The organism is Burkholderia sp. JP2-270 (assembly GCF_003233675.1).
GTDB classification, from domain to species: Bacteria; Pseudomonadota; Gammaproteobacteria; order Burkholderiales; family Burkholderiaceae; genus Burkholderia; species Burkholderia pyrrocinia_C.
Map to the genome: position 1 here is coordinate 1,700,323 of NZ_CP029824.1, position 55,367 is coordinate 1,755,689.

A 55,367-nucleotide genomic window follows, 5' to 3' on the forward strand; every position below is an offset into this window, starting at 1 on the left:
CCGCTCCCGCGATCAGCGTGAAGAAGAAGAACCGCAGCGTGCCCTTGCCGGCGTCCTGCGACGCCTTCACGACGTCGGCCAGGCCGATGATCGACACGAGCGCGGTCGACTTCACGAGCACCTGCCAGTTGTTGCCGATGCCCGGCAGCGCGAAGCGCATCATCTGCGGGAACATGATCCGCGTGAACACCTGCCAGTTCGTCATCCCGTACGCGCTGCCGGCCTCGAGCTGGCCGCGCGGCACCGACAGGAACGCGCCGCGGAACGTCTCGGTGAAGTACGCGCCGTAGATGAAGCCGAGTACGAGCACGCCGGCGAGGAACGGGTCGATGTCGATCTGGTCCCAGCCGAGCGCGTCGGTCGCGATGTTCAGCCAGATCTGCAGGCTGTAGAACAGCAGCAGCATCAGCACGAGGTCGGGCACGCCGCGGATCAGCGTCGTGTAGACGGTGCCGACGCCGTGCGTCACGCGGTTGCGCGACAGCTTCGCACCCGCGCCGAGCAGACCCAGCAGGAACGACAGCGCAAGCGAAAGCACCGCCAGTTTGACGGTTTGCCAGGTGCCTGCGAGGATCAGCGGGCCGTAACCTTGTAGAAACATATGTGGTCCTTGACGGCGCACGCGGTGCGCCGCGAAAGACGCGCCCGCCAAGCTGCGCGGAACGCCCCGTGCGTATCATGACCGTCCGCCCCGGCAACGGTGCCAGGCCAGCCCGTCGCGCGAGCGGCGGGCAAGGGGGCGGGCGGCGCGTGGTTGACTGCCTGTACTGCCCGGATGCCGGGCCGCCCCCGCATCCGTTGCTTCTTTTTGTCGGCGCTCAGCGGGCCGAAGCCGAATAGACGCTGAACGAGAAATACTTGTGCGACAGCCGGTCGTACGTACCGTCCTTGTGCATGTCGGCCAGTGCCTTGTTGATCCTGAGCTTCAGGTCCGTATCTTCCTTGCGCAGGCCGATCGCGGTGCCGTCGCCGATCGTTTTCGGATCCTTCACTTCCGGCCCGGCGAATGCGAAGCCCTTGCCGCGCGGCGTGCGCAGGAAGCCGTAGTCGGCCTGCAGTTCGTCCTGCAGCGTCGCGTCGAGGCGGCCCGAGCCGAGATCGGTATAGACCTGGTCCTGGTTCTGGTAAGGAATGACCGTCACGCCCTGCGGTTCCCAGTACGCCTTCGCGTAGGTTTCCTGCGTCGAGCCCTGCTCGACGCCGACGCGCTTGCCTTTCAGCGACGCGACCGTCGGCAGCAGCGGCGAGCCGGTCTTCGCGATCATCCGCGCCGGTGCGTCGTACACCTTGTCGGAGAAGTCGATCTGCTCGCGGCGCTTGTCCGTGACGGTCAGCGACGACACGATGACGTCGTACTTCTTCGCCTTCAGCGCCGGGATGATCCCGTCGAGGTCCTGCGCCACCCACACGCATTTCACGTTGATCCGCTTGCAGATCTCCTTGGTGAGATCGACGTCGAAACCGACGATCTCGCCGCTCGGCGCGGTCGACTCGAACGGCGGGTAGCTGGCATCGACGCCGATCCGCACGGTCTTCCACTCCTTCGCGAAGGCGCTGCCCGCCACGAGGGCGAGGGCGGCGCACAGGGCGGCCTTCTTCATTTCCATCCTTCTGTTGCTGACTTTCCGGGGGCGCTCGCGGCCGGTCGGACCGGGCGCCGCGGCGTATTCTAGACGGCCAAAATTCGCCGATCGGCGTTCTGGCAATGGCGGCCGCCGGACGGGCGAACGCCAAAAGGGCGGTATTTTACCCGAACGCGATACCCGGAAAACGGCAATCCGGCGCGATCGATCGATTCTTCGATTCTTCGATTCGGCTGTTGCGGCAATCGAGGTATTCGCAACGGGTATTTCGGCAATTGAATGTGCGGGTGCAACGATGCGGTGCGCGGGCGGCGGATTGTGGCGCCGTCGGTGCGCCCTACAGTGGAGGTAAACCCGAAAAGAGCCCCCGCCTTCCGGAGTGCCCGCCCCATGTTCCAGATCCGTCGTGCCGCCGATCGCGACCAGCGCAGCCACGGCTGGCACGAATCCCATCACAGCTTTCCTGATGCCGTCGGTCGCGGCGGCGCGCCGGCGTTCGATGTGCCGGCCGGCCGCCGCGTTTACGCGCATGTGGCGCGCGGCGAGGTGGAGATCAACGGCCGCGCGCTGGCGGCGGGCGATGGGGCGGGCATCGGCGGCGTGGACGTGGTTACGTTCGCGCGCGGCCGGGCGGCCGAGGTGTAGTTGTTCGACGTCGCGTGAAACGAAAAAGGGGACGCGGGCCGATGCCCGCGTCCCCTTCGGCGCCGCTCCGCGGAGCGGCTTGCCGCCTTACTGCGCCGGCGCCGATGCGCCCTTGGCCGCACGATGCTGTTCCCAGCGCTCCTTCATCCTCTCTTGGCGCTGCTGCATCTGCGCGTACTGCTGCTTGAGCGCCGTGCTGACCGTGGTCTTCTGCTGGTCGTTCAGCCCGTTGTAGAACGCGAGCCACGCGGAGGACGTCTGCTCGCGCAGTTGCGCGTTCTGCTGCTCGGCCTGCTGGCGCGCGGCGTGCATCGCGTTCAGGTCGAGGATCGGCTGGTTCTGCTGCGCCTTGAACTGCTCGCGCATCTGCTCGTGGCTCTTGCGCATCGCATCACGGTTCTGCTTCATCGTGTTGACGGCCGTCTGCCATTGCTGCTCCTGCGACGCATTGAGCTTCAGCTGGTCGTGCAGTTTCATGATTGCACCGAACGGGCCGCCGTCGTGACCGTGCATCTGGTGCATGCCGGGGCCGCCCGGCGGCGGCATGTCGGTGGGCGGCGCGGCATGCGCGGTGCCGAATGCGAGAGTGAGCACAGTGGCGGCCGCGATGGCCACGCGGGAAGTCTTCTTATACATTTCAGAAACTCCTTGTATCCAGAGGGTCCGGCGATGCGGTACGGGGAAAGCCGCGTACCGCATCCGGTAAGACGGAGGTTAGCGATGCCGGCCCCGGTCGGTGTTACGTGGGGCGGCGGCCCGGTTACCGCGCATTACAGTTCCCTTGCGCGGTAACCCGCAGTAACCCTTTCATCCCTTTGTTTCGTTCTTCGACTCCGCCCTCGGCGGTAAACTTCCAGCCATGACTACCCAGATCCTCATCGTCGACGACGACCAAGAACTCCGAGACCTGCTGCGCGACTATCTCGTGCGCCAGGGGATGGAAGTGTCCGTGCTGCACGACGCGGCGACGCTCGAGAAGCGTCTCGAGCGCGAGCGGCCCGACCTGATCGTGCTGGACCTGATGATGCCGGGCGTGGACGGCCTGACCGCGCTGCGCCAGTTGCGCGCGGCCGGCGACGACATCCCCGTGATCATGCTGACCGCGCGTGCGGACGACGTCGACCGTATCGTCGGGCTCGAACTCGGCGCCGACGACTACCTCGGCAAGCCGTTCAACCCGCGCGAGCTGCTCGCGCGCGTGCAGGCCGTGCTGCGCCGCCGCCGCGCGACGCCGTCGGCGGCCGCGCCCGAACAGCGCGAGCCGTTCGCGTTCGGCCGCTTCGTGCTCGACTTCCAGGCGCGCACGCTGTCGGTCGACGGCAAGCCGGCGACGCTGTCGAGCAGCGAATTCGCGCTGCTGAAGATCTTCGTGAACCATGCGCTGCGCACGCTCACGCGCGAGCGGCTGCTCGAGCTGCTGCACGGGCCCGAGTACGACGGCACCGACCGCGGCATCGACGTCCAGGTGTGGCGCCTGCGCCGCATCCTCGAAACGGATCCGTCGACGCCGCGCTTCATCCAGACGGTCCGCGGGCGCGGCTACGTGTTCGTGCCCGACGGCGAGGCCCATGCGCAAACCCATTGATTCGCTGTTCGGGCGGCTCGCGCTGCTCGTCGTTGGCGTCCTGCTCCTGTCGCACTTCGCGTGGTTTTTCGCGATGCGGCTCGAGCGCAACCAGATGCAGACGCGCTACGCGGTCGAGGAGGCCGCGTTCCTGGTCGACGCGGTGCGCCAGCACGTCGAGCGCACGCCCGACCAGCCGTTGCCGTCGCGCGTGCGGCTCGTGACGCCGGACAGCGCCGACGTGCCGAACGGCGATCTGTCGAACCTGCCGGCGGCGCTCAAGCGGTTCCGCGACGATGTCAGCGAGCGGATGCCGCCCGGTACGCGCGTCGAGATCGGCGCGCCGGGCCATCCGCCGGTGCTTTGGGTCAAGGAGCCGACCGACCGCAACTGGATCGTGGTGCCCGTGCAGCCGCTGCGTCCGCCGCGCTCGCTCGACCGGATGCTGCTGTGGCTCGGCACGATCTTCTCGGCCGGCGTGATCGCCGCGCTGTTCGCGGCCTGGCAGCTGCAGCAGCCGCTGCGCTCGCTCGCGCGCGCGGTCGCGCGCTTCGGCCGCGGGCAGCCGGTGCCGCCGCTGCGCGAGCGCGGCCCGCGCGAGCTGCGCCAGCTCACGCATGGCTTCAACCAGATGGTGGAACAGGTGTCGCAGGCCGACAACGACCGCGCGGTGATGCTGGCGGGCGTGGCGCACGACCTGCGCACGCCGCTTGCGCGGATGCGCCTGCGCGCGGAAATGATGGACGACGCGCGCTTGCGCGACGGCGTCGTGCGCGACGTCGACTCGATGTCGCACATCGTCGACCAGTTTCTGGTGTTTGCGCACGGCGGGTCCGATCGCAGCGAGCCGGTGCCGGTCGACCAGGCGTGCGAGCGGATCGCACGCAGCTATCGTGCGGTCGCGCCGAACGCACCGACGGTCCAGACGCGGCTCGACGCCGATCCGGGCTTCCGGCTGCCGACGGCGACGCTCGACCGGATCCTGTCGAACCTGCTGGACAACGCGCATGCGTACGGCGCGCCGCCCGTGTTCGTCGAGACGGCGCGCACGCCGACCGGCTACGTGCTGGCGGTCAGCGACAGCGGCGGCGGGATCGCGCCACGCGACCTCGCCGTCGCGACGCGGCCGTTCGTGCGGCTCGACCCCGCGCGCGGCGGCAACGGCCACAGCGGGCTCGGGCTCGCGATCGTCGAGCGGCTCGTGCTCAGGCTGGGCGGGGCGTGCGACATCGGCAACCGCCCCGAAGGCGGCCTGCGCGTCGCGATGACGTTCCCGTTCGAGGTCGTGCCGAAGGACGAACCCCACGCACAGGCCGCGTAAGCGGCTGCGGCGCCTGCCAGGGCCGGCAAGCGCCGCGCGGCATCATTCGCCGAACAGCGTGCCGAGCGTCTCGGCCGCGTTGCTGTCGATCGTGTTGTAGGTCACGCTGGTGGCCTCGAAGATATAGACGGTCGTATACCGGCCGAGGCGCTCCAGGATTTCCTCCTGCAGCGATTCCGGCACGACGTTCATGTTCAGGTACCACGCCGTCGACGACAGCCGCGTCTGGAACGACCCGTACTCCTGCATCAGTTCGTAGAACGCGTCGGCATCCTGATCGCGGCAGACGATCACCAAGTTTCCAGCCATTCCCTTCCTCCCGCTCGTCGATCGATCCCCGGGGTCTGTTTACATATGGAGCGCACATGCGTTGCCACGAGAACGGCCGCAACAGATCCTGGGGGCTAGCCCCGATCATACCCGCTTCGCCTTGTCCGGCTGTTGACGCCCGGCACGGTTTGCACCCGCGTGCGGCTGGCGGGTTCACGGCCGGCCCGGATCACGGCATAATTCGGGCCTGCATACCGGCCGAAGGACTGCGGCCGGGCTGCTCTCCGTACCGTGCACCCGCCGTCCGCCCGCGCGCCGGGCACGATCCCTGCGCGGCGGGCGCCGTCGCGCCGTCCCGGACGGTTGTACCTGAAATACAGGTTGGTGTAGTGTCGTGCCGTCGCGGGCCGACTCGGCCGCGACCGCGCGGGGGGCGCAGCTTGCACGCACGGCGCATCGCGCCCGCGCGAGATCGTCAGTCAATCGAATTACCGCGCCCGTGCGCTTTGCCATGAATCAACATCGACTGCCGGCTTCGTTCGGCCTTACCGGGGAGGGCGCCTGATGGACGTCGGATTCTTCAATCCGAACCGGACCGCCAACGCGTCCGCGTGGCGCGTTCTGCCGAACCGGTGGGACTTCATCGCGTTTCCGCTGATCATCTGCCTGATCGCGATGGCGGTCGTCGGCTTCCACGAAACGATGGCGCCGATCGGCGTGCTGCAGACGCAGAAGATCTCGCTCGATCCGTCGAACCTGCCCGAATACGCGTTGCGCACCACGCTGCGGATGCTTGCCGCGATGGTCGCGGCGCTCGTGTTTACGCTCGCCTACGGCACGCTCGCGGCCAAGAGCCGTCGTGCGGGCATGGTGCTGATCCCGATCCTCGACATCCTGCAGTCGGTGCCGGTGCTCGGGTTCATCTCGTTTACGGTCACGTTCTTCCTCGCGCTGTTCCCGAGCCGTGTGCTCGGGGCCGAGCTTGCGGCGATCTTCGCGATCTTCACGAGCCAGGCGTGGAACATGACGTTCAGCTTCTACCAGTCGCTGCGCACGGTGCCGCGCGATCTCGACGAAGTGTCGCGGGGCTTCCACCTGACGTCCTGGCAGCGCTTCTGGAAGCTCGAGGTACCGTTCTCGATGCCAGGCCTGATCTGGAACATGATGATGTCGATGTCGGGCGGCTGGTTCTTCGTCGTCGCGTCGGAGGCGATTACCGTCGGCAACCAGACGATAACGCTGCCGGGGATCGGTGCGTATCTCGCGCAGGCCATCTCGGAGAAGAACTTCGGCGCGATCGGCTGGGTGATCCTCACGATGACGGTCGTGATCCTCGCGTACGACCAGTTCCTGTTCCGCCCGCTCGTCGCGTGGGCCGACAAGTTCCGGATGGAGAACACGAGCTCGGGCAATGCGCCGGAGTCCTGGCTGCTCGACCTCGTGCGCCGCACGCGCCTGATCCATCAACTGCTCGTGCCGGCCGGCTGGTTCTTCGCCAAGGCCGCGCGGATTCCGCTGCGCCTGCCGCTGTCGGGCGCGATGCGCTTCACGCTGCCGCGCGTCGAGAAGAAGGCGTCGCGCACGGTCGACATCGCATGGGCGACCCTTGTGCTCATCGGCACGGCCTATATCGTGTGGCGGGTCGTCAGTTTCGTTTCGACCGGCGTGACGATGGCCGAGGTCGGTCACGTGCTGATGCTCGGGCTCATCACGCTGCTGCGCGTGGTCGTGCTGATCGCGATCGCGTCCGTGATCTGGGTGCCGATCGGCGTATGGGTCGGGCTGCGCCCGAGGCTGGCCGAGAAGCTGCAGCCGCTCGCGCAGTTCCTCGCCGCGTTCCCGGCGAACCTGCTGTTCCCGGTGTTCGTGATCGTGATCGCGCGGTTCCACCTGAACCCCGATATCTGGCTGTCGCCGCTGATCGTGCTCGGCACGCAGTGGTATATCCTGTTCAACGTGATCGCCGGCGCAACGTCCTATCCGAACGACTATCGCGAAGCGGCGACGAACTTTCGCATCCGCGGCTGGCAGTGGTGGCGGCAGGCGATCCTGCCCGGCATCTTCCCGTACTACGTGACCGGCGCGATCACCGCATCGGGCGGCGCGTGGAACGCGAGCATCGTGTCGGAAGCCGTGCAGTGGGGCAACACCAGGATCGAGGCGCACGGCCTCGGCGCGTATATCGCGCAAACGACCGCCGCCGGCGATTTTCCGAAGATCATCCTGGGCATCGCCGTGATGTCCCTGTTCGTCACCTTGTTCAACCGTCTGCTGTGGCGTCCGCTGTATGCCTTCGCCGAAGCGAAGCTGCGGCTCGACTGAGACCGATTGAGAGCGAAACGCGATGCACAATCCGAATGCTGTAAACGCCCCCGTCCAGACGTCCCAGCCGCCGCGCCTCGGCGAGGAAATCCTGCGCGTCGATCACGTCTGCCGCGGCTTCAACAAGACGCAGGGCGAGCTGCTCGTGCTCGACGACGCGAACCTGTCGCTGCGCGAAGGCGAGATCGTCGGGCTGCTCGGCCGTTCGGGCTCGGGCAAGTCGACGCTGCTGCGAATCATCGCCGGCCTGATCGAACCGACCGGCGGTGAAGTGACCTACCTCGGCCAGCCGCTGCGCGGCCCGGCCGAAGGCGTCGCGATGGTGTTCCAGACCTTCGCGCTGTTTCCATGGCTCACCGTGCTGCAGAACGTGGAGGCCGGCCTCGAAGCGCTCGGCGTCGGTGCGCGCGAGCGGCGCGAGCGCGCGCTGGCCGCGATCGACCTGATCGGTCTCGACGGTTTCGAGAACGCGTATCCGCGCGAGCTGTCGGGCGGCATGCGCCAGCGCGTGGGCTTTGCGCGCGCGCTCGTCGTCGATCCGACGATCCTGCTGATGGACGAGCCGTTCTCCGCGCTCGACGTGCTGACGGCCGAAACGCTGCGTACCGATCTGCTCGACCTGTGGACACAGGGGCGGATGCCGATCAAGTCGGTGCTGATCGTCACGCACAACATCGAGGAAGCCGTGTTCATGTGTGACCGGATCCTCGTGCTGTCGTCGAACCCGGGCCGCGTGATCGCCGAGATCAAGGTGCCGTTCAAGCACCCGCGCAACCGGCTCGATCCGGCGTTCCGCAAGCTCGTCGACGACATCTACGCGAAGATGACTGCGCGCCAGACCGGCGAGGCGACGAAGAAGGGGCTCGAGCTCGGCAGCTGGCTGCCGCAGGTGTCGACCAACCTGATGGCCGGCCTGATCGAAACGCTCGCGATGGCGCCGTACCACGGCCGTGCCGACATGCCGGAGATCGCGCGAACGCTGCATCTTGAGGTCGACGATCTGTTCCCGATCGCCGAAGTGCTGCAGTACCTCGGTTTCGCGGATGTGCGGGAAGGCGACGTGTTCCTGACGCCGCCGGGGCGTGTGTTCGCGGAATTCGGCACGCAGGAGCGCAAGCTGATGTTCGCGGATCACCTGCTGAAGCACGTGCCGCTCGCCGCACGGATCAAGAAGGTGCTGAACGAGCGTCCGGGCCACCGTGCGCCGCGCGTGCGCTTCGAGCAGGAGCTCGAGGATTCCCTGTCGGACGGCGCGGCCGAGGAAACGCTCGACGCGGTGATCGACTGGGGCCGTTACGGCGAGATCTTCTCGTACAACGACCAGACCGAGATATTCAGTCTCGAGGACGTCGAGTCCTGATCGATCGTGCCGGGCCGTGCAGCCCGGCAGCCGCGTGCGCCGCGCGTCACGCGGCGCATCGCTCCGTTACTGCAAATTGCCCCAGCGGTCGACGGTCGGTTCGGCCGACGCCCACTTCCAGTGCGTGCCTTGCTGGCACGCATTCGCGAAATACCAGTCGGCCTTGTCGCCGTCCTTCACCGAGAACGCGAATTCCTTGCACAGTGCGAGCGCCGACGAGTACGCGCGCGTGACGCGCACCTCGCCTTCGCCGTTTTCCAGCGGCAGCGTGTTCTTCACCTTCCACGGTTTCACTTCGCCGACGGCCAGGCTGCCGGCCGCCTTCGCGATCGCATCCTGCTGGTTCTGATGGAGCTGCTTCATCGTGCGGTTGACGGCCTCGTCGGTCGCGGCCTGCACGGCAATTCCGACGCCGACGCCGACCGCCGGGTTCGCGGTGACGAGGCCCGTCGCCGCGCCGGCGAGCGCGCCGCTCGCCGCGCCGACCGACCCGCAGCCCGACAGCGTGGCCGCCGCCGCGCAAAGCGCGCCGATCGCCGCGATACGGATCGCGACGCTCATTGCAGCGCGCCCCAGCGTTCGGTTGCCGGTTCGGCCGACGCCCATTTCCACACGGGGCCGTCGCGGCAGATGGTGGCGACGTAGAACGCCGATTGCGCGGCCTTGTCGGCCTTCGCGGGCGTGTCGACCGCGAACACGATTTCCTTGCAGTCGAGCGGACCGACGCTGATCGTCCGGCTGACCGTCACGCGGCCCTGCTCGTCGTCCTCGATCGGGAACGAGTGGTGCGTCGACCACGGCGCGACGCCGCCCACATCGAGCGGGCCGGCCGCCTTTGCGATCTGTTCCTGCGTGTAGCGGTGCGCGACGCGCTGCGTGTACTGGACGCCCGCCCGCGCGCCGGCTACGGCGCCGAGGCCGATGCCCGTCGCGACGGCGGCGTTGTTGGTGACCTTGGAAGCGATCGCGGCGCCCGCGATACCGGCACCGGCTGTCGCGCCTTCGCTGTAAAGCGAGTTGCAGCCGGACAGCAGTGCGGCCGTGGCGAGTGCGGCCAGCACGACGCGCGCCGGCATGGCCCGGCGCGACGATTCGAAACGAATGTTCATCCCTGAGTGCAAGTCCTGTCTGGGTGAGCGGCGACGCATGCGCGCGTCATGCCGCCGTCATTGTTTCGCAATTGTCATAGGAAAAGTGCAAAGCTTTGACAAATCGCCGGACGGCATGCCGCGCGTGCGCGCGGCGCTATTTTCGGACAGGTGGCTGACGAGGGGTCGAAACGTTACAAATTGAAGGTAATTGTTACCTTGGCGTGCGAGGAACCGACCTAGACTGTTTTGTTATGGAATGTTTCTACGACGGCTTCGAGCCGCACCGCATATGAGACACCCAGCCATGCGTCGTTCGAAACGGCTTTCGCACCGGCCACCCGACGCGGGGGCAGACCAACCGCGTCCGCAGACCGACGCACCATCCGCACCGCCTGCCGGTGCGCGCGGCGAGACGCCGTCCGACGGCGATCACAACCAGGGCGGCGCCCGCCCGGAAGGGCTCGACTATCAACGCGACCTTGGTCAGGAGCAGGACGCTTGATCCCGTCGTCGCATTCCGCTGCCGCATTTCATTGCATTTCTCGGAACTGAATCGCCGCGCGGCCGCCTTCGGGCAGCCGCGTCCGCCTTGGCGCGCGCGTCGCGCCAGCCAATCGAATCGAGGAGGGGGAGCCGCATGAGCAGATTGATCGTGGTATCGAACCGTGTCGCCGCCGGCGAGGACACGCGCCCGAGCGCGGGCGGCCTCGCCGTCGGCGTGATGGACGCGCTGAAGGAAACGGGCGGCGTCTGGTTCGGCTGGAACGGCGAGATCGTCGGTGCGCCGGACGCCGAGCCCGCGATCCAGCGGGACGGCAACGTGACCTACGCGACGGTCGGGCTGACCCGGCGCGACTACGACCAGTACTACCGCGGCTTCTCGAACGCGACGCTGTGGCCGGTGTTCCATTACCGCGGCGATCTCGCGCGCTTCGACCGGCAGGAGTACGCAGGGTATCTGCGCGTGAACGCGATGCTCGCGAAGCAGCTCGCCGCGCTGCTGCGGCCCGACGACCTGATCTGGGTGCACGACTACCATCTGCTGCCGTTCGCGCATTTCCTGCGCGAGCTCGGCTTGAAGAACCCGATCGGCTTCTTCCTGCACATCCCGTTTCCGTCGCCCGACATGCTGCGCCTCGTGCCGCCGCACGAGGAACTTGTGAAGTTCATGTGCGCGTACGACGTCGCGGGCTTCCAGACCGATGCCGACAAACAGGCGTTTACCGATTACATCGAGCGGCGCGGCATAGGCGCGGCGAGCGACGACGGGATGCTGCATGCGCACGGCCGCGTCGTGAAGGTCGCCGCCTATCCGATCGGCGTGCATCCGGACGCGATCGCGCAGGCGGCCGTCCAGTACGGCGCGCGCAAGCCGGTGAAGATGCTGCGCGAGGCGCTCGACGGCCGCAAGCTCGTGATGAGCGTCGACCGTCTCGATTATTCGAAGGGGCTCGTCGAGCGCTTCCAGTCGTTCGAGCGGATGCTCGCGAACGCTCCGGGCTGGCAGGGGCGCGTGTCGCTCGTGCAGATCGCGCCGCCGACGCGTTCCGACGTGCAGACCTACCAGGACATCCGCGAAACGCTCGAAGGCGAGGCCGGACGCATCAACGGCCGTTTTTCGCAGCTCGACTGGACGCCGATCCAGTACCTGAACCGCAAATACGAGCGCAACCTGCTGATGGCGTTCTTCCGGATGTCGCAGGTCGGTTACGTGACGCCGCTGCGCGACGGGATGAATCTCGTCGCGAAGGAATACGTCGCGTCGCAGGATCCGGCCGATCCGGGCGTGCTCGTACTGTCGGAGTTCGCGGGTGCGGCGGCCGAGCTGACCGGCGCGCTCCTCGTCAATCCGTACGACCTGTCGCAGATGGCCGAGGCGCTCGAGCGCGCGCTGTCGATGCCGCTCGCGGAGCGGCAGGCGCGCCACGAGGAGAACCTCGCGCGGCTGCGCGAGAACGACCTGTCGGTCTGGCGCGATACGTTCGTCGCCGATTTGCGCAGTGTCGCGGCGGCCGTATCGGTCACGCAGCGCGCGGGCCGGCGGGTCGCGCATGCGTGAGTTCGTGCACGGAGCCGAGGGCGACGACGCGACCGACGACGCAACCGGCCGTTTCTTCGTCGTGACGGGCGGCCCGGGCTCGGGCAAGAGCACGTTGCTCGACGCGCTCGAGCGTGCCGGTTTCGCGCGCTCGCAGGAGGCCGGGCGAGGCGTGATCCGCGACCAGGTGGCCGTCGACGGCCACGCGCTGCCGTGGCGCGACCCGGCCGCGTTCGCCGAGTTGATGCTGAGCTGGGAAATGCGCTCGTACCATCTCGCGCGGCACGCGCGCGGGCCCGTGTTCTTCGACCGCGGCGTGCCGGACGTGGTCGGCTACCTGCGGCTGACGGGGCTGGCGGTGCCCGCGCACGCGGAAGCCGCGGCGCGCCGTTTCCGTTATCACCGGCGCGTGTTCATCGCGCCGCCGTGGCCCGACATCTATGCGCAGGACACCGAGCGCCGGCAGGATTTCGCGGAAGCCGTGCGCACCTACGACGCGATGGTCGATTGCTATACGGCATACGGGTACCGGCTGATCGAGTTGCCGCGCGTGAGCGTGAAGGCGCGCGTGCGCTTCGTGATGGACGCGCTCGACGCAGCATGACGCACGGGTGCGCCTGTGGGCGCGGCGCGCGTTGGTGTCAGGCCGCCGCGTCCGGCCGCGGCGACGCGATGCGCAGCATGCTCACGACCGCGGCCACCGCCGCGAAGGCCGCGGCGACATAGAGCGCGACCGTCGGCCCGCGATCGGGCGCCAGCCCGAAAATCAGCGCAACGAGTGCGGCGCCGAGCGTCTGGCCCGTCAGTCGCGCGGTGCTCAGCATGCCGCCGGCGCCGCCGCTGCGCTCGCGCGGCGCCGACGACAGCATCGCACGGTTGTTCGGCGACTGGAACAGCCCGAAGCCCGCGCCGCACAGCGCCATCCGCCACACGATATCGACGGTGCCAGGGTGCGCGCCGATCGTCGCGAGCGACAGCAGCCCGGCCGCGAACAGCGCAAGCCCGATTCCACCGAGGATGCCGGCCGAATAGCGGTCCGACAGCACGCCCGCGAGCGGGGCGGCGAACACGATCACGAGCGGCCACGGCGTCATGTACAGGCCGGTCTCGACCTGCGAGAAGCCGAGCGAATTCTGCAGCCAGAACGGCAGCGCGACGAACGCGAGCATCTGCGACGTGAACGACGCCGTCGACGTATAGACCGACAGCGCGAACATCGGGATGCGCATCAGGTCGACGGGCAGGAGCGGCGCCGGCTGCGACAGCTGGCGTTTCACGAAGAAGTAGCCGACGACGAACGCGACGACCAGCTCGGCAGCGACGTACGCATGGCGTTCGCCGTGGCCGAGCCCGTCGACGGCCGTGATCAGCAGGCCGAACACGCATGCGTTCATCAGTGCGCTCGGGAAATCGTACGGCGCGTCGTGCAGCGGGTTGGCCGGCAGCGCGCGCAGGCTGCCGAGGACCGCGGCGATGCCGATCGGCACGTTGACCGCGAACAGCCACGGCCACGACGCGAACGACAGGATCGCCGACGCGACCGTCGGCCCGATTGCCGACGACAGCGCGACCACCATCGCATTGATCGACAGCCCGCGCCCGAGCATCGACGACGGGTAGATCATCCGCACGAGCGCCGCGTTGACGCTCATGATGCCCGCCGCACCGAAGCCCTGGATCACGCGCATCACGGCCAGCATCGGCAGCGAGCCGGCGAGCGCGCAGCCGAGCGACGCCGCGGTGAACAGCGCGAGCCCGGCGATGTAGATGCGGCGATAGCCGATGCGCTCGCCGAGCGACGCGAGCGGCAGCAGCGTGATCGTGACCGCGAGCTGGTACGCGTTGACGATCCAGATCGATGCGGCGTCGGATGCGTGCAGGTCGCGCGCGATCGTCGGCAGTGCGACGTTCGCGATCGCGCCGTCGAGCACGGCGAGCGTGATGCCCAGTGCGACGCAGACGATCGCCCAGTAGCGTTGCGGAAGCGGCAGGCCGGTATCGGCGTTCATGACGGGAGCGAAAGCGTGGTTGTCCGCGCGCCCGGTTGCCGGTTGCGTGCGCAACCATGCGAAAGGGTGGAGGCGGCGATGAACGGCCCGGCCCGCGCGGCTGCGCCGGACCGGGGCCGGTCGAGTGTATCACCGGGCCGCATTGCGCGACGCCAGCCTGCGCGGCTGCCGGCCTGCGCGGGCACTCAGCCTTCGAAGTCGAGGCCGCCGAGCCGCACGAGCGGGTCGGCTTGCGTGCGCGACGCGAGATCGATGTCGCGTGCGCCCTGCCACGCGCCCAGCTTTTTCGGCAGCGCGGCCAGGTAGTGCTCGAAGCGCTGCGGGCCGTCCGGCTCCATCAGCCGCTCGATTTCGTCGGTGTCCCAGGTCAGCTCGAGATTCAGCGGATGCACGAAGCCGCTCACATGCTCGTGCGGCGCGCTGCGGATCTGTATGCGCGTCGGGTGCCCGTGCCCGCCGTACGGGACGACGTCGGTCAGCACGTGATCGGCGAAGAAGGCGGCGATTGCCTGCGCGATGCGCGGCGCGAATTCGGTATCGAAACGGCGGGCGGTTTCGGGCTGCATGAAGGCGTCTCCTGTGTGCCGAAAATCGTAGCACGGCGGTGACGCGTTTCGGCGTGCGTGATACGCGTAATGGCGCGTTACCACTTGCTGCATCTATTACGGCCGCATGCCGCCACAATGCATCGCATCCAGTACCACTTCGCGTGGGAGTCCATCATGAAAAAGATTGCCGCAGTGTGTGTCCTCGCCTGTTCGCTCGCCGTGGCGGGCCCGGCGTCCGCGCACGGTCGCGACGGCGGCGCCGTCATCGGCGCGTTGATCGGCGGCGCGGTGCTGGGCGCGATCGTGACGTCCGCGATGAATCCGCCCGTCGCGTACCAGGCGCCCGTGTACCAGGCACCGGCCTATCAGCCGCCGACGTACTATCAGGCGCCTGCGTACCAGCAGCCTGCCTATCCGACCTACCAGCAGGCGGAGTACCAGGACGACGGCCCGAACTATTGCTACGACCGCTACCAGCGCGCGTATGTATGCGGTGCGCCGGTGTCGCGCGGCTACGCGCAACCGGCCGGCTGGTAAGCAGGCCGGTGCGCGACGCGTGACCGGGTTCGGTGTCGGTTGGCCGGTACCCGCCGAAGTTCGCTTTGCCGGACCGGACGACAAAAGGCCCTCGCTTTTACGCGAGGGCCTTTGTTTTTCCGTGGCCGTCCGTTCGTCCGCGTGACGTGCCGGCCATCGGCGGGCCGTACGCGGATACAAACGGTTGCAATTGCGCGTTAGTGGCGATGGCCGCCACCGCCGTCGCCGCGCCCGCCGCCGTCGTTCCAGTCGGCGCGGCGTCCGTTGCCGCGGCCCCAGCCGCCGTGACGGGCGCGCTCGCCGCGGTCGCGATCCCAGCCGCCGCGGTCGCGATCCCAGTCGCGGCGTCCGCGGTCCCAGTCGCGCCCGCCGCCACCGCCCCAGATGTTGACCGTGCCGTACACGGGCGACGGCGCGTAGGCCGGGCCGTACGCGTAGCCCGGATCGGAATAGTAGGTCGATCCGTAGCCGTATCCGGCGTCCGGCCCGACGACGCAGCCGGCGAGCAGGGCGGTAACGCCGGCGGCAGCAATGAGCTTCAGCATGATGATCTCCGTTGGTTTCCGTATAAGTACCGCGCACGGGGATTGCCGGCTGTTTGCAATTGTGTCGTGAAATTACAGCGCCGTAAGGTCTCTTGACGAAAGTGTTAGCATCCAGGGCTCATTTGTTTTTCAGGAGCACATCGATGAAATTCGCGATCCGGGCCGCGCTGGCCGCTTTCTGCGTCACGACTGCCGCCGCGTGCGTGGCCGGCCCCGCATCGACGGCCGCCGTGCCGGCCGAGTCGATCAAGATGTTTCCGCAGGCAGCGGCCGGCCAGCAGCGCGCCGTGATCGCCCTGCCTGCGCTCGAGAACGAGGACGATGCGCGCATCGAGCTGATGATCGGCAAAACGCTGCAGACCGACTGCAACCAGCAGTGGTTCGGCGGCGAGCTGACCGCCGAGGACGTGAAGGGCTGGGGTTATACGTACTACCGGCTCACCGACGTGAAGGGGCCGGCATCGACGCTGATGGCGTGCCCGGGCCAGGCGCCGCAGCAACGGTTCGTGCAGGTGCGCGGCGACGGCCAGCTGCTGCGCTACAACAGCCGCCTGCCGCTCGTCGTATATGTGCCGGACGGCTTCGAGGTGCGCTATCGCGTGTGGCATGCGTCGAAGGACGTGCAGCACGCGGCGAAGCAGTAACGTACCGGCTCGCGCGGCTTCGGCGTCCTGCGGCTAGACGCCGCTCGCACCGACAAGCGCCGGCCATGCAGCCAGCGCGGCCTGCGCGATCGCCTCCAGATCGCGACGGCTCGCGCCGTCGCGCGCCTGGATCGACATCCCCTGTTGAACCGTCACGTAGTACCGAGCGATTGCGTCGAGGTTCGCGTGCGCCGCGATCTCGCCGGTCGCGACACCTTGCCTGAGGCGCTCGCGCAACGCTTCGACCGTGCTTTCGCGCATCGCGATCAGCGTTTGCCGGACGGTGTCGGAACGCTCGGCCGGATGCAGCGCCGACAGCACGATCAGGCAGCCGGCCGGCTTCGACCGCCGCGTGAACACGCGCGCGGTATCCATCAGGTAGTTCCGCATGGCATCGTGCGCGCTTCCGGCCTGTTCGACGCCGTCCCAGATTTCCCGTCCCTCCGTTGCGCGGTAGTGCTCGAGCGCCTGCCGGAACAACGCTTCCTTGCTGCCGAACGCCGCATACAGGCTCGGTGACGCAATGCCCATCGCGGCCGTCAGGTCCGCCATCGACGCTCCCTCGTAGCCGAGCCGCCAGAACACCTCCATTGCGCGATCCAGCGCCGCTTCCTTGTCGAAGCTTCTCGGTCGGCCCCGTTCAGCCATTGCATCCGTCCCTTCGTCGATATCTGTATCGATCGATAAAATAATTCAATTGACAGCGCCGCGCAACTTGCCACATTCTGTATCGACCGTTACATAAATAAGGAAAGGAACAAACATGAATCGACTCCAAGGCAAGCGTGCACTGATCACGGGCGGCAGCCGCGGCATTGGCGCGGCCATCGCGAAACGGCTGGCGGCCGATGGCGCGGACGTTGCGATCACTTACGAAAAATCGGCCGAGCGGGCGCAGGCCGTCGTCGCCGGCATCGAGGCGCTGGGCCGTCGCGCCGTCGCGATCCAGGCCGATAGTGGCGATCCGGTTGCCGTCCGTAGCGCGGTTGATCGTGCCGCGGAGGCGTTCGGCGGTCTCGACATCCTCGTGAACAACGCGGGGATCTTCCGCGCAGGCGCGCTGGACGACCTCACGCTCGACGATATCGACGCGACGCTGAACGTGAACGTGCGCGCGGTGATCATCGCGTCGCAGGCGGCGGCGCGGCATCTCGGGGAGGGTGGGCGCATCGTGTCGACCGGCAGTTGCCTCGCGGCGCGCGTGCCCGATGCGGGGATGAGCCTCTATGCGGCGAGCAAGGCCGCGCTGATCGGCTGGACGCAGGGGCTCGCGCGCGATCTCGGGCCGCGCGGCATCACGGTCAACATCGTGCATCCGGGGTCGACGGATACCGACATGAATCCGGCCGACGGCGAACATGCCGGTGCGCAGCGTTCGAGGATGGCGATTCCGCAGTACGGCAAGGCCGATGACGTGGCGGCACTCGTTGCGTTCGTCGTCGGGCCGGAAGGGCGGTCGATCAACGGGACCGGGTTGACGATCGATGGCGGCGCGAACGCGTAAATGCCGATGCCCGGCGTGATCTGGCCGGGCGACGTTGCGCTCGTTATCGGCAGCCGAGCCGTCGATGCTCGGTTTCCAGGTTGGCGCGCTTGTCGTAAGCCTGCAGTTCGTTGCGCGGCTTGCCGTCCGGGCCGATTCCGCGCACGACCTTTTGGCCGCGGTCGGGTGCATGCGTTACAGCATCGATGCCGGCGGCCAGTTCCCTGCAGCGTGCGTCGGAGGACGCATTTTCCGGGCGCGGTGCTGCCGCGCCTGTGATGTTGGCGATGCCCGGGCTGACGTAGTGCCGTTTCGCGTGCGCCGTGCCGGATGCGGTGCCGGTATCGGTGGCGTTCGCGGTGCCGGTCAGGGTCGAAAGCGCGGCCAGTGCCGCGATCGTTCGAATCATGGTCGGGTCCTTGGGTCCGTTGTTCATGCAAAGGTTCGGGATTCTACGCAATGCCCGGTGCGTGTCCGTGGCGATCGGGCAACGTGCGATCGCATGTCGCATGTCATGGAGATGAATCGAAGAGGACCGCCAACAGCATGCACGTGAGGCGCATCGCGCGGCCGGTCGGGAGAAGGAGTTCATTTACAAAAATGCCGGGCGTACTTACGATGAGGCCACCTCGGGCTCGCAAGAAATCGTATGCGTACAGTCGATCGAGTGATGGTTGCCGCGCTTTGCCTTGGCGTCACCGCGTGCGGCGGCGGCGACAACAATGCCGCGCCGGCAACGCAGACGGTTGCGAGCACACCTGCATCCGCCGCAGAGCCTGCCAGCGCGGCATCCGGCACGACGCCCTCGTCGACGAATCCCGACAGCCCGGCGCCGGCGGCCAGTCCGGCCGGTGCGACGCCCGGCGCCGCGCTGCCGTCCACCCAGGGGGCAAATGCCGTTCTCGTCGCTGACGTGACGGTTTTTCCGGCCGCCGACGGCAGCGATCAGGCCGGCATGCTGCAGAAGGCATTCGACAGCCTGAAGGCCGGCCAGCGCCTGGTCATCGCGCCGGGCCGCTACGTCGTCGGGCACTCGCTCGCGGTGACCGTGCCCCAAGTGGTGATCTCCGGATACGGCGCGACGCTGGTGGCCACGAATCCGGCCGACCAGACCATCGTGATGAGCGGCACCGGTTCGACGCTCGTGGGCGTGACGCTGGCCGGCACCGGCACGACGCGGCTCACGACGCCGGCGTCGACCAAGGTCGAGGTGACGGGGGCGGGCGTCCAGGTGCTTCGCGTGACGATCGACGGCGGCGCCGGTGGCGGGATCTTCGTGTTCGGCGGCAGCGGCGTTGCGATCGTCGGCAATACGGTTCGTGCGACGCTTGCCGACGGCATCCACACGACCTACGGTTCGACCAACGTGCTCGTGCAGAACAATACGGTGACGGGCACCGGCGACGATCTGATCGCAGTCGTCAGCTATGTCGGCGACGGCCACGTCAACAGCAATGTGCTGATCGACCATAACGCGGTGTCCGGCAACGCGTGGGGGCGTGGCATTTCGGTGGTAGGCGGCCAGGCAGTGACGATCTCGAACAATACGGTCGACGGCGTGCAGAAGGCGGCAGGCATCCTCGTTGCACAGGAGGACAGCTGGAAGACCTACGGCGTGTCGAACGTCGCGATCACCGGCAATGTCGTGACCAACATCCAGAATTCGAATGTGAACAACGGGTTGCTGCCGACGCAGCAGGCGGCGATCGAGCTCGACACGTGGACGGGAACGGTCACGGACGTCGCGGTGACCGGCAACCGCGTGTCCGGCTCCGGTTATGCGGGTTTCCGGGCGTATGGAAACGTGTGCTCGTTCAGCGTGACGGGCAATACGTTCTCGTCGATCGCAGGCTCGCCGATGTCGCTGCTGTCGAGCGGTTGCGCAGCGAGCCAGATCGTCGTCGATGCGAACCGGTTGGGCGACGGCAGCGTGCTGGCACGGCCGTCAGGGACGTCGGCGACGGGGACGTTTACCGTGACGGGGGCGGATGCGAGTCTTATGCCGCAGGTGCGGACGGGGGTGATGTGAGGAGCGGGGGACGGGGGGGCGCGATGCGCCCCGATCGGGCATTGTTGCGCCGGCCGCAAGTGTCAGGGCGACCGGAAAGCGGGGGACCCTGCGTCTAGGGCAAAGACGCGGGGGCTCACACCCGCGTGTTTTCTCTACTGACGGCGGGCATAGGGGGGGCACATAATAATAAGGGGGCAAATCACTCGGTCGTCCTATGGATAGGCTGTTGCCGTTTTACTGGTGGGAGACGCCCGGAAGGGGGGGCATAACCATGCCGTTCGACAGTGCCTTCGGAATCGCCGACAATCGATCGCTGCCTTCCTTCTCCATTGTCAGTTTCCGACACGTCGGAGTAGCCATGACGTATCCCACCTCGCGGTACCTTGACGGTTTTAGAGTGAGCGCGCGTGTAATTGGATTGGTCGTATTGATTTTGGGCATAGCCAACACGGCCGCCGCAGATCAGCTGGGCGACGCAGCAACAGCGTTTCAGACCATGGACTACGCAACCGCCGTCGCGTTCTGGCGCCCGCTTGCTGAGCGAGGAAACTCAAAAGCGGAAATCGGTCTGGGTAAGCTCTATGACTCGGGTTTCGGGGTTCCCAAAGATCCCGCACAAGCTACCGTTTGGTTTCTGAAAGCCGCGAATCAAGGTGACGCCGAAGGCGAATGCATCGTCGGAGAAAGATACGTGCAGGGAGCTGGCGGCTTGTTTCGCGACATTTCGCAGGGGTTGGCGCTAATGCGGAACGCTGTCGGTCATGGAAGTGCGTATTGCGCAGGACAGATCGGAGAGCTTTATCGAAATGGCCTATTTGGCGTCCACAAAGATCCTGTCGAAGCAGCCGCATGGCATCGGAGAGGGGCGGAGATGGGGGACACGCTCACTCAAGGTCGACTCGGCGCTGACTACGAGTTCGGCATCGGAGTGCTTGAGGATTCCGAGCAAGCTGCATACTGGTATCGAAAAGCTGTAGAGCAACTGCGCAAAGAGGCAGAGCAAGGCAACGTCGCCTCGCAGTTAAACCTAGGCCAGACGTACGAGTGGGGATCATGGGGCTTGGGCAGAGACAAGGCTGCGGCCTTGTACTGGTGCAAGAGGGCAGCCCAACAGAAGAGTCGCGTGGAAGATTTCGCTAAGCAATGCGTCTCACGGGTTGAGCAGGAATCCCTTGCTACCGAGTCAAAGTGACGACTTTTGTCTCGGCCGAATGGCTAATTTCGCACTTCACTTGCGGGTGATGCGAGGTCCGTAAGCCACCAATGCTTCCGGTGATTCGCGAGCGCCTACAAAAATACCTGCTCCTGTTGTTGGGCACCGAGAGGAGCAGGCGGCGTTGGGTTGTCGACGTCCATCCCCTAGCGGGCGGATGCAATGCGGATGATCGAGGCCCCTGCCTTGAGTTGGTCCAGATGATCGCCCCATGCCTTCATCATGCGCCTGCGCTCCGGCAGATATTCGGCGTGGACGTAGGCGGCTGTCACCTGATTGCGTTCGGCGTGTGCCATCTGGCGCTCTACAACGTCCCGCCCGAAGCCAAGTTCACGCAGAGCTGTCGCGGCCAGCCCGCGAAACCCGTGCCCCGTCATTCGCGACTTGTAGCCCATGCGATAGAGCGCATAGAGCATGGTGTTGTTCGAAATGTGGCTGCGGCCCTGCACGCTGTAGAACACGAAGCGATGCTGGCCGTTGAGTGCGCGGAGCTGGGCGAGCACGTCGAGCGCCTGTCGCGATAGCGGCACGATGTGCGGGTCGCGCATCTTCATGCGCTCTGGCGGCACACGCCATTCTGCGGCGGCTTCGTCAAACTCGGACCATTCCGCACGGATCATTTCCGTTGTTCGCACGAAGGTCAACGCCATCAGGCGCAGCGCGAGACGGGTGACTAGGTCGCCTTGGTAGGCGTCAATGTCGCGCATGAGCTGCGGGATCTCCGTCGCCTTGACGCGGGCCATGTGCTGTACGCCCGGACCTTTCTTCAACACCGTCTGCGCGTCGATGTCGGCAGCCGGATTCCTGGAGCATCGCCCGGTCATGATCCCGTACTGGAAGACCGCGCGAGAGCGCTGGAGAATCCGCTTCGCTGTCTCGCGCACCCCGCGCACTTCAACCTCGCGAACGATGCTCAGCATCTGCGGCGAGTCGATCTCCGCGATCGGGCGAGGGCCGATCTTCGGGAACACGTCGACCTCAAGCGAATTCAGCACCTTCTCCGCGTAGCCGTCGCTCCAGCCCGGACGCTGAGAGTCGAACCACTCGCGGGCTACCGCTTCGAACGAGTTGGCCGCTGCGATCTCTGCGGCCCGTCTGGCTTCCTTCTTCGCCTCGCCCGGATCGATGCCGGCCGCGATCTGCTCGCGTGCCTCGTCGCGCTTCTTCCGTGCCGTCGCGAGCGTGACGGCCGGATCGACGCCGAGGGCGAGCGTCTTCTGCTTGCCAAGGAAGCGGTAGGACAAGCGCCAGTACTTCGCGCCGTTCGGTTGGACGAGCAAGAACATTCCGTTGCCGTCCGTGAGTTTGTACGGGGCCGCGCTGGCCTTCGCGTTCCGTACCTGCACGTCAGTGAGAGGCATTGTTGGTATCTGTGTTGTTGGTATCGGCTGATACCAACAAAAATACCAACACTTTCTCCGGCTGTCACTGAGCAACGTTGGGTAACGATGGGCGCGAGAAGGCCGCCAGACGGGCTTGAGCGGGGAGTTTCTTGTGAATCTTGGGGGAGGTTTGGGGCTTGGCTGGTCCCCCCGACAGGAATCGAACCTGTATCTAGCGCTTAGGAGGCGCTTGTTCTATCCATTGAACTACGGGGAGAGCCATGTCCGGGCGATCGCGCGAAAAAACGCGAACCGGACGGCGATGTGGACAGCGCGCAGAGTATAGCAAACGCGCGGCGCATCGGCGGGCGGATTGCACGCCGACGCGCGTATCGTGCGGTCAGCCGCGATCAGAAATCGACGACGACGAAATCTTCCTTGCCCACGTCGCACAGCGGGCACCGCCAGTCGGCGGGAATGTCGGCAAAACGGGTGCCGGGCGCGATGCCCTCGTCAGGCAGCCCTTCCGCTTCGTTGTAGACCCACCCGCAAATCAGGCAGACCCAGCTCTGGTATTCGGTTACTTCGCTCATGTAGCGCTCGTGATAATGAAAACTCGGTAATGCCGTCCGCAGCCTCGCCCGCGGACGAAAGGCGCAATGTTACCGGAATTTCGCCGAACGCCTGCGCAACGTCGTTTTAAACGTACGCATCGCGAACAATGGGTGCCATCGCGTGCGGCGGGCTTGCAGTGTATGCTTCGTGGGCCTGTCAATCTGAAGGAGGAAACGATGCTCAACAGAAAGTGGATCGCGGGTGCGGTTTGTGTCGCGGCGCTGGCCGTGTCGACGCTCGCGCGCGCCGAAGCGCGCGTGTTCTTTGTCGAGCCGCAGGACGGCGCGACGGTGTCCAGTCCCGTGCACGTGAAGTTCGGTCTCGAAGGCTTGGAGCTCAAGCCGGCCGGCGACATGACGCCGAATACGGGCCATCATCACCTGCTGATCGACGGCAAGCCGGTGCCGAAGGGCGACGTGATCCCGGCGTCCGACCATTCGCTGCATTTCGGCAAGGGCCAGACCGAAACCGATGTGAAGCTGCCGCCCGGCCCGCACACGCTGACGCTGCAGCTCGGCGACGGTGCACACCGTTCGTACGGTCCCGAAATGAGTTCGACGATCACGGTCAACGTGAAGTAACCGCAGCATCCCGCGCCGGCGCCCGATGCGCCAGGCGTGGGACGGCAGATCGACCGGCCGCGCGCATCCGGCCGGCATTCGCCTGCACCCGGTCGCGCGCAACTCGCAGCCGGCGGCCGGTATCCAGCACCGGAAACCGGCCGCAAGCCGTACATGTCACCGCTCCATCGCACCGCGTCGACGCGGTTCGAGCGTCGCTCGCAGGGCTAGTCCGTCCGGCCATACCGGTGGCGGCGTCCGCGACCGGTACAATGGGCGCTTCCGATTCCTCTCTCCGCCGTCTCCCCATGTCGCTCTATTCCATTACCGGCGCGCAGCTCGCGTTCGGTCACGTCGCGTTGCTCGATCACGCGGATTTCTCGCTGGAAGCCGGCGAGCGCGTCGGCCTGATCGGTCGCAACGGCGCGGGCAAGTCGTCGCTGCTGAAGATCGTCGCCGGCCTCGCGAAGCCCGACGACGGGCTGGTCACGCGCCAGCAGGAACTGGTGACCGTCTACGTGCCGCAGGAGCCCGAATTCGAGCCGGGCGCGACGGTGTTCGACGCGGTCGCGTCGGGGCTCACGCACACGCGCGAACTGCTCGAAGAATACGATTCGATCGCACACCGCCTCGCGGATATACCGGAAGGCGCCGAGCACGATGCGCTGCTCGCGCGGATGAACGCGCTGCAGTCGTCGCTCGACGCGCACGACGCATGGAGCTGGCGCACGCGCGTGTCGATGACGCTCGCGCAGATCGGCCTGCCGGACGGCGACGCGAGCGTCGACGCGCTGTCGGGCGGGATGCAGAAGCGCGTCGCGCTGGCGCGCGCGCTGGTGCTGCAGCCCGACGTGCTGCTGCTCGACGAACCGACCAACCACCTCGACTTCGACGGCATCCGCTGGCTGGAAGAACTGCTCGTCGCGCAGCGCGCGGGCCTGCTGTTCATCACGCACGATCGCGCGTTCCTCGACCGCGTCGCGACGCGCATCGTCGAGCTCGACCGCGGCCGGCTGCTGTCGTACCCGGGCAATTTCTCCGCGTACCAGACCCGCAAGGCGCAGCAGCTCGAAGTCGAGCGCGTGGAAAACGAGAAGTTCGACAAGCTGCTCGCGCAGGAAGAAGTGTGGATCCGCAAGGGCGTCGAGGCGCGCCGCACGCGCAGCGTCGGCCGCATCGCGCGGCTCGAGCAGATGCGTCACGAGCGCGCGGAGCGCCGCAATTCGCAGGGCAACGTAAGGCTCGACGTCGCGCAGGGCGAGAAGTCGGGCAAGATCGTCGCGGAGCTGACCGACGTGACGAAGCGCTACGGCGGCCGTACGGTCGTCGACCGCTTCTCGACGACGGTCATGCGCGGCGACAAGATCGGCTTCGTCGGCCCGAACGGCGCGGGCAAGACCACGCTGCTCAAGCTGATCCTCGGCGAGCTGAAGCCCGACGAAGGCACGGTGCGCACCGGCACGAACCTGCAGGTCGCGTATTTCGACCAGATGCGCGCGCAGCTCGACCAGGAGAAGAGCCTCGCGGATACCATCAGCCCCGGTAGCGAATGGGTCGAGATCGGCGGCGTGCGCAAGCACGTGATGAGCTATCTCGGCGACTTCCTGTTCGCGCCGGAGCGCGCGCGTTCGCCCGTGAAGTCGCTGTCGGGCGGCGAGCGCAACCGGCTGCTGCTCGCGCGCCTGTTCGCGCGTCCGGCCAACGTGCTGGTGCTTGACGAGCCGACCAACGACCTCGACATCCCGACGCTCGAACTGCTCGAAGAGTTGCTGGCCGACTACGACGGCACGGTGCTGCTCGTCAGCCACGATCGTGCGTTCCTCGACAACGTCGTGACGTCGGTGATCGCGGCCGAAGGCGACGGCAAGTGGCGCGAATACGTCGGCGGCTTCACCGACTGGCAGATCCAGAGCGAGCGCTCGGAGCAGCTCGCGCAGCAGGAAGCCGCGAAGCGCGCGGTCAAGGAAGCGGCGCCCGTCAAGGAAGAGCCGGCGAAGAGCGCCGCGGGCCGCAATGCGCAGCGCACGGTGAAGCTGTCGTTCAACGAGCAGCGCGAACTCGATTCGCTGCCGGAGAAGATCGCCGCGCTCGAAGAGGAGCAGAAGTCGATCAATGCGCAGCTCGAGGACGGCTCGATTTTCGCGAAGGATCCGCAGGAAGGCACGCGCCTGACCGAGCGGTTCGCGGCGATCGACGACGAATTGCTCGCCGCGCTCGAGCGGTGGGAAACGCTCGAGGCGAAGCGCAAGCCGGCATAACGCGCGTCGCGCGCCGCGCGGCCGGCGATGGCCGCGCGATGATCTCGCGATTGGCGTACCACGCGGAACCAGTAAAATACCGCGCGTCCCGGGTAGCGCAGCACGCCGCGCGCCCGCTTTCGGAGCAGTCCAAGCACACCGTTGTTTCGATTCGCTTTTTTACGGAACTCAACGTTTTGTCCACGATGTTATCCACACGAGGTGTGGACAACGTCCCGATGAATGACGAAATTCAGCGCCTATGTCAACGAAGAAACCCAGCGCGGCCTATAGCGAAGCATCGATCAAGGTGCTCAAGGGTCTCGAGCCGGTCAAGCAGCGGCCCGGCATGTATACCCGTACCGAGAATCCGCTGCACATCATCCAGGAAGTCATCGACAACGCGTCCGACGAGGCACTCGGCGGCTACGGCAAGCAGATCACGGTCACGCTGCACACCGACCAGTCGGTATCGGTCGAGGACGACGGCCGCGGCATCCCGTTCGGCATGCACCCCGAAGAAGGCGTGCCGGTCGTCGAGATCGTGTTCACGCGCCTGCATGCGGGCGGCAAGTTCGACAAGGCCGCGGGCGGCGCGTATACGTTCTCGGGCGGCCTGCACGGCGTCGGCGTGTCGGTGACGAACGCGCTCGCGACGCGCCTCGACGTGACGGTCTGGCGCGACGGCAAGATTGCCGAGCTCGGCTTCGCCGACGGCGACGTCGTGAAGCCGCTGGCGACGCAGGGCGCGGGCCGTGGCGAGAAGAAATCCGGCACGCGCGTGCAGGTGTGGCCGAACCCGAAATACTTCGATTCGCCGAACCTGCCGCTCGGCGAACTGCAGCGCCTGCTGCGCTCGAAGGCCGTGCTGCTGCCGGGTGTCGAGGTCGTGCTCGTCAACGAGAAGACCGGCGAGCGCCAGACGTGGAAATACGAGGACGGCCTGCGCGGCTACCTGCTCGACGAAATGAACGGCAGCGAACTGCTGATCCCGCTGTTCGAAGGCGAGCGTTTCGCCGATTCGCGTTCGGGCGACGATACGTTCGCCGAGGGCGAGGGCGCATCGTGGGTCGTCGCCTGGAGCGAGGAAGGCTCGCTCGTGCGCGAGTCGTACGTGAACCTGATCCCGACGCCGGCAGGCGGCACCCACGAATCGGGGCTGCGCGACGGTCTCTATCAGGCGGTGAAAAGCTTCGTCGAACTGCACAATCTGCAGCCGAAGGGCGTGAAGCTGCTCGCCGAAGACGTGTTCGCGCGCGTGTCGTTCGTGCTGTCCGCGAAGGTGCTCGATCCGCAGTTCCAGGGGCAGATCAAGGAACGCCTGAACAGCCGCGACGCGGTGAAGCTCGTGTCGTCGTTCTCGCGTCCCGCGCTCGAACTGTGGCTGAACCAGCACGTCGAGCACGGCAAGAAGCTTGCCGAACTCGTGATCAAGCAGGCGCAGGCGCGCACGCGCGCGGGCCAGAAGGTCGAGAAGCGCAAGAGTTCGGGCGTCGCGGTGCTGCCCGGCAAGCTGACCGACTGCGAGACCGAGGATATCGAGCGCAACGAGCTGTTCCTCGTCGAGGGCGATTCTGCGGGCGGCTCCGCGAAGATGGGCCGCGACAAGGAGTACCAGGCGATCCTGCCGCTGCGCGGCAAGGTGCTGAATACCTGGGAAACCGAGCGTGACCGCCTGTTCGCGAACAACGAAGTGCACGACATCTCGGTTGCGATCGGCGTCGATCCGCACAGCCCGGACGACACCATCGACCTGTCGAACCTGCGCTACGGCAAGATCTGCATCCTGTCGGACGCGGACGTCGACGGCTCGCACATCCAGGTGCTGCTGCTCACGCTGTTCTTCAAGCATTTCCCGCAACTGATCGAGCGCGGCCACGTGTATGTCGCACGGCCGCCGCTGTTCCGCGTCGACGCGCCCGCGCGCGGCAAGAAGCCCGCGCAGAAGCTCTATGCGCTCGACGACGGCGAGCTGGAAGCGATTCTCGACAAGCTGCGCAAGGACGGCGCGCGCGAGACGCAGTGGAGCATCAGCCGCTTCAAGGGTCTCGGTGAAATGAGCGCCGAGCAGCTTTGGGACACGACGATGAACCCCGACACGCGCCGCCTGATGCCGATCAAGCTCGGCGAGCTCGACTTCGACGCGACCGTCGCGCGGATGACGATGCTGATGGGCAAGGGCGAGGCAGCCGCGCGGCGCGGCTGGCTCGAGGAAAAGGGCAACGACGTCGAAGCGGACATCTAAGTCCCCTGCGCGCGGCCGGGCATGACGCCCGGCCCGGCCTCACGCCACTTACGAATACGGAATTCAGATGGACGACAACACTTCCGATCTCTTTGCCAGCCCGGACGCGCCCGAGAGCGACGCGCTGACGCTCGGCAACTACGCGGAGCAGGCGTATCTCAGCTACGCGGTCAGCGTCGTGAAGAGCCGCGCGCTGCCCGACGTGTGCGACGGCCAGAAGCCGGTGCAGCGCCGGATTCTGTTCGCGATGAACGAAATGGGCCTCGGCCCGGACGCGAAGCCGGTGAAGTCGGCGCGCGTGGTCGGCGACGTGCTCGGTAAATACCACCCGCACGGCGACCAGTCGGCATACGACGCGCTCGTGCGTCTCGCGCAGGATTTCTCGCTGCGCTACCCGCTGATCGACGGGCAGGGCAACTTCGGCTCGCGCGACGGCGACGGCGCGGCGGCGATGCGTTACACGGAAGCGCGGCTCACGCCGATCGCGAAGCTGCTGCTCGACGAGATCGACCAGGGCACGGTCGACTTCATGCCGAACTACGATGGCTCGTTCGACGAACCGAAGACGCTGCCGAGCCGCATGCCGTTCGTGCTGCTGAACGGCGCGTCGGGCATCGCGGTCGGCCTCGCGACGGAAATCCCGTCGCACAACCTGCGCGAAGTCGCGGCCGCGGCGGTTGCACTGATCCGCAATCCGAAGCTTTCGCACGCGGAGTTGATGAACCTGATCCCCGGCCCGGATTTCCCGGGCGGCGGCCAGATCATCTCGAGCGACACGGAAATCGCGGCGGCCTACGAAACGGGCCGCGGCAGCCTGAAGGTGCGCGCGCGCTGGAAGATCGAGGATCTCGCGCGCGGCCAGTGGCAACTCGTCGTCACCGAGCTGCCGCCGAGCACGTCGGGCCAGAAGGTGCTCGAGGAAATCGAGGAACTGACCAACCCGAAGCTCAAGCTCGGCAAGAAGACGCTGACGCCCGAACAGCTCAACACGAAGAAGGCGATGCTCGACCTGCTCGACGCGGTGCGCGACGAGTCGGGCAAGGAAGCGGCGGTGCGGCTCGTGTTCGAGCCGAAGTCGCGCACGATCGACCAGACGGAATTCGTGAACACGCTGCTCGCGTACACGAGCCTCGAATCGAACGCGACGCTGAACCTCGTGATGATCGGCGCCGACGGCCGGCCGGGCCAGAAGGGCCTGCTGACGATCCTCGACGAATGGGTGAAGTTCCGTCAGCTGACGATGACGCGCCGTTGCCGCCATCGTCTCGCGAAGGTCGACGACCGCATCCATATCCTCGAAGGGCGGATGATCGTCTTCCTGAACATCGACGAGGTGATCCGCATCATCCGCGAGTCGGACGAGCCGAAGGCCGCGCTGATGAGCGCGTTCGGCCTCTCCGAGCGGCAGGCCGAGGACATTCTCGAAATCCGCCTGCGCCAGCTCGCGCGGCTCGAGAAGATCAAGATCGAGAAGGAACTCGAAGCGCTGCGCGACGAGAAGGCGAAACTCGAGGAACTGCTCGCGAACGAAAGCGCGATGAAGCGGTTGATGATCAAGGAGATCGAGGCCGACGCGAAGCAGTACGGCGACGAGCGCCGCACGCTGATCCAGCAGGAAAAGCGCGCGACGTTCGAGGCGAAGGTGGTCGACGAGCCCGTGACGGTCGTCGTGTCGCAGAAGGGCTGGGTGCGTGCGCTGAAGGGCCACGGGCTCGACCCGGCCGGCTTCACGTTCAAGGCCGGCGACCATCTGTACGCGGCGTTCCAGTGCCGTACGCCCGATCGCCTGATCGCATGGGGCAGCAGCGGCCGCGTGTATTCGGTCGACGTGTCGGTGCTGCCGGGCGGGCGCGGTGACGGCGTGCCGGTCACGTCGCTGATCGAACTCGAATCGGGCTCGCATCTGATGCACTACTACGCGGCGCCGGCGGATCAGCAACTGCTGCTCGCATCGAGCAACGGCTTCGGTTTCCTCGCGAAGGTCGGCGACATGGTGAGCCGCGTGAAGGCCGGCAAGTCGTTCATGACGATCGATGCCGGTGCGGTGCCGCTCGCGCCGATGCCCGTGCTGCCGAACGCGACGCAGGTCGCATGCCTGTCGAGCGGCGGCCGCCTGCTCGTGTTCGGGATGGACGAGATGAAGGCGCTGTCCGGCGGCGGCCGCGGCGTGATCCTGATGGCGCTCGACGACAAGGAAACGCTCGTGCAGGCGCTCGCGATCGATCCGGCGGGCGTCGTGCTGATCGGCACCGGCCGCGGCGGCAAGGCGCAGGACGACACGCTGTCGTATGCGGGGCTCGCGCCGCATATCGGCAAGCGCGCACGCAAGGGCCGCGCGCCGGACACGAAGCTCAAGGTCGTCAACGAGCTGCGTCCGCTGCTCGGCTGACACCGCGCACGATCGTCCGGTTTGGCCGCGATCGAAGGCCGCACCTCCGCTTCGGCGGGCGTGCGGCCTTTTCTTTTTGGACCGCGGATTCGGGTGATTCGGGTAAGCAAGCGTGGCGCTGTCACGCGGAACTTGCAAAATATTGTGAAATCGCGCCTGGGGCCTGAACCGCGCGGCGACAGGCCGGTCGAACGACGTTCGATGCCGCGTGCGACGCGGCCGTTCGCAGCACCCACCCCATCACAGGATTGCCGCCATGTCCCACGCTGTTGCCGTCGCGCTGTTTCTTCATCTGCTGGCCGTTGCCGTGTGGGTGGGCGGGATGGTCTTCGCGAACTTCTGCCTGCGTCCGGCATTGTCCGACCTGTCGCCGCAGCTCCGGTTGCCGCTGATCGAGGGCGTGTTCGGCCGCTTCTTCAACTGGGTGGCGGGTTCCGTGATCGTGATCCTGCTGTCCGGCGGTTTCCTGCTCGTGGAATTCGGCGGCGCACACGCGACGTGGTCGCTGCACGCGATGGCCGGGCTCGGCGTCGTGATGATGCTGATCTTCGGGCACATCCGCTTCGCGCTGTTTCCGCGCATCCGCCGCGCGGTGCAGGCGCAGAACTGGCCGGACGGCGCGCGCGCGGTGAACGCGGTGCGCCTGCTCGTCGTCGTGAACCTCGTGCTCGGTGTCGTCACGGTCGGCGCGGCCGTGCTGTCGCGCGGCTTCTGATCGTCCGGCGCCGGTCGGCGCCAACCGCAGGCACGCCGGCATGCGCCGCTACGCGGCCAGCATCGCGTCGAGCAGCCATGAGCCGGCCGGGCCGAGCGGCCGGTTGCGCGACCATACCGCATCCACCCGCACACGGCGCGGCCAGCCGCGCGCACGGAGTTCGCACAGGCGGTCGCGCGCGAAATGGTCGACCATCCAGCGCGGCAGCTCGGCCCAGCCGAACCCCAGCACGGCCATCTCCAGCAGCATCAGGTAGCTCGGCGCCAGCCAGTGCTGCGTGCCGACGACGATCCGGTCGTCGGCGCTGCGGCCTTCCGTTTTCACATAGGTGTTGAGGCGCAGTTCGCGCACGTCGCGCAGCGCCGCGTGCGGCACTTCCGTATCGCCGTATTCCGCAAGCGCATGCGTGCGCCCGACGAACAGCCCGATCTCCGATTCCTCCGCCACCGTCGCCGCGCCGATATCGGCCGGGTAGGCCGCGCGCGCGGCCATCAGCCCGAGTTGCGCGCGGCCCTGCTGAATCAGGTCGAGCACGTCCTCGTGCTCGGCGATCTGGCATTCGAGCTCGAGCGCCGGAAAGCGCCGTTCGAGCGTCATCAACGTTTCCTCGTAGCGCTTCGACTGGTACGTATCGGACACGACGAGCGTCAGCCGTGCTTCCTCGCCGCGAGCGAGCCGCGCGGCCGTGCGGTCGATCGCCGCGCCGGCCTCGAGCGTGCGCTGCACCTGCGGCAGCAGCGCGCGCCCGGCGTCGGTCAGCGTCGGTGCGCGCGTCGAGCGGTCGAACAACTGCACGCCGAGATCGATCTCGAGGTTCGCGATCGCCTCCGACACGGTCGACTGGCGCTTGCCGAGCTTGCGCGCGGCGGCCGTGAACGAGCCGAGCAGCGCGGCTTCGGCGAATGCGAGCAGGGTTTCGGGGGCGTGGCGCATGTGCGCTCCAGACTTTGTTATATCGGTAAAACCGATGATATCAAACTGGATTCATACGGTTGTGCCGATCAAAATAACCGACATGAATGAAGTGGCGAATCGGAGGGAACCATGAAACAGACCAACAAAACAGTGACGGAACGGCTGCTGCATGCGCTGACGTTCGAGCTGGTCGCGATCGCGCTGTGTGCGCCGCTCGGCGCGTGGCTGCTCGACATGCCGGTATCGCACGTCGGCGTGCTGACGGTGATGGTGTCGCTGATCGCGATGGCGTGGAACATGACCTTCAACACGCTGTTCGACCGCTTCGAACGGCGCGCGGGGCTGTCGCGCACGCTCGGCATGCGGATCGCGCACGCGGTCGTCTTCGAGCTCGGCCTCGTCGCGATGGTGGTGCCGGTTGCCGCGTGGTGGCTGAACGTGAGCCTCGTCGAGGCGCTGCTGCTCGACCTCGGCATCGTGCTGTTCTTCCTGCCGTACACGTTCTGCTTCAACCTCGCGTACGACGCGCTGCGCGCCCGCTGGATTGCACGCCGGGTCGCGGTGCAGGCGGGTTGAAGCCGTCCGGTGCCGATGAGTGCCGGCAGAGTCCGGCAGAGTCCGGCAGAGTGGCGGCCGCCGCCTGTCAGCGCGCGGCCCACAGCCACACGCCGCAGACAACCGCGACCGCGCCGTAGACGGCATAAACGGGCACCCTGAGGCGCGTGAAGCATAGCGTCGCGAACGCGCCCGTCAGCCAGTAAATCGGGTCGGCCGGCTCGCGATGCAGGATCTTCACGACGGCGACGACGAGAAAGCCCGTCGTCGCCGCGCGCAGCAGGCGCATCCCGTGCTCGAAGCGCGAATGGCGCTTGAGCCGGGACAGGTGGTTCTGAGCAAACACGACGAGACAACCCGACGGAATGAATAGCGCGGCCGTGGCGAGCAGCGCGCCGACCCAGCCGTCGGTCAGGTAGCCGAGAAACGGCACGACGTTCAGCAGCGGCCCCGGCGCCACGGGCGACAGCGCGAACGCCAGCGTGAAGTCGTGATCGGAGATGCCCGTGGCCGGCGAGACGAACAGCGTCTTGAGCACCGGCAGTGCGGAAAAGCCGCCGCCGAACAGCGTCATGCCGGCGCCTGCGAGGCGCGGCCACAGCAGTTGCTCCTGGTAATCGCCTGGCAGCGGCACCGCGAACAACGCGACCAGCACGCCGAGCAGCACGAGCAGGTTGCGGTCGCGTCTCGACAGCGTGAAATCGACCGCGTCGCGTTGCGTCGGCCCGGTCAGCCAGCCCGCTGCAAACGCAGCGAAAAGAATCCCGACGAAAGCGGCCGGACTATGCGCGAAAGCGAGCAGAATCGTCGACAGCGCGGCGATCGCCTGTTCGAGCCGCGTGCGCGCGAGCATGCGCAACTGCTTGACCCACGTGACGCCGATCAGCGCGGCGAGCACCATCCCGAAGTGATTGATCAGCATCGGCGCGGCAAGCGAGCGTACGAGCGGCGTGCGATAGAAGATCGCGAACAGCGTCATCAATATGGAGAACGGCAGCACGCTCGCGAGGCCGGCGACCCATGCGCCGGCGCGGCCATGCAGCGTCTGGCCGACCTGCACCGCAACATTGCAGCCGACGGGGCCCGGCACGAGCCACGCGAGCGCGACGAGATCGCCGAATACGTGCGGTTCGATGCGCTGCAGCCGTTCCACGTAGTGGCGTTCGAGTTGCGCCATCATCGAAAGCCCGCCCCACGAGATCGCTGAAATGCCGGCGACGACCTTGAACAAGGTCCATAGGGATGCCTGTGCATCTTCGACACGAGCGGTCGCTTCGACTTCGACGGTTGTCATGATTGTGGTGTTGGCGCAGGGCCGGATCTCGCGCGTGTGGACATGCCGGCGGCCCGCCGACACGTTGGCCCTCCCAATTGTCCGCCGCGCATCGTGACACCGCCATGCGCGAAAACGCTAGTTAATTAACTAAACGATCGGATTGGAACACGAAACAATTGCGGCAGTGCGCAACGCGCGCCGCGGCCGGGCCGCGGTGCGCTCAGGCGCCCGTGCTGCCGGTCGCGCGATGTGCGATGACGTTCGGATGGTCGCCGCGCACGCCGAAGCGTGCGATCAGCGCGGGAATCGCGTCGGCCGGCACCGGGCGAGAGAACAGGAAGCCTTGCGCCTCGATCTCGCCGAGCGCGGACAGCCACGTGATCTGCTCCTCGGTTTCCGTGCCTTCGACGACGACGGTCAGGCCGAGCGAGCGCGCGAGATGCACGATCGACGACACCATCACGCACACGCTGCGATCGTTCGGGATCGCCTGCACGAACGAGCGGTCGACCTTCAGCGTGTCGACGGAGAAGCGGTGCAGGTAGGACAGCGACGAATAGCCGGTGCCGAAATCGTCGAGTGCGATCCGGATGCCGAGCTTCTTCAGCGCGACGATCTTCTCGGACACGAGTTCCGGATATTCCATCATCGCGGTTTCGGTGATCTCGAGTTCGAGCCGGTTGGCGTCGATGCCGGTTTCCTGCAGCGTGCTCGAGATCGTCTCGATCAGGTCGCCGCGCCAGAACTGCACGGGCGAGATGTTGATCGCGAGCGTCAGCGTGTCGTGGCCCTCGTCGCGCCAGCGCGCGATCTGTTCGCATGCGGTGCGGATCACGAAGTCGCCGATCGGCACGATCAGGCCCGTCGATTCGGCGATCGAAATGAATTCGTTCGCGGAAATGATCCCGTGTTCGGGGTGGTCCCAGCGCGCGAGTGCCTCGAAGCCGGTGATGTAGCGGTGCGTGAGGTCGATCTTCGGCTGGTATGCGAGGAACAGCTGCCCCTCGGCGAGCGCGACGCGCAATTGCTGTTCCCAGCGCATCAGGTGGTCGGCACGGTGCGACAGGTGCGGCGCATAGAACTGGTAGCAGTTCTTGCCGGCGTCCTTCGCGCTGTACATCGCGAGGTCGGCCTTCTTCAGCAGGTCGATCTCGCTTTCGTTCGCGACGGAGTGCAGCGCGATGCCGATGCTCGCATGCAGCACGAACGAACTGCCGCGCACGTCGAACGGTTCGCCGAACATCCGGATGATCGCTTCCGCGAGCCGCACCGCGCGCCGCTCGACGTCGTCGCCCTTCATCACGACGACGAACTCGTCGCCGCCGATGCGCGCGAGCGAGCCTTCGTCGCCGACCGCATCGGACAGGCGCGATGCGGTCATCTGCAGCACGATGTCGCCGGCGTTGTGGCCGAGCGTGTCGTTGACGGTCTTGAAGTTGTCGAGATCGATGAACAGCAGGCCGAGCCGCGACAGGCTCGTCGGCATCGACACATCGTTGCGCAGCCCGCGCAGCGTCGCATAGCGGTTCGCGAGGCCGGTGAGCAGGTCGAATTCCGCGAGCTGCGTCATCTCGCGCTCGCGGCCGAGCAGCTTGCCGATCAGGCCCGTCGCGACGCCGAAGAACGCGAGCATCGCGAGCGTGATGAAGCTCGTCATCAGCAGGTAGACGTTGCGCGTGTGGTAGTAATCCGCGAATTCCTCGGTCTGCGACAGCCCGACCATCACCGCGAGCGGGTAGCCGTCGAGGTGGCGGTACGACACGATGCGCGTCACGCCGTCGATCGGGTCGATGATCGTGCCCGTCACGCGCTCGGCGATCGGGTAGACGCCCGATGCCGAAAACGCGCCCGGCGCGTTGCTGAGCGAGCCCGTGCGCCGCGCGAGCACGGCGCCCGTGTCGGACACGACCGCGATCACGCCTTCCTTGCCGATCGCCGCGTTGTTGTAGAAGTCGTTCGTGAAATAGCTCGGGTCTTCCGACACGACGACGATGCCCGCGAAGCTGCCGTCCGGGTTGTTCAGGCGCCGCGTCATCTGCAGCGTCCAGTGGCTCGACACGCGGCCGAACACGGGCTTGCTGATATAGAGGCGGTCGTCGTTGTGCGCGAGGTGGACCTTGAAGTGCTCGCGATCGGACAGGTTGATCGGCTGCGGATGGATTTCGGCGGTGTTCGCGAACAGGATGCCCTTCGCGTTGACGAGCGACACCTGGATCAGCGTGTCGCTCGGCACGACGCCTTTCTCGACGGTGCTCGCGAGATTGAAGCGCGCGGGCGACTTCTCGAACTCGAACTTGACGAAGCGGGTGATCTGGTCGACCTGGTGAATCGCCTTGACCGTATGCTGCTCGAGCGCGGAGGACAGGATCGCCGCGGACGCCGCCGCTTCCTTGTACGCGCTGTCCTTCTCGACCGATAGACGCGCGATGATTACGGCCCACAGCAGCGCAAGCGCCAGCATCCCGAGCAGCGGGATCGCGAATAGCGCACGCCGGCGCGATTTGCGCGGCGCGCGCAGCGGCCGGGTAGGCGGCGTAGGGTTGGACCGGGCGGAGCTCATCGAAGAGGGTGGCGTCCTGCTCGCGTGCGCCATCCGTCGGGATGGCGGGCTATGGTTGGGGTCGCTCCGGCGTCTGTTCGTTCGCGGGATGCGCAACCATGGACAGACCTCCGAAACAACGGATTAGGCCCGATATTACTGGCTGGAGGGTTTTTGCGATAGTTGGGCGAATCGGAGGGGCGCCGGACGGGCCGGCGCCATCGCACATCGCGAAATGTCAGTCAGGTGACCGGAACGTGCCGTCGACGACCGTGACGGCGCGGCCGCCGATCCACGTCGTGCCGTCCTCGTCGTAGCTGACGAAGATGCGGCCGTCGCGGCCGATCGCCGTGCCCTGGCGGGCCGTATACGACCTGCCGGGGCGGCGTTCCTGCCGCGTCAGCAGCCCGGCCAGCGCGGCGTTGGCGCTGCCCGTGACGGGGTCCTCGCCGACGCCGAAGCTGCCGCCCGTCATCAGGCAGCGGATTTCGAACGTCGCGGGGCCGCCTTCGGCGTGCGGCGCATAGACCGCGAGGCCGTGCGTGCCGTAGCGGTGCGTGATCGCCTCCAGCGCGGCCGGATCGGGCGACAGGCCGACGCATGCATCGGCCGACGTCAGCCGCACGACGAGCCAGGGCGCGCCGTTGTCGACCGCGCACGGTTCGGCATCCGGATCGATCGCATCGCTGCGCAACGCGGCCGCCAGCGCCGCGTAGTCCGCACGGTCGAGCGGCGTGACGCGTGCCGGCGGCGCGGCGAACGCCCAGCCGTCGGCCTGCTCGCGCAGCGCGACCCGGCCGACCCCGCACTGCTGGATCAGCCGGCCCGGCGTGCGCGGCCGCGCGCCGCTTTCGAGGAACGCGTGCGCGGTGCCGAGCGTCGGGTGGCCGGCGAACGGCAGTTCGCCGGCCGGCGTGAAGATCCGTACGCGGTAGTCGGCTTCCGGATCGGTCGGCGTGCAGACGAACGTCGTCTCCGACAGGTTGGTCCAGCGGGCGATCGCGAGCATGTCGTCGTCGCCGAGCGAATCGGCGTCGAACACCACGGCGAGCGGGTTGCCCTTGAACGGCACCGACGTGAAGACATCGACCTGCTTGAAGCGGACGAGGCGGCCGGGCATCGCGATGCGCCTGTTACGCGACTTCGGCGATCAGCTCGATCTCGACGCACGCGCCGAGCGGGATCTGCGCGACGCCGAAGGCCGAGCGCGCGTGCTTGCCCGCATCGCCGAACACTTCCGCGATCAGTTCCGACGCGCCGTTCGTCACGACGTGCTGTTCGGTGAAGTCGAGCGTCGAGTTGACGAGGCTCATCAGCTTGACGATGCGCGTGACCTTGTTCAGGTCGCCGGTGTGCGCGTGCAGCGTGGCGAGCAGGTCGATCGCGATCGAGCGTGCGGCCGCCTTGCCGTCTTCCGTCTGCAGATCCGCGCCGAGCTTGCCGGCCCAGACCTTGCCGTCCTTCTTCGCGATGTGGCCCGACAGGTAGACCGTGTTGCCGCTTTGCGCGCTCATCACGTAGGCGGCGGCCGGTGCGCCGGCGGTCGGGAGCTCGATGCCGAGCGACTTCAGTTTGTCGTAGACGTTAGCCATGCGTTCGATTCCTCGTAGAGAGTCGTGACAGGAAAAGGGTGGGATCAGAGGCGCTCGCGCAGCAGCTTGCCGAGGCGAGCTACGCCTTCCTCGATCTTCTCGGGCGGCACCGTGACGAACGACAGGCGCAGCGTGTTCTGCTGGGCATTGTCCGCGAAGAACGGCGCGCCCGGCACGAAGGCGACGTGGTTGTCGACGGCCGCGGCGAGCAGCTTCATGCTGTCGATCTGCGCAGGCAGGTTCACCCAGATGAACATCCCGCCTTCCGGGCGGTTCCACGTGACGCCTTCCGGCATGTGGCGCGCGAGCGAGCCGAGCATCGCGTCGCATTGCGCGCTGTACAGCTCGCGGATCGTCGGGATGTGCTCGTCGAGGAAGCCGTCCTTGATCACTTCGTGCGCGATGCGCTGCGTCAGCGTTGGCGTGTGCAGGTCGGTGGCCTGCTTGGCCTGCACCAGCTTGAAGTGGAGTTCCTCGGGGGCAATGATGTAGCCGATCCGCAGGCCCGGTGCGAGCACCTTCGAGAACGTGCCGAGGTGCACGACGTGGTCGGGCGCCATCGACAGCATCGTCGGCAGCGGCTCGCCGCGGTAGTTCAGCGCGCCGTACGGATCGTCTTCCAGCACCGGGAACGGGCTCGTCTGCGCGAACGCGGCGAGCGCGCGGCGGCGCTCGACGGGCAGGCGGCGGCCGGTCGGGTTCTGGAAGTTCGGCTGCGCGTACAGGAGGCGAGCGCCTTGCGTGAGTTCGGGCGTGAGGCCTTCCGGCAGCAGGCCCTGCTCGTCGGTCGGCACCTGCACGTAACGCGGCTCGTACAGCGAGAACGACTGCAGCGCGCCGAGGTAGGTCGGCGTTTCGACGAGGATCGGGCTGCCCGGATCGACGAGTGCCTTGCCGAGCAGGTCAAGCGCCTGCTGCGAGCCGGTCGTGATCAGCACCTGCGACACGCGCACGCTGTAGCGCTCGGCGATCCACTCGCGCAGCGGCAGGTAGCCTTCGGTCGCGCTGTACTGGAGCGCGGCGGCCGGCGCGTCGCGCAGCACGCGGTCGGCGGCGGCGCGCATGCGCTCGGCCGGGAACGTCGCGGGGGCGGGCAGGCCGCCGGCGAACGAGATGACCTCGGGGCGTTCCGTGACCTTCAGGATCTCGCGGATCGCAGAGCTCGTCAGCTTGCGGGCGCGTTCGGAAAGCTGCCAGTGCGGCGGATGCAGGTCGCTCGGATTCATAGTCTCCTCGTTCGGATATCGTGGTCAGTCAAGAAAGGTCGTTCGGGCGGGTCGCTTCGACGCTGCCGGGTGGGTATGCGCGAGCGCGGTCGAGCCTTCGCGGCCGGGTGGGCACAACCGATCAGGCAAAACAGCCATTATGGCGCACCTGTTCAGCCGGCGCGAGCCGGTTGCGCGGCGGTGGCGACCGCCGAGCGGCGCCCGAGCACCACGGTGGCGATCACGGCGGCCGCGAACAGCCACGTCGACGGCGTGACCGTTTCGCCGAACAGCAGCGCGGAAAATGCAATCGTGAAGAAAATCTGCAGCAGCTGCACCTGGCCGACGCGCGCGATGCCGCCCATCGCGAGCCCCGCGTACCACGCGAAGAAACCGATGAATTGCGAAAAGAGGGTCACGTAGCCGAACGCGAGCCACGTGCGCAGCGCGAGCGGGCCCGGATGCGCGGCATGCTGCATCCACGCAAGCCAGCCGACCGGCAGCACGAGGAACGGCGCGGACACCACGAGCGCCCAGCAGATCACCTGCCAGCCGCCGATCTGGCGCGCGAGGCGCGCGCCTTCCGCATAGCCGAGCGCGCCGATGCCGACCGCGACGAGCATCAGCGCGTCGCCGGCCTGCACGGTGCCGCCGCCGTCGCGCAGCGCGAACGCGATCACGAGCGCGCTGCCGGCCACCGCGCTGGCCCAGAACGCCTTCGACGGCCGTTCGTGCGACAGCCATGCCGCATACAGCGCGACGAACAGCGGCTGCAGCCCGTTGACGACTGCGCCGTGCGAGGCCGGCACGGATTTCATCGCCCATGCGGAGAACACCGGATACGCGATGATCACGCCGGCCGACGTGATCGCGAGGCTTTTCAGCTGCGCGCGGGTCGGCAGCGGCTCGCGGCGCCACCACAGCAGCAGGCCGGCCGGCACGGCGGCGGCGAGCGCGCGGCCGAGCCCGTTGAGCAGCGGATTGAGTTCGGACACGACGATGCGCGTCATCGGCAGCGTCAGGCTGAAGATCATCACGCCGATCAGGCCGAGCAGCATGCCCCGGGTTTCGCGCGAATTCATGTCGAAGGTATCTCCGGATTGCAGGGTGGTTGTAATGGACGGACTTTCAGCGCAGCGTACGTGCGCCCTGCGGCGTATCGAATTCGGCGACCAGCACGGGCGGGCCGTCGCCGGTTTTCAGGTCGAGCAGGTGGGCTGCGCCGAGCCAGTCGAGCTGCTCGCGGATGACCTCCGCGCGCGGGTGGGCGCCGTTGAGCGACTTCAGCGCGACACCGTCGTTCGGCAGCGATTCGGCCGGGTGGTGCGGGCTGTCCCACTGGATCAGCGACGGCACGAGACCGTCGCCCGCGCCCTGCCATGCGGGGAACGCGCCGTCGTCGGGCACCGTGAGGCCCCAGCTCAGGTCGCCGCGCCGCATCGCGACGACGGGCGGGATGCGGGCCGGATACTGGCTCTGCCACAGCGCGAGCTGGCGCGGGCGGTCGACGCGCGCAACCCAGTGCGCGAGAAACGGGCCCTGCGCGAGCCGGGCGTGCATCGCCGGATCGTCGAGCGCGAACAGCCGCGTGCGCGGTGGCTCTGCATCGTCGTCCGGGGTGGGGGCATCGGGGTCGATCGCGATCACTTCGAGGTAGAGCCCGCCCCATGCGCCGAACAGCGCATTATGGGTCCGCATCAGCGGGTGACGGCCGCCGCCGGCCGGTTCGATGCCGAGCGCGTCGGCGACATGGCGCACGCCTTCGTCGAGCGTGCGCGCGGCGATCACGAGATGGTCGAGTGTCAGGGAACGGGCTGGCATGAACGTCGGTCGGGAAGCGAAAGTGTCATGGTAGGCGGGCGTTGCGCCGGGCGGTTGCCGGACCGGCCGGCGCACGGGCCGCGGATCAGGCCGGCCGGCGCGGCTCCAGGTGCGGCGGGGCCGGAACGGCGGCCGCACGGTCGCCATTCCGGTCAACTGTAATCGTCGGCACCGGCACAGTAACGGTACAATCGGCGCGATAGCCTTCGGTACAGTTGGAGTTGCCGCCCCATGTCCACCGTTCCACTCGCCCAGATTCCCGTGCCGCACGATACGGCCACGCTCACGCTCGTCGACCAGCTGGTCCAGTGGGCCCGGCGGCGCATCGACGAACGCGTGTTCCGTCCCGGCATGCGGATGCCGTCGATCCGCAAGCTCGCGCTCGACAAGAGCGTGTCGCGCTTTACCGTCGTCGAGGCGTACGAACGCCTCGTCGCGCAGGGTTACCTCGACTCGCGGCGCGGCTCCGGCTTCTACGTGCGCGAGCGCACGGCCGGCCCGCTGCCTGCCGACAACGTGGCGCGCAGGTCCGAAGCCGCGCCCGTGCACAACACGATTGACGTCGTCTGGCTGCTGCGCAACATGCTGCACACCGTCAGCCCGGAAAAGGGGCCCGGTCTCGGCTACCTGCCGGGCCGCTGGCTCGACGGCGAGCTGATCACCGGCGCGCTGCGCGCGCTCGGGCGCCAGTCCGGCGCGCAGATGCTCGGCTTCGGCACCGCGCAGGGTTTCCTGCCGCTGCGCCAGCAACTGCAGACGCGCCTCGCCGAAGTCGAGATCGGCGCGACGCCCGACCAGCTCGTGCTGGTATCGGGGATCACGCAGGCAATCGACCTGATATCGCGGATCTACGTGCGGCCGGGCGACGCGGTGATCGTCGGCGATCCCGCGTGGTTCCAGATGTTCGGCCGCTTCGCGTCGCAGGGCGCGCAGCTCGTCGGGATGCCGTACACGCCGGACGGCCCCGATCTCGACGCGCTCGAGACGCTCGTGCAGATGTGGCGGCCTAAGATGCTCGTGATCAACTCGGTGCTGCAGAACCCGACCGGCACGTCGCTGTCGGCCGCGCAGGCATTCAGGATCCTGAAGCTCGCGGAGGCATACGACTTTCTCGTCGTCGAGGACGACGTGTACGGCGACCTGTGCCCGCCGAGCTATCCGGCCACGCGGCTCGCGAGCCTCGACCAGCTGAAGCGCGTGATCTACCTCGGCAGCTATTCGAAGACGCTCGCGGCGAACCTGCGGGTCGGTTATGTCGCGTGCGCGCCGGAGATCGCGAAGGCGGTCACCGACCAGAAGATGCTGGTCGGGATGACGACGCCCGAGCTCAACGAGCGCGTGCTTTACAAGATCCTGACCGAAGGGCATTACCGGCGCCATGTCGAGCGGCTGCGTGCACGGCTCGACGGCGTGCGCGACAAGACCGCGCGGATGCTCGAGCGCACCGGGCTGGGGCTTTTCACGATGCCGGCGGCCGGGATGTTCCTGTGGGCCGACACGGGCGTCGATTCGGACGCGCTCGCGGCCGCCGCGCACGAAGCGGGGTTCCTGCTGACGCCCGGCAGCCTGTTTTCGCCGCAGCAGTCGCCGTCGACGTGGACGCGCTTCAACGTCGCGAACTGCGGCGATCCGGCGTTGCCGGGGTTTCTCGCGCGTTATATCGATTCGGCGGTGCGGCGGGCGTCGTGACGTGGTGCGGGCCGCCGGCCCTTGAAATCCCGCTGCCCGTCCCCAGATACGCGCGCAAGCCGCTGGCGCCGGGCGGTCGTCCTTCGCGGGCCTGCCGGCATCGCGCGCCGGGCGCCTGCGGCACACCATTCAAGTTCAAGTAAGAGGAAACAGCATCCATGGCACACGAAACGATGAGCTTTCAGGCAGAGGTCAAGCAACTCCTCCACCTGATGATTCATTCGCTCTACAGCAACAAGGAAATCTTCCTGCGCGAACTGGTGTCGAACGCGTCCGACGCGGCCGACAAGCTGCGTTTCGAGGGGCTCGCGGACAACGCGCTGTACGAGAACGATCCGAACCTGCGCATCCGCATCGGCTACGACAAGGCCGCGCGCACGATCACGATCGACGACAACGGCATCGGCATGAGCCGCGACGAGGCGATCGCGAACCTCGGCACGATCGCGCGTTCGGGCACCAAGGAATTCTTCACGAAACTCTCCGGCGACCAGCAGAAGGACGCGGCGCTGATCGGCCAGTTCGGCGTCGGCTTCTACTCGGGCTTCATCGTCGCGGACAAAATCACCGTCGAGACGCGCCGCGCGGGCCTGCCGGCGAACGAAGCCGTGCGCTGGGAAAGCGCGGGCGAGGGCGATTTCACGATCGACGCGATCGAGCGCGCGCAGCGCGGCACGACGATCACGCTGCACCTGCGCGAAGGCGAGGACGAGCTGCTGTCGTCGCACCGCCTGAAGTCGATCATCCAGAAGTATTCCGACCACATCGCGCTGCCGATCCTGATGCAGAAGGAAGAATGGGATCAGGAAAAGGGCGAGATGGTCCTGAAGGACGAGGACGAGACCGTCAACCAGGCGAGCGCGCTGTGGACGCGTTCGAAGAGCGACGTCACCGACGAGCAGTACACGCAGTTCTACCAGCACGTCGCGCACGACCATCAGGATCCGCTCACGTGGACGCACAACCGCGTCGAGGGCCGCAGCGAATACACGCAACTGCTGTTCGTGCCGTCGCACGCGCCGTTCGACCTGTGGAACCGCGACTATCGCGGCGGCCTGAAGCTGTACGTGAAGCGCGTGTTCATCATGGACGACGCCGAGCAGCTGCTGCCGCAGTACCTGCGCTTCGTGAAGGGCGTCGTCGATTCGGCCGACCTGCCGCTGAACGTGTCGCGCGAGATCCTGCAGGAAAGCCGCGACGTTAAGGCGATCCGCGAAGGCGTGACGAAGCGCGCGCTGTCGATGCTCGAAGAGCTCGCGAACGCGGAAGAGGATGCCGGCAAGGAAAAGTACAAGACGTTCTGGGGCGCGTTCGGCCAGGTGCTGAAGGAAGGCCTCGGCGAGGATCACGCGAACCGCGAGCGCATCGCGAAGCTGCTGCGCTTCGCATCGACGCACGGCGACACCGACGCGCAGGACGTGTCGCTCGCCGACTACGTATCGCGCATGAAGCCCGAGCAGAGCAAGATCTACTACGTGACGGCCGATACGTGGCAGGCCGCGAAGAACAGCCCGCATCTCGAAGTGTTCCGCAAGAAGGGCGTCGAGGTGCTGCTGCTGACCGACCGCGTCGACGAATGGATGCTGTCGTTCCTCAACGAGTTCGACGGCAAGCCGCTCGCGAGCGTCGCGCGCGGCGACCTCGATCTCGGCGAACTGAACGACGAAGAGAAGAAGGCGCAGGAACAAGCGGGCGAGGCGATCAAGCCCGTCGTCGAGAAGATGAAGGAAGCGCTCGGCGACAAGGTGAAGGAAGTGCGCGTCACGTTCCGCCTGACCGATTCGCCGTCGTGCCTCGTCGCGGACGACAACGACATGAGCGGCTACCTGCAGCGGATGCTGAAGGCGGCCGGCCAGAACGCGCCGGCGATGCAGCCGATCCTCGAGATCAACCCCGAGCATGCGCTCGTGAAGCAGTTGAACGCCGACAGCGCCGATTTCGGCGACTGGTGCCATCTGCTGTTCGACCAGGCGCTGCTGGCCGAAGGCGGCATGCTCGACGATCCGGCGAGCTTCGTGAAGCGGACCAACGCGCTGCTGCTGTCGCGCGCCGCGTGAACGCACGCATGCGATTCGACGGCGGTCAGGCCGGCTGGCGCGAGACGCCGCGGCCTGGCTGCACGCTCGACCAGCGCGACTGGCTGACGCGCGGCGGATCGCTGACCGCGCATCTCGCGCGGCTCGGCCGCGTGAACGTGCGCGTGACGCGCGAGGCCGTCGACGGTCCGTGGTTCGACGAGCCCGACGCGCTGGCCAGTTCGCCGCGCGCACCGATGTGGGTGCGCGAGGTGCTCCTGTCGGTCGACGGAACGCCGTACGTCGCTGCGCACAGCATCGCGCCGCTCGCCGCAAGCAAGGGCGTGTGGCAGGCAATGCGGCGGCTGCGCACGCGGCCGCTGGCGGAGCTGCTGTACAGCGATCCGCAGGTCGAGCGCTCGGCGCTCGTCAGCCGGCGCGTGATTGCCGGCCATCCGCTGTATGCGCTCGCGAGCCATGCGCTGCAGGGCGCGCGCGCGCCGCATGCGTTCGTGGCGCGGCGCTCGGTGTTCCAGCGTCACGGCAAACCGTTGATGGTCACCGAGTGCATGCTGCCGGCGCTGTGGCTTCATCTCGACGTGCACGGCGACGGGCCGCGCTCGGGTGGCCAGGACGGAGGCGCGTGATGCTGCAGGGCTTCGGGCCGGTGGTCGGGCCGCATACGCATACGATGATCCTCGGCAGCTTTCCGGGCGAGGCGTCGCTCGATGCCGCGCAGTATTACGCGCATCCGCGCAACCAGTTCTGGAAGCTTTTGGGTGTCGTGCTCGATGAACCCGAATTGCATGAGCTTGCGTATGAAGCGAGGCTCGAACGCGTGTTGAAACACGGCATCGGTATCTGGGACGTGCTCGCCGCGTGCCATCGCGAAGGCAGTCTCGATTCGGCGATCCGTAACGCGAAACCGAACGACTTCGATGCATTGCGCGAGCATGTGCCGCGGCTGAAGAGGGTGTGCTTCAACGGGAAGACGGCGGGGCGGTTTGCCGACGTGATCCGTGCCGCAGGTTACGAAACGCTCGTATTGCCTTCTTCGAGTCCGGCCCATGCGGCGCTTTCGTTCGATCAAAAGCTGTCGCTCTGGCGAGAGATTCTTTCCTGAGGTCGGCTTCTCAAAGCGAGGGGCACCGGATGATGCGTCGCGAACCTTCAGTGCCGTTCGACTTCTCCGCGCCGAACGGCCGGTTGCGAAATCGAAAGGAGCGGCAACAGACAAGCCGAACCTGATGCTACCGCGCCGCAACTCGACTCCACGGGTCAGGGCTTCACATCGCCTTGCCTGGCGCCCATGGCCGCGGCAATGCGACTTTGCGCAGCGACGAGTTGGTCATCGGTGGTCGCCACCAGCCACAGACGTGCGTGCTCCTCGAGCCGACGATTGTGGTCCTTCAATGGACCCATTGCGGCAGCGGCCTTCCAGACCACCGGGCCGATTCGGCTACTCCTGCCCGACGGCGCGCCTACCAGCAGGCAGTAAGGTCCCAGCGGAAGCGATACGAACGGAAGTGCCGGACTGGCGATCACGCGCCAGTCGATGAAGGGGGTATCGCTGATCAGCAGCGGCGTGGGCAAGCCGTAGAGCACACTGAAATCGTACAGCGCCAGCTGCTCTCTCATGCCGACGTAGATTCGCCGGATGTCGTCGACAACCGCCGCGCGGATCTCGTCCTCGAACATGGGTTCCTGCGCGTAGCGGGCAAATGCCTTTCGAGCCTCCCGCTGATACGCGCTGAACAGGCCGATCTCCACGCAGTCCTGCACTGCGCGCTGAACCTCCGCTACGGAACCGGCTTCCTCTGGCGTGCCCAGCTGCGCAGCCCGCAAAAAGCGGGCAAGTCCCGACTCGTGGATCGCAGGACCATCCGCGGATGCATCGTCGTCAGCGTTCTTACCCAGGGGCACGTAGACATATTTCTCGGCAGCGAAATGCGATTTCTTGCCTTCATCGAACTTGATTTCGCCATCGACGCAGTCCAGATAGCGAGTCCCGATTCGGCCGTGCTCCCAAACCCAATTTTTCAGGAACGGGCGTAGTGGATGTTGTCTGTCGTGATCGGCCATTGAAACCTCCAGGTTTTCCAGTATGAGCCATTCCGGCAACTCGCCGTACACCCCGTACTGTCGCGAGGACCCGCGCTACAAGGCGAGCGTGCCCAGCTCCTCATAAGTACGATGCAGCCCGACCTTGACGCGCTGCCGCTCCAGCTCCAGCAAACCGAGCCCGGTGGCAGCGCGGTCGGGACGATTGACCGCCGCCCAGAAGCTCGCGCTTTGTCGATCGATCTTCTGCATCGTCGTATCGGGCAGGCGGCGCAGCGTAATCACGCTGGCGCCAAGGGCTTCGGCCCTCTCGCGTTCGCCGGATGCCTCCAGAATCTCGAAGCGATCACCGCGGACTTCATTCAGCACCAGCACCAGCACCAGCTTGATTCGTCCGCCGAATTCGTCGAGCCACTGCTGCAGCAGATCGACCGAATCGCGTTCAGTGTCCATCACGTGCCATTAGGTCAACGCGAGGCCGTGTTCCTCGGCAAAATCGAATACGTCCGAATCGTCGAGCCACCTGGCGAGCGACTGCCGCGTTTGGGCCGCGAGGTCGACCAGTATGCGCCTCTGCGGATCTTCGAGCGCCGATTCCATGACGGGATCGAGACTGTCATGCTGGTCGAGCACGGCAGGCGCGGCAAAATCGGCATAGAACCGCAGTAGCGCGCCGTGCGATCGGTCGGTGTCGAAGCCCATGAAGGGCATGCTCCGATCGATGAAATACTGGGCCAGCACGCGGGCGGCGAGCGATTTGCCGACACCGCCTTTTTCCCCGCCAATGAAGCGGATGTGACTCAGGCTTACGAAATCCCGCGTGATGGAGCAGGTATGGTCGGAGCGGATGTTGGCGGGCTTCGATGACGTTACGGCGCAGCAGGTCACGTCGAAAGAAAACGCGTGCGCGGCAGCAGCATGCTGTCCGATCAACGCCTGTGTCAAACTGAACAAAATAGCGACCAGTTCCGGCGGCTGCTCGGCACGGTGCTCGGCGAGCACGGGCTGCACGAGCTTATGTACGATGCGCGGCTCGAGCGCGTGCTGACGCACGGGGGGTATCTGGGACGTGCTGGCCGCGTGTCATCGCGAGGGCAGCCTCGATTCGGCGATCCACAATGCGGAGCCGAACGATTTCGATTCGTTAAGGGAGCATGCGCCGTTGCTGAAGCGCGTGTGCTTCAACGGCAAGACGGCAGGGCGGTTTGCGGACGTGATAGGCAGGGCAGGTTACGAAACGCTCGTGCTGCCTTCGTCGAGTCCGGCCAATGCGACGCTGTCGTTCGAGAAGAAGCTTGTGCAGTGGCGAGAGATACGCCTTTGACAGCGTTGCGCCCGGGGGAGGGGCGACGACCTAACGTGGTGTTTGCTGCGCAGCATTCAGGGTTCTTGCGGAATCCGAACGATGACGCGATGCGCGGTACAGAATCTGTATTAAAAAGAACGGCAACAGGACAGCGCCTGGTTGTCCTGCCGAGGGCTTGAAAACGAAGAAGAATGATAGCGCGGGAAGAAGCCACACCAACGCCATGACTGCATAGTCTGCGCGTCCGAGTGCGTTTGTTTTTTGGTCGTAATTGCACAGATAAACAATGGCGAGAAGCAACCACGCGAGATCATAGTAGACGAGGTAGGGTTGGGTGAGCAGCGTCGCAATGATTGCCGCAGCCGAGCATAGATCGGAATGTTTCCTCCGCACCCATAAAACAGAAGTTGCAAGGACTGCCGGTATGGCGATTGCTGCCTGAATTGCAAATGCAGTTGGCAGGCTTGTGCCCAGCCGTCGTGAAACGGCAAACGGGGTTGGCATCGCGTTCCAAATTCCGCCTGCGTTGTTCGCCAATATCAAGTGGCTGAACCACGATAGCGTGTGAAAAAAACGGGCCCACAGTGGCAATCCGAACACCAAAACGCTGACCGCGCAGAAGAGCGTGGCCGTGACTGCCATTGCGCAAATTGCCCGGAAATGTCCGCCGCAAATGAAGAGCAAAGGGAAAAGGAGCGCCAATTGCGGTTTGATGACGAGCATTCCGGCGCATATGCCCGCGATGATCGGTCGTCGCTCAAGCAGCCCTAGCGCGCCAGCCGCGAACGCCAAGGTGAGCAAGGAATTTTGGCCGCAGACCGTCACGACCCAGATACCCGGGAAGGCGATTAGCGTGATCCATGGCAGTGGACTGTTTTTCATCGCAGGTGCACAAGCCATCAACGCACATCCGATGCTGATGCAGACGAACAGACCGTACGATGCGATGTAGGGCAGCAGGGCCAGCGGATAAATCAGCAACTGGAAGGTCGGAGGATAAACCCAGGGCGCCGATATTTGCGCTGGCGAAAAATCCGGCAGCAGTCCAGCTTCCGCCGAAAATAGCTGGTGGAGATCAAAGGCTGCGAGCGGTCCGCTATGGAGGGAAACGAAAGACGCGCTCCAGAAAACCCGGAAGTCGATTCCTGGAGGAGGCACGCCAGGAATATGGAGAACCCAGCAGGAAAATGCCCAGATACCCAGCAAGATGAGTTGAAACAACAGAATGGCCGCGCTGTATAAGACGAGCCGCTCTTTGGAGGGCCGTCGCTGGCCACCTAGCGGTGCGTTGTCCGTCACTGTTTGAGCCATGACCGCTACGAGCCTCTCCCCGGATGTCGTTTCAGTTTGACATATGTCGGGCCGGCTGGAGGGGTTTTTATTGCAAGAAAGTAACTCATTGTTCATGTGCCCGGATATCGCATGCAAAGGGCACCCTGGTTTCCGAGGTTGTCGTATCAGCAGTCAAATTAGCCAAAACATCAATGAGTTCGGGCGATTGCCAGGCGCGGTGCTCGTCGAGTCCGGCGAATGCGATGCTGTCATTCGAACGGGGAAGCTTGTGCAGTGGCTGCGCTGCTGAACGACGCGGAAATGGAAAGCTGCGCGTGAAGGTAGTGCAGCCCGCCGTTGGTGGCCAACGCGAAGCTTTCGTAGTTCTGCTGTACGGTGCTGAGGTTGTTGACAGGCGCGGATCGATTACGGCGTATTTCCGGGGACGCAGGCTTGTTCGAACATGTTCGCAACGATTGCCGTACGCGAAGCCATCAGCCGGATGACGGGGCTATCGCCATGCGCTATCGGCCAATGTGCTTCTGGTGCTGCGACGCAGGCCATTGCGTCGGAACGGCGGACATGGGGCCTCCGAAGGGCCGCCACCCTGCACCAATGCTATCCTCTCGTCCGCTCATCCGGCATCACCCAAAGAGATTCAATCATGACCCGACTGATCAAGCGCGCGTCCGCCGAGGCGCGTGCGTTCAAGCAAGGCAAGCCGTCCTCCTACAACGGCTCCGAAAAACTCCAGCCGCCGCGCGTGAAGCGCCGCCCGGAAATCGACGAACACGACGACGTGCCCGTACTCGAAGCGCCGCGCAAGCCGCGCTTCGCACCCGTTACGTTCTCCGAAGAGGGCGGCGTGCGCTTCCTGCACTTCGGCACCGAGTGGGTGCAGGGCGCGATGCGGATTTCGAAGCCGCTGCATATCGAACTCGAATACGCACAGCAGATGATGGCGTGGCTGCTGTTCCTCGAAACGCCCGAGCGGATCGTCCAGCTCGGCCTCGGCACCGGCGCGTTGACCAAGTTCTCGCACCGCTTCCTGCCGCACGCGAAGGTCGAGGCCGTCGAGCTGAACCCGGCTGTGATCGTCGCCGCGCGCACGATGTTCGCGCTGCCGTCCGACGACGCGCGCCTTGCCGTACATGAAGCCGATGCCTGGGATTTCGTCAACGATCCGGCCAACCGCGGCACGACGGGCGCGATCCAGATCGACCTGTACGACGCGACCGCGCGCGGCCCGGTGCTCGACAGCGTCGCGTTCTACCGCGCGGTGCGCGGCTGCCTCGCCGACGCAGGCATCGCGACGATCAACCTGTTCGGCGATCATCCGAGCTTCGTGCGCAACATGAAGCACCTGAACGCGGCGTTCGATCATCGCGTGATCGCGCTGCCCGAGGTGCACGACGGCAACCGGATCGCGATCGCGTTCTCGGGCCCCGCGCTCGACGTGCCGTTCGCGCAGCTCGACGCACGCGCGAAGCTGATCGAGGACACGCTGAAGCTGCCCGCGCGCAAGTGGGTGAAAGCTTTGAAAGAAACGATCGGCGCACGCGATACCTCGTTCGCGATCTGACGCTTCACGCACCGGCGGCATGCCGGTGCAACCGCGCGACAAGGGGCGGATCACCTCGGGTTCGCCCCCGCTTGACCGCGTGCTCGCGGCTCCTATACTGGCGCGAAGCCAGCGGAGCCGCAGCCTGCCCGTTTTGCCGCTCCTCTCGCTGCCGTACCCGCTCACAAGATCGATAACCGGGAAAGATGAGGAGACGTCATGGCTCACGATGCCGACGCCAACCGGGCCGCCAAGCGCTGGCTCTGGCTGCTGGTGCTGCCGTTGATCGCGATGGTCTGGGTGCCGTCGTACAACAAGATCGACCCGCAATGGTTCGGTTTTCCGTTCTTCTACTGGTACCAGCTGCTGTGGGTCTTCATTAGCGCGGCGATCACCGCGTTCGTGTACTTCAAGACCAGGAACGCGTGGAAGGCGAGCGGCCCGCAGGGAGGTGCGCGATGAATCTCGGCGCAACCTTCGTCTTCGTCCTGCTGTTCATCGGCGTCACGATCATCGGTTTCCTGGCCGCGAACTGGCGGCGCGGCGATCTCGCCCATCTCGACGAATGGGGCCTCGGCGGACGCCGCTTCGGCACGATCGTCACGTGGTTCCTGCTCGGCGGCGACCTCTACACCGCATATACGTTCGTCGCGGTGCCCGCGCTCGTGTTCGGCGCCGGCGCGATGGGCTTCTTCGCGCTGCCGTACACGATCCTGATCTATCCGTTCGCGTTCGTCGTGTTTCCGAAGCTGTGGAGCATCGCGAAGCGGCACGGTTACGTGACGGCCGCCGACTTCGTCAACGCGCGCTACGGCAGCCGGATGCTCGCACTCGCGATCGCGGTGACGGGCATCCTCGCGACGATGCCGTACATCGCGCTGCAGCTCGTCGGCATCGAAGTGGTGATCGGCGCGCTCGGTTTCGACACGACCGGCTTCGTCGGCGACCTGCCGCTGATCATCGCGTTCGCGATCCTCGCCGCGTACACGTACACGTCGGGGCTGCGCGCGCCCGCGATGATCGCGATCGTGAAGGACATCCTGATCTACATCACGATCGCCGCGGCGATCATCGTGATTCCCGCGAAGCTCGGCGGCTTCGGGCAGATCTTCGGTCACGTGCCGCCCGCGAAGCTGCTGCTGAAGGCGCCGGACGCGGCGAGCCTGAACGGCTACAGCGCGTACGTGACGCTCGCGATCGGCTCGGCGCTCGCGCTGTTCCTGTATCCGCACTCGGTCACGGCGATCCTGTCGTCGTCGTCGGGCAACTCGATCCGCCGCAACATGGCGATGCTGCCTGCGTATTCGTTCGTGCTCGGCCTGCTCGCGCTGCTCGGCTACATGGCGCTTGCGGCGGGCGTGAAGGACATGCCGCAGTACGCGCCGTACTTCAAGGCGTTCGGCCCGAACTTCGCGGTGCCCGCGCTGTTCCTCGAGTATTTCCCGTCGTGGTTCGTCGGCGTCGCGTTCGCGGCGATCGGCATCGGCGCGCTGGTGCCGGCGGCGATCATGTCGATCGCAGCCGCGAACCTGTACACGCGCAACATCCACCGCGAGTTCATCAACCGCAACATGACGCACGACCAGGAGACGCACGTCGCGAAGCTCACTTCGCTGATCGTGAAGGTCGGCGCGGTCGCGTTCATCCTCGGGCTGCCGCTGACCTACGCGATCCAGTTGCAGCTGCTCGGCGGGATCTGGATCATCCAGACGCTGCCCGCGATCGTGCTCGGCCTGTACACGCGGCTGCTCGACCATCGCGGCCTGCTGATCGGCTGGGCGGCCGGCATCGTGTGCGGCACGTGGATGGCAGTGTCGCTGAAGCTCGCGAGCTCGATCTTCACGATCCACCTGTTCGGCCTCGCGATTCCCGGCTACGCGGCCGTGTGGTCGCTGATCGTGAACCTCGTGGTGTCGATCGTGGTGAGCGTACTGGTGCGCGCGATGGGCATGGCGCATGCGGAGGATCGCACGCGGCCGGAGGATTATCTCGACGTCGTCGAAGGCTGACGCGGGCGGTGCGGCGGCCGCCTGCCGCGGGTCGCGCGACGCAACAACGAAAACGCCCGCCACCGTGAGGTGGCGGGCGTTTTTTAAGTCAGCCCTGCGCGCGTTTCGCGAGTTCCTCGCGCTGCGACAGATCCTCGACGTTGACCATCCAGTGCACGCCGAAACGGTCCTTCGCCATCCCGAAGCCGAGCGCCCAGAACGTCTTGCCGAACGGCATCGTCACTTCGCCGCCGTCGGCGAGCGCATCGAACAGCTTCTTGCCTTCCTCGACCGTCGCCGGGTTCAGCGACAACGAATAACCGGCGTGCGTGCCTGCCGGCTGGCTGCAGTCGCCGTCCGAGCACATGATCATCGAGTCGCCGATCGTGAAGCTCGCATGCATCACCTTGTCGGCCATCTCGGGCGTGATCGCGTGTTCGGGATTCGGCGGCGCATCCTTGAAGTGCATCTTGAACATCGTCTTCGCGCCGAGCGCCTTTTCGTAGAATCGAAGGGCTTCGTCTGCGCGGCCGTAGAACGTCAGGTACGGTTGGACTTGCATCGTTGTCTCCTGTGATGGGCCGGGCCCGCGCGTCGGCGCGGGTTCGGCGTCGGGCAAGATCGACTGGGAAAGGGCGCGTCGAGAGCCGGCCGGCGCACCCGTGACGTGGATTGTAGTGCGCGTGCTTGACGATGGAATGAAAAATAAAACGGCCGCGAACATGACGTTCGCGGCCGTTTGCGGCGCGCTTGCTGACGGCTGGTGTCAGTGTTGCTGACAGCCGCTGACGCCGGTCGCGGCTCAGCGCAGCGCGTCGATCAGCTTCTCGAGCTTCACCGCATCGGCGGCGAACACGCGGATGCCTTCGGCGAGTTTTTCGGTTGCCATCGCTTCGTCGTTCAGCTGGAAGCGGAACGATGCCTCGTCGATCGCCACGCGTTCGGACGGCTTGTCCTGCAGCGCTTCCGGCGACAGCTTGCGCGAAACCGTCTCGTTGCTGTCCTGCAGCTTCTGCAGCAAATCGGGACTGATCGTCAGCAGGTCGCAGCCGGCGAGTTCGATGATCTGGCTGGTCGTGCGGAAGCTCGCGCCCATCACTTCGGTGTTGTAGCCGAACGTCTTGTAGTACGTATAGATGCGGCGCACCGACTGCACGCCCGGATCGTTCGCACCGCCGTCCTTCGCTTCATCCCATTCCGCGCCGGCCTGCTTCTTGTACCAGTCGTAGATGCGGCCGACGAACGGCGAGATCAGTTGCGCGCCGGCTTCCGCGCACGCGGCCGCCTGCACGAGCGAGAAAAGCAGGGTCATGTTGCACTTGATCCCTTCCTTCTGCAGCACCTCGGCCGCGCGGATGCCTTCCCACGTCGACGCGAGCTTGATCAGGATGCGCTCGCGGCCGATGCCGGCTGCTTCGTACAGCTTGATTAATTCGTGCGCCTTGTCGATCGAGCGCTTTGCGTCGAACGACAGGCGCGCGTCGACCTCGGTCGATACGCGGCCCGGGATCAGCTTCAGGATCTCGGTGCCGAACGCGATCAGCAGGCGGTCGATGATGAAGTCGGCGCTTTCGTTGCGATGATCGCGGACGGTTTTCTCGAGGATCGGCTTGTACGCATCCTTCTGAACGGCCTTCAGGATCAGCGACGGGTTCGTGGTTGCGTCCTGCGGCTTGTATTGCGCAAGCTGCTGGAAGTCGCCCGTGTCGGCGACGACGGTCGTGTACTGCTTCAGCTGGTCGAGTGCGGTAGTCATGGCGATTCGGAAGAAGGGCGCGGGGCGCCGGGTTCTCACGGGCCGCGCGAGCGCGGCGGCGAAGCGAAGCGGCGCCGGGCGCCGCTTTCGATCCATCATTTTAGGCCCGATTCGTGTCGGGCACGTTTTGGCGTGCCCCGGGGCGGGCACGGCAACCGCCGCAGCGGGCGTCGAGCCGTGTCACGCCGGGCGTCGCGCGTTCAGGATCACCTGCGTGACGATCCCTGCGACGAGCCCCCAGAACGCCGAGCCGATCGACAGCAGCGTGAGGCCCGACGCGGTGACCATGAACGTGACGAGCGCGGCTTCGCGCTGCTTCATGTCCTGCATCGCGTTCGCGAGCCCGCTCATGATCGAGCCGAACAGCGCGAGCGCGGCGACCGACACGACGAGCGCCTTCGGCAGCGCCGCGAACAGCGCGGCGATCGTCGCGCCGAAGATCCCGGCGATCAGGTAGAACGTGCCGCACCACACGGCGGCCGTGTAGCGCTTTGCGTGATCCTCATGCGCTTCGGGGCCGGTGCAGATCGCGGCGGTGATCGCCGCGAG

At 66.3% G+C, this 55,367-nt stretch carries 52 protein-coding genes, 1 tRNA gene and 2 pseudogenes (2 of these 55 only partly in view); 27 read left to right on the forward strand and 28 right to left on the reverse strand.

Going from position 1 to position 55,367, the window contains the following annotated elements:
* Positions 1–601: the 5' portion of a histidine ABC transporter permease HisQ gene (gene hisQ / locus DM992_RS08095; protein WP_111016362.1), read on the reverse strand. 89 nt of this gene lie to the left of the window's left edge; 601 of the gene's 690 nt are visible here — the first part of the coding sequence; the start codon lies at positions 599–601; its stop codon lies off the left edge, out of view.
* Positions 602–818: 217 nt separating this feature from the next.
* The gene (locus DM992_RS08100) at positions 819–1,601 is read right to left on the reverse strand and encodes an ABC transporter substrate-binding protein (protein ID WP_162631611.1); all 783 of its coding nucleotides are present in this window, start codon (positions 1,599–1,601) and stop codon (positions 819–821) included.
* Between the two features lie 372 nt (positions 1,602–1,973).
* Between DM992_RS08100 and DM992_RS41550 the strand changes: the two genes are divergently transcribed.
* Positions 1,974–2,228, forward strand: coding sequence for a hypothetical protein (locus DM992_RS41550; protein ID WP_239511318.1), 255 nt, complete (start codon positions 1,974–1,976; stop codon positions 2,226–2,228).
* A gap of 87 nt (positions 2,229–2,315) precedes the next feature.
* Here the strand turns inward: DM992_RS41550 and DM992_RS08110 are convergent, their stop codons facing one another.
* Positions 2,316–2,864 (reverse strand): periplasmic heavy metal sensor, encoded by a 549-nt coding sequence (locus tag DM992_RS08110; RefSeq protein ID WP_111016364.1) that lies wholly within the window; start codon positions 2,862–2,864, stop codon positions 2,316–2,318.
* A 223-nt stretch (positions 2,865–3,087) separates the two neighbouring features.
* Between DM992_RS08110 and DM992_RS08115 the strand changes: the two genes are divergently transcribed.
* Complete coding sequence (locus DM992_RS08115; RefSeq protein ID WP_009693256.1) at positions 3,088–3,813, forward strand: response regulator; 726 nt, start codon at positions 3,088–3,090, stop codon at positions 3,811–3,813.
* On the forward strand, positions 3,797–5,113 hold the full coding sequence (locus DM992_RS08120; protein ID WP_105392925.1) for an ATP-binding protein: 1,317 nt from the start codon (positions 3,797–3,799) through the stop codon (positions 5,111–5,113). Before DM992_RS08115 ends, DM992_RS08120 begins: the two co-directional genes overlap by 17 nt.
* Before the next feature lie 42 nt (positions 5,114–5,155).
* Here DM992_RS08120 and DM992_RS08125 read toward each other — a convergent pair whose 3' ends face one another.
* Positions 5,156–5,422, reverse strand: a complete 267-nt coding sequence (locus DM992_RS08125) for a hypothetical protein (RefSeq protein WP_027786765.1) — start codon at positions 5,420–5,422, stop codon at positions 5,156–5,158.
* A gap of 525 nt (positions 5,423–5,947) precedes the next feature.
* On the opposite strand from DM992_RS08125, the gene DM992_RS08130 reads away from it, so the two are divergent.
* Entirely contained in the window at positions 5,948–7,705 is a 1,758-nt protein-coding gene (locus DM992_RS08130; protein WP_111016365.1) for an ABC transporter permease subunit, read from the forward strand.
* 22 nt (positions 7,706–7,727) lie between these two features.
* Positions 7,728–9,065 (forward strand): nitrate/sulfonate/bicarbonate ABC transporter ATP-binding protein, encoded by a 1,338-nt coding sequence (locus DM992_RS08135; protein WP_034184771.1) that lies wholly within the window; start codon positions 7,728–7,730, stop codon positions 9,063–9,065.
* A 66-nt stretch (positions 9,066–9,131) separates the two neighbouring features.
* Here DM992_RS08135 and DM992_RS08140 read toward each other — a convergent pair whose 3' ends face one another.
* A complete protein-coding gene (locus tag DM992_RS08140) occupies positions 9,132–9,626 on the reverse strand; it encodes a hypothetical protein (protein WP_111016366.1) in 495 nt (164 codons plus the stop codon).
* Positions 9,623–10,174 carry a hypothetical protein gene (locus DM992_RS08145; RefSeq protein WP_111016367.1) on the reverse strand — a complete coding sequence of 184 codons (552 nt, stop codon included), beginning with the start codon at positions 10,172–10,174 and terminating at the stop codon, positions 9,623–9,625. Before DM992_RS08145 ends, DM992_RS08140 begins: the two co-directional genes overlap by 4 nt.
* A 286-nt stretch (positions 10,175–10,460) precedes the next feature.
* On the opposite strand from DM992_RS08145, the gene DM992_RS08150 reads away from it, so the two are divergent.
* The 3 genes from DM992_RS08150 to DM992_RS08160 all read left to right on the forward strand — a co-directional run bounded on the left by DM992_RS08150 (position 10,461) and on the right by DM992_RS08160 (position 12,798).
* On the forward strand, positions 10,461–10,658 hold the full coding sequence (locus DM992_RS08150) for a hypothetical protein (protein WP_111016368.1): 198 nt from the start codon (positions 10,461–10,463) through the stop codon (positions 10,656–10,658).
* Between the two features lie 135 nt (positions 10,659–10,793).
* Complete coding sequence (gene otsA, locus DM992_RS08155; RefSeq protein WP_111016369.1) at positions 10,794–12,215, forward strand: alpha,alpha-trehalose-phosphate synthase (UDP-forming); 1,422 nt, start codon at positions 10,794–10,796, stop codon at positions 12,213–12,215.
* The gene (locus DM992_RS08160; RefSeq protein ID WP_111016370.1) at positions 12,208–12,798 is read left to right on the forward strand and encodes an AAA family ATPase; all 591 of its coding nucleotides are present in this window, start codon (positions 12,208–12,210) and stop codon (positions 12,796–12,798) included. Before otsA ends, DM992_RS08160 begins: the two co-directional genes overlap by 8 nt.
* Before the next feature lie 37 nt (positions 12,799–12,835).
* Here DM992_RS08160 and DM992_RS08165 read toward each other — a convergent pair whose 3' ends face one another.
* Both DM992_RS08165 and DM992_RS08170 read right to left on the reverse strand, forming a co-directional pair.
* Positions 12,836–14,203: an MFS transporter gene (locus DM992_RS08165; RefSeq protein WP_111016371.1), complete on the reverse strand. Its 1,368-nt coding sequence runs from the start codon at positions 14,201–14,203 to the stop codon at positions 12,836–12,838.
* Between the two features lie 185 nt (positions 14,204–14,388).
* A complete protein-coding gene (locus DM992_RS08170) occupies positions 14,389–14,769 on the reverse strand; it encodes a DUF5594 family protein (protein ID WP_111016372.1) in 381 nt (126 codons plus the stop codon).
* Positions 14,770–14,886: 117 nt separating this feature from the next.
* On the opposite strand from DM992_RS08170, the gene DM992_RS08175 reads away from it, so the two are divergent.
* Positions 14,887–15,288 (forward strand): hypothetical protein, encoded by a 402-nt coding sequence (locus DM992_RS08175; protein ID WP_111016373.1) that lies wholly within the window; start codon positions 14,887–14,889, stop codon positions 15,286–15,288.
* 197 nt (positions 15,289–15,485) lie between these two features.
* Here the strand turns inward: DM992_RS08175 and DM992_RS08180 are convergent, their stop codons facing one another.
* Positions 15,486–15,833: a hypothetical protein gene (locus DM992_RS08180; protein WP_111016374.1), complete on the reverse strand. Its 348-nt coding sequence runs from the start codon at positions 15,831–15,833 to the stop codon at positions 15,486–15,488.
* Positions 15,834–15,976: 143 nt separating this feature from the next.
* On the opposite strand from DM992_RS08180, the gene eco reads away from it, so the two are divergent.
* The gene (eco, locus tag DM992_RS08185) at positions 15,977–16,477 is read left to right on the forward strand and encodes a serine protease inhibitor ecotin (protein WP_111016375.1); all 501 of its coding nucleotides are present in this window, start codon (positions 15,977–15,979) and stop codon (positions 16,475–16,477) included.
* A 33-nt stretch (positions 16,478–16,510) separates the two neighbouring features.
* On the opposite strand, the gene DM992_RS08190 is transcribed toward eco, so the two are convergent.
* On the reverse strand, positions 16,511–17,125 hold the full coding sequence (locus DM992_RS08190) for a TetR/AcrR family transcriptional regulator (RefSeq protein ID WP_072440861.1): 615 nt from the start codon (positions 17,123–17,125) through the stop codon (positions 16,511–16,513).
* 115 nt (positions 17,126–17,240) lie between these two features.
* Here DM992_RS08190 and DM992_RS08195 point away from each other — a divergent pair, with 115 nt between their 5' ends.
* Positions 17,241–17,981 (forward strand): SDR family NAD(P)-dependent oxidoreductase, encoded by a 741-nt coding sequence (locus DM992_RS08195; RefSeq protein WP_111016376.1) that lies wholly within the window; start codon positions 17,241–17,243, stop codon positions 17,979–17,981.
* 43 nt (positions 17,982–18,024) lie between these two features.
* Here DM992_RS08195 and DM992_RS08200 read toward each other — a convergent pair whose 3' ends face one another.
* Positions 18,025–18,396 (reverse strand): hypothetical protein, encoded by a 372-nt coding sequence (locus DM992_RS08200; RefSeq protein ID WP_239511319.1) that lies wholly within the window; start codon positions 18,394–18,396, stop codon positions 18,025–18,027.
* A 213-nt stretch (positions 18,397–18,609) separates the two neighbouring features.
* On the opposite strand from DM992_RS08200, the gene DM992_RS08205 reads away from it, so the two are divergent.
* Positions 18,610–19,989 carry a right-handed parallel beta-helix repeat-containing protein gene (locus DM992_RS08205; protein ID WP_239511320.1) on the forward strand — a complete coding sequence of 460 codons (1,380 nt, stop codon included), beginning with the start codon at positions 18,610–18,612 and terminating at the stop codon, positions 19,987–19,989.
* A gap of 340 nt (positions 19,990–20,329) precedes the next feature.
* Positions 20,330–21,163: a tetratricopeptide repeat protein gene (locus tag DM992_RS08210; protein ID WP_162631613.1), complete on the forward strand. Its 834-nt coding sequence runs from the start codon at positions 20,330–20,332 to the stop codon at positions 21,161–21,163.
* 167 nt (positions 21,164–21,330) lie between these two features.
* Here the strand turns inward: DM992_RS08210 and DM992_RS08215 are convergent, their stop codons facing one another.
* From DM992_RS08215 to DM992_RS08225, 3 genes are all read right to left on the reverse strand, one after another.
* Positions 21,331–22,545: an integrase arm-type DNA-binding domain-containing protein gene (locus DM992_RS08215; RefSeq protein WP_111016378.1), complete on the reverse strand. Its 1,215-nt coding sequence runs from the start codon at positions 22,543–22,545 to the stop codon at positions 21,331–21,333.
* A 163-nt stretch (positions 22,546–22,708) separates the two neighbouring features.
* Positions 22,709–22,783, reverse strand: a tRNA-Arg gene (locus DM992_RS08220).
* 133 nt (positions 22,784–22,916) lie between these two features.
* Positions 22,917–23,099, reverse strand: a complete 183-nt coding sequence (locus DM992_RS08225) for a rubredoxin (RefSeq protein WP_006398668.1) — start codon at positions 23,097–23,099, stop codon at positions 22,917–22,919.
* Between the two features lie 198 nt (positions 23,100–23,297).
* Here DM992_RS08225 and DM992_RS08230 point away from each other — a divergent pair, with 198 nt between their 5' ends.
* The 5 genes from DM992_RS08230 (at position 23,298) to DM992_RS08255 (ending at position 31,267) form a co-directional block, all read left to right on the forward strand.
* Positions 23,298–23,702: a DUF4399 domain-containing protein gene (locus DM992_RS08230; RefSeq protein WP_111016379.1), complete on the forward strand. Its 405-nt coding sequence runs from the start codon at positions 23,298–23,300 to the stop codon at positions 23,700–23,702.
* A gap of 287 nt (positions 23,703–23,989) precedes the next feature.
* Positions 23,990–25,939 carry an ATP-binding cassette domain-containing protein gene (locus tag DM992_RS08240; protein WP_111016380.1) on the forward strand — a complete coding sequence of 650 codons (1,950 nt, stop codon included), beginning with the start codon at positions 23,990–23,992 and terminating at the stop codon, positions 25,937–25,939.
* 241 nt (positions 25,940–26,180) lie between these two features.
* Positions 26,181–28,163 carry a DNA topoisomerase IV subunit B gene (gene parE / locus DM992_RS08245; RefSeq protein WP_034184787.1) on the forward strand — a complete coding sequence of 661 codons (1,983 nt, stop codon included), beginning with the start codon at positions 26,181–26,183 and terminating at the stop codon, positions 28,161–28,163.
* 67 nt (positions 28,164–28,230) lie between these two features.
* Complete coding sequence (parC, locus tag DM992_RS08250; protein WP_111016381.1) at positions 28,231–30,552, forward strand: DNA topoisomerase IV subunit A; 2,322 nt, start codon at positions 28,231–28,233, stop codon at positions 30,550–30,552.
* 256 nt (positions 30,553–30,808) lie between these two features.
* The gene (locus DM992_RS08255) at positions 30,809–31,267 is read left to right on the forward strand and encodes a CopD family protein (RefSeq protein ID WP_047898700.1); all 459 of its coding nucleotides are present in this window, start codon (positions 30,809–30,811) and stop codon (positions 31,265–31,267) included.
* A gap of 48 nt (positions 31,268–31,315) precedes the next feature.
* Here DM992_RS08255 and DM992_RS08260 read toward each other — a convergent pair whose 3' ends face one another.
* Positions 31,316–32,200, reverse strand: a complete 885-nt coding sequence (locus DM992_RS08260) for a LysR family transcriptional regulator (protein WP_111016382.1) — start codon at positions 32,198–32,200, stop codon at positions 31,316–31,318.
* A gap of 111 nt (positions 32,201–32,311) precedes the next feature.
* On the opposite strand from DM992_RS08260, the gene DM992_RS08265 reads away from it, so the two are divergent.
* Positions 32,312–32,758, forward strand: coding sequence for a multidrug/biocide efflux PACE transporter (locus tag DM992_RS08265; RefSeq protein ID WP_111016383.1), 447 nt, complete (start codon positions 32,312–32,314; stop codon positions 32,756–32,758).
* A 67-nt stretch (positions 32,759–32,825) separates the two neighbouring features.
* Here DM992_RS08265 and DM992_RS08270 read toward each other — a convergent pair whose 3' ends face one another.
* The 7 genes from DM992_RS08270 to DM992_RS08300 all read right to left on the reverse strand — a co-directional run bounded on the left by DM992_RS08270 (position 32,826) and on the right by DM992_RS08300 (position 41,170).
* A complete protein-coding gene (locus DM992_RS08270; RefSeq protein ID WP_111016384.1) occupies positions 32,826–34,031 on the reverse strand; it encodes a chromate transporter in 1,206 nt (401 codons plus the stop codon).
* Between the two features lie 202 nt (positions 34,032–34,233).
* Entirely contained in the window at positions 34,234–36,573 is a 2,340-nt protein-coding gene (locus DM992_RS08275) for an EAL domain-containing protein (RefSeq protein ID WP_111016385.1), read from the reverse strand.
* Between the two features lie 217 nt (positions 36,574–36,790).
* Positions 36,791–37,672, reverse strand: coding sequence for a PhzF family phenazine biosynthesis protein (locus tag DM992_RS08280; RefSeq protein WP_111016386.1), 882 nt, complete (start codon positions 37,670–37,672; stop codon positions 36,791–36,793).
* A 13-nt stretch (positions 37,673–37,685) separates the two neighbouring features.
* Positions 37,686–38,144 carry a RidA family protein gene (locus tag DM992_RS08285; protein WP_006478174.1) on the reverse strand — a complete coding sequence of 153 codons (459 nt, stop codon included), beginning with the start codon at positions 38,142–38,144 and terminating at the stop codon, positions 37,686–37,688.
* A 44-nt stretch (positions 38,145–38,188) separates the two neighbouring features.
* Complete coding sequence (locus DM992_RS08290) at positions 38,189–39,370, reverse strand: PLP-dependent aminotransferase family protein (RefSeq protein WP_111016387.1); 1,182 nt, start codon at positions 39,368–39,370, stop codon at positions 38,189–38,191.
* Positions 39,371–39,522: 152 nt separating this feature from the next.
* Complete coding sequence (locus DM992_RS08295) at positions 39,523–40,431, reverse strand: DMT family transporter (protein WP_111016388.1); 909 nt, start codon at positions 40,429–40,431, stop codon at positions 39,523–39,525.
* 46 nt (positions 40,432–40,477) lie between these two features.
* Positions 40,478–41,170 carry a VOC family protein gene (locus DM992_RS08300; protein ID WP_111016389.1) on the reverse strand — a complete coding sequence of 231 codons (693 nt, stop codon included), beginning with the start codon at positions 41,168–41,170 and terminating at the stop codon, positions 40,478–40,480.
* 231 nt (positions 41,171–41,401) lie between these two features.
* On the opposite strand from DM992_RS08300, the gene DM992_RS08305 reads away from it, so the two are divergent.
* From DM992_RS08305 to DM992_RS08320, 4 genes are all read left to right on the forward strand, one after another.
* Entirely contained in the window at positions 41,402–42,859 is a 1,458-nt protein-coding gene (locus DM992_RS08305; protein ID WP_111016390.1) for a PLP-dependent aminotransferase family protein, read from the forward strand.
* A 158-nt stretch (positions 42,860–43,017) separates the two neighbouring features.
* Positions 43,018–44,916 (forward strand): molecular chaperone HtpG, encoded by a 1,899-nt coding sequence (htpG, locus tag DM992_RS08310; RefSeq protein ID WP_111016391.1) that lies wholly within the window; start codon positions 43,018–43,020, stop codon positions 44,914–44,916.
* Between the two features lie 8 nt (positions 44,917–44,924).
* Positions 44,925–45,521 carry a chorismate lyase gene (locus tag DM992_RS08315; protein ID WP_111017862.1) on the forward strand — a complete coding sequence of 199 codons (597 nt, stop codon included), beginning with the start codon at positions 44,925–44,927 and terminating at the stop codon, positions 45,519–45,521.
* Entirely contained in the window at positions 45,521–45,997 is a 477-nt protein-coding gene (locus DM992_RS08320; RefSeq protein WP_111016392.1) for a DNA-deoxyinosine glycosylase, read from the forward strand. The genes DM992_RS08315 and DM992_RS08320 overlap by 1 nt, the downstream gene beginning before the upstream one ends.
* Positions 45,998–46,152: 155 nt before the next feature.
* Here the strand turns inward: DM992_RS08320 and DM992_RS08325 are convergent, their stop codons facing one another.
* Both DM992_RS08325 and DM992_RS08330 read right to left on the reverse strand, forming a co-directional pair.
* Entirely contained in the window at positions 46,153–46,956 is an 804-nt protein-coding gene (locus DM992_RS08325; protein ID WP_111016393.1) for a hypothetical protein, read from the reverse strand.
* Positions 46,957–47,031: 75 nt separating this feature from the next.
* A pseudogene (locus DM992_RS08330) lies at positions 47,032–47,739 on the reverse strand (mobilization protein).
* Positions 47,740–47,895: 156 nt separating this feature from the next.
* Between DM992_RS08330 and DM992_RS08335 the strand changes: the two are divergent.
* Positions 47,896–48,259 (forward strand): annotated as a pseudogene (locus tag DM992_RS08335) (DNA-deoxyinosine glycosylase); the annotation flags it as partial.
* A gap of 30 nt (positions 48,260–48,289) precedes the next feature.
* Here DM992_RS08335 and DM992_RS08340 read toward each other — a convergent pair.
* Positions 48,290–49,552, reverse strand: a complete 1,263-nt coding sequence (locus tag DM992_RS08340; protein WP_111016394.1) for a glycosyltransferase family 87 protein — start codon at positions 49,550–49,552, stop codon at positions 48,290–48,292.
* Between the two features lie 625 nt (positions 49,553–50,177).
* On the opposite strand from DM992_RS08340, the gene DM992_RS08345 reads away from it, so the two are divergent.
* The 3 genes from DM992_RS08345 (at position 50,178) to DM992_RS08355 (ending at position 53,083) form a co-directional block, all read left to right on the forward strand.
* Positions 50,178–51,095: a spermidine synthase gene (locus DM992_RS08345; protein ID WP_111016395.1), complete on the forward strand. Its 918-nt coding sequence runs from the start codon at positions 50,178–50,180 to the stop codon at positions 51,093–51,095.
* A 198-nt stretch (positions 51,096–51,293) separates the two neighbouring features.
* Complete coding sequence (locus tag DM992_RS08350) at positions 51,294–51,536, forward strand: DUF3311 domain-containing protein (protein ID WP_111016396.1); 243 nt, start codon at positions 51,294–51,296, stop codon at positions 51,534–51,536.
* A complete protein-coding gene (locus DM992_RS08355) occupies positions 51,533–53,083 on the forward strand; it encodes a sodium:solute symporter family protein (protein ID WP_111016397.1) in 1,551 nt (516 codons plus the stop codon). Before DM992_RS08350 ends, DM992_RS08355 begins: the two co-directional genes overlap by 4 nt.
* Before the next feature lie 88 nt (positions 53,084–53,171).
* Here DM992_RS08355 and DM992_RS08360 read toward each other — a convergent pair whose 3' ends face one another.
* The 3 genes from DM992_RS08360 to DM992_RS08370 all read right to left on the reverse strand — a co-directional run.
* Positions 53,172–53,624, reverse strand: coding sequence for a VOC family protein (locus tag DM992_RS08360; RefSeq protein ID WP_072440943.1), 453 nt, complete (start codon positions 53,622–53,624; stop codon positions 53,172–53,174).
* A gap of 240 nt (positions 53,625–53,864) precedes the next feature.
* The gene (gene tal / locus DM992_RS08365) at positions 53,865–54,818 is read right to left on the reverse strand and encodes a transaldolase (RefSeq protein ID WP_111017863.1); all 954 of its coding nucleotides are present in this window, start codon (positions 54,816–54,818) and stop codon (positions 53,865–53,867) included.
* Positions 54,819–54,998: 180 nt separating this feature from the next.
* Positions 54,999–55,367, reverse strand: the end of a protein-coding gene (locus tag DM992_RS08370) for a benzoate/H(+) symporter BenE family transporter (protein WP_111016398.1). The gene runs 843 nt beyond the window's last position; the window shows 369 of its 1,212 coding nt (coding positions 844–1,212); its start codon lies off the right edge, out of view; the stop codon is at positions 54,999–55,001.

Bases quoted from the DNA above. Each gene is read 5' to 3' on its own strand.
- DM992_RS08160 (WP_111016370.1), top strand. From the start codon at position 12,208: ATGCGTGAGTTCGTGCACGGAGCCGAGGGCGACGACGCGACCGACGAC.
- DM992_RS08205 (WP_239511320.1), top strand. From the start codon at position 18,610: ATGCGTACAGTCGATCGAGTGATGGTTGCCGCGCTTTGCCTTGGCGTC.
- htpG (WP_111016391.1), top strand. From the start codon at position 43,018: ATGGCACACGAAACGATGAGCTTTCAGGCAGAGGTCAAGCAACTCCTC.
- DM992_RS08200 (WP_239511319.1), bottom strand. From the start codon at position 18,396: ATGAACAACGGACCCAAGGACCCGACCATGATTCGAACGATCGCGGCA.
- otsA (WP_111016369.1), top strand. From the start codon at position 10,794: ATGAGCAGATTGATCGTGGTATCGAACCGTGTCGCCGCCGGCGAGGAC.
- parC (WP_111016381.1), top strand. From the start codon at position 28,231: ATGGACGACAACACTTCCGATCTCTTTGCCAGCCCGGACGCGCCCGAG.
- DM992_RS08240 (WP_111016380.1), top strand. From the start codon at position 23,990: ATGTCGCTCTATTCCATTACCGGCGCGCAGCTCGCGTTCGGTCACGTC.
- DM992_RS08315 (WP_111017862.1), top strand. From the start codon at position 44,925: ATGCGATTCGACGGCGGTCAGGCCGGCTGGCGCGAGACGCCGCGGCCT.
- DM992_RS08275 (WP_111016385.1), bottom strand. From the start codon at position 36,573: ATGAGCTCCGCCCGGTCCAACCCTACGCCGCCTACCCGGCCGCTGCGC.
- DM992_RS08355 (WP_111016397.1), top strand. From the start codon at position 51,533: ATGAATCTCGGCGCAACCTTCGTCTTCGTCCTGCTGTTCATCGGCGTC.
- DM992_RS08120 (WP_105392925.1), top strand. From the start codon at position 3,797: ATGCGCAAACCCATTGATTCGCTGTTCGGGCGGCTCGCGCTGCTCGTC.
- DM992_RS08300 (WP_111016389.1), bottom strand. From the start codon at position 41,170: ATGCCAGCCCGTTCCCTGACACTCGACCATCTCGTGATCGCCGCGCGC.
- DM992_RS08115 (WP_009693256.1), top strand. From the start codon at position 3,088: ATGACTACCCAGATCCTCATCGTCGACGACGACCAAGAACTCCGAGAC.
- DM992_RS08345 (WP_111016395.1), top strand. From the start codon at position 50,178: ATGACCCGACTGATCAAGCGCGCGTCCGCCGAGGCGCGTGCGTTCAAG.
- DM992_RS08320 (WP_111016392.1), top strand. From the start codon at position 45,521: ATGCTGCAGGGCTTCGGGCCGGTGGTCGGGCCGCATACGCATACGATG.
- DM992_RS08100 (WP_162631611.1), bottom strand. From the start codon at position 1,601: ATGAAGAAGGCCGCCCTGTGCGCCGCCCTCGCCCTCGTGGCGGGCAGC.
- DM992_RS08145 (WP_111016367.1), bottom strand. From the start codon at position 10,174: ATGAACATTCGTTTCGAATCGTCGCGCCGGGCCATGCCGGCGCGCGTC.
- DM992_RS08190 (WP_072440861.1), bottom strand. From the start codon at position 17,125: ATGGCTGAACGGGGCCGACCGAGAAGCTTCGACAAGGAAGCGGCGCTG.
- DM992_RS08165 (WP_111016371.1), bottom strand. From the start codon at position 14,203: ATGAACGCCGATACCGGCCTGCCGCTTCCGCAACGCTACTGGGCGATC.
- DM992_RS08305 (WP_111016390.1), top strand. From the start codon at position 41,402: ATGTCCACCGTTCCACTCGCCCAGATTCCCGTGCCGCACGATACGGCC.
- DM992_RS08225 (WP_006398668.1), bottom strand. From the start codon at position 23,099: ATGAGCGAAGTAACCGAATACCAGAGCTGGGTCTGCCTGATTTGCGGG.
- DM992_RS08195 (WP_111016376.1), top strand. From the start codon at position 17,241: ATGAATCGACTCCAAGGCAAGCGTGCACTGATCACGGGCGGCAGCCGC.
- DM992_RS08350 (WP_111016396.1), top strand. From the start codon at position 51,294: ATGGCTCACGATGCCGACGCCAACCGGGCCGCCAAGCGCTGGCTCTGG.
- parE (WP_034184787.1), top strand. From the start codon at position 26,181: ATGTCAACGAAGAAACCCAGCGCGGCCTATAGCGAAGCATCGATCAAG.
- DM992_RS08270 (WP_111016384.1), bottom strand. From the start codon at position 34,031: ATGACAACCGTCGAAGTCGAAGCGACCGCTCGTGTCGAAGATGCACAG.
- DM992_RS08110 (WP_111016364.1), bottom strand. From the start codon at position 2,864: ATGTATAAGAAGACTTCCCGCGTGGCCATCGCGGCCGCCACTGTGCTC.
- DM992_RS08180 (WP_111016374.1), bottom strand. From the start codon at position 15,833: ATGCTGAAGCTCATTGCTGCCGCCGGCGTTACCGCCCTGCTCGCCGGC.
- DM992_RS41550 (WP_239511318.1), top strand. From the start codon at position 1,974: ATGTTCCAGATCCGTCGTGCCGCCGATCGCGACCAGCGCAGCCACGGC.
- DM992_RS08295 (WP_111016388.1), bottom strand. From the start codon at position 40,431: ATGAATTCGCGCGAAACCCGGGGCATGCTGCTCGGCCTGATCGGCGTG.
- DM992_RS08175 (WP_111016373.1), top strand. From the start codon at position 14,887: ATGCATCGCATCCAGTACCACTTCGCGTGGGAGTCCATCATGAAAAAG.
- DM992_RS08125 (WP_027786765.1), bottom strand. From the start codon at position 5,422: ATGGCTGGAAACTTGGTGATCGTCTGCCGCGATCAGGATGCCGACGCG.
- DM992_RS08265 (WP_111016383.1), top strand. From the start codon at position 32,312: ATGAAACAGACCAACAAAACAGTGACGGAACGGCTGCTGCATGCGCTG.
- DM992_RS08360 (WP_072440943.1), bottom strand. From the start codon at position 53,624: ATGCAAGTCCAACCGTACCTGACGTTCTACGGCCGCGCAGACGAAGCC.
- DM992_RS08170 (WP_111016372.1), bottom strand. From the start codon at position 14,769: ATGCAGCCCGAAACCGCCCGCCGTTTCGATACCGAATTCGCGCCGCGC.
- DM992_RS08230 (WP_111016379.1), top strand. From the start codon at position 23,298: ATGCTCAACAGAAAGTGGATCGCGGGTGCGGTTTGTGTCGCGGCGCTG.
- eco (WP_111016375.1), top strand. From the start codon at position 15,977: ATGAAATTCGCGATCCGGGCCGCGCTGGCCGCTTTCTGCGTCACGACT.
- DM992_RS08260 (WP_111016382.1), bottom strand. From the start codon at position 32,200: ATGCGCCACGCCCCCGAAACCCTGCTCGCATTCGCCGAAGCCGCGCTG.
- DM992_RS08215 (WP_111016378.1), bottom strand. From the start codon at position 22,545: ATGCCTCTCACTGACGTGCAGGTACGGAACGCGAAGGCCAGCGCGGCC.
- tal (WP_111017863.1), bottom strand. From the start codon at position 54,818: ATGACTACCGCACTCGACCAGCTGAAGCAGTACACGACCGTCGTCGCC.
- DM992_RS08340 (WP_111016394.1), bottom strand. From the start codon at position 49,552: ATGGCTCAAACAGTGACGGACAACGCACCGCTAGGTGGCCAGCGACGG.
- DM992_RS08150 (WP_111016368.1), top strand. From the start codon at position 10,461: ATGCGTCGTTCGAAACGGCTTTCGCACCGGCCACCCGACGCGGGGGCA.
- DM992_RS08280 (WP_111016386.1), bottom strand. From the start codon at position 37,672: ATGCCCGGCCGCCTCGTCCGCTTCAAGCAGGTCGATGTCTTCACGTCG.
- DM992_RS08325 (WP_111016393.1), bottom strand. From the start codon at position 46,956: ATGGCCGATCACGACAGACAACATCCACTACGCCCGTTCCTGAAAAAT.
- DM992_RS08130 (WP_111016365.1), top strand. From the start codon at position 5,948: ATGGACGTCGGATTCTTCAATCCGAACCGGACCGCCAACGCGTCCGCG.
- DM992_RS08210 (WP_162631613.1), top strand. From the start codon at position 20,330: ATGACGTATCCCACCTCGCGGTACCTTGACGGTTTTAGAGTGAGCGCG.
- DM992_RS08285 (WP_006478174.1), bottom strand. From the start codon at position 38,144: ATGGCTAACGTCTACGACAAACTGAAGTCGCTCGGCATCGAGCTCCCG.
- DM992_RS08140 (WP_111016366.1), bottom strand. From the start codon at position 9,626: ATGAGCGTCGCGATCCGTATCGCGGCGATCGGCGCGCTTTGCGCGGCG.
- DM992_RS08135 (WP_034184771.1), top strand. From the start codon at position 7,728: ATGCACAATCCGAATGCTGTAAACGCCCCCGTCCAGACGTCCCAGCCG.
- DM992_RS08290 (WP_111016387.1), bottom strand. From the start codon at position 39,370: ATGAATCCGAGCGACCTGCATCCGCCGCACTGGCAGCTTTCCGAACGC.
- DM992_RS08255 (WP_047898700.1), top strand. From the start codon at position 30,809: ATGTCCCACGCTGTTGCCGTCGCGCTGTTTCTTCATCTGCTGGCCGTT.